This is a genomic window from Putridiphycobacter roseus (assembly GCF_003234935.1).
In the GTDB taxonomy this organism is placed as follows: domain Bacteria; phylum Bacteroidota; class Bacteroidia; order Flavobacteriales_D; family Crocinitomicaceae; genus Putridiphycobacter; species Putridiphycobacter roseus.
Map to the genome: position 1 here is coordinate 115,343 of NZ_QKSB01000004.1, position 57,671 is coordinate 173,013.

At 34.0% G+C, this 57,671-nt stretch carries 55 protein-coding genes and 2 tRNA genes (2 of these 57 running past the window's edge); 24 read left to right on the plus strand and 33 right to left on the minus strand.

From position 1 onward, the window contains the following. The 3 genes in view from DNU06_RS08375 to DNU06_RS08385 are tightly spaced (at most 18 nt apart) and all read left to right on the plus strand, a layout consistent with a single transcriptional unit that may run on beyond the window. Nucleotides 1–1,118: the 3' portion of a TPM domain-containing protein gene (locus tag DNU06_RS08375; protein WP_111062804.1), read on the plus strand. It extends 178 nt beyond the left edge of the window; only the last 1,118 of its 1,296 coding nucleotides appear in the window; its start codon lies beyond the left edge, outside the window; it ends in the stop codon at nucleotides 1,116–1,118. A gap of 14 nt (nucleotides 1,119–1,132) precedes the next feature. Further along, nucleotides 1,133–1,900: a 5'/3'-nucleotidase SurE gene (gene surE, locus DNU06_RS08380; RefSeq protein ID WP_111062805.1), complete on the plus strand. Its 768-nt coding sequence runs from the start codon at nucleotides 1,133–1,135 to the stop codon at nucleotides 1,898–1,900. 18 nt (nucleotides 1,901–1,918) lie between these two features. Continuing rightward, nucleotides 1,919–2,233 carry a hypothetical protein gene (locus tag DNU06_RS08385; RefSeq protein WP_111062806.1) on the plus strand — a complete coding sequence of 105 codons (315 nt, stop codon included), beginning with the start codon at nucleotides 1,919–1,921 and terminating at the stop codon, nucleotides 2,231–2,233. Here the strand turns inward: DNU06_RS08385 and DNU06_RS08390 are convergent. The 7 genes from DNU06_RS08390 to proS all read right to left on the minus strand — a co-directional run bounded on the left by DNU06_RS08390 (nucleotide 2,211) and on the right by proS (nucleotide 7,742). After that, entirely contained in the window at nucleotides 2,211–3,515 is a 1,305-nt protein-coding gene (locus tag DNU06_RS08390) for an MFS transporter (RefSeq protein ID WP_111062807.1), read from the minus strand. The two genes, DNU06_RS08385 and DNU06_RS08390, sit on opposite strands and share 23 nt — an antisense overlap. A gap of 80 nt (nucleotides 3,516–3,595) precedes the next feature. Continuing rightward, a complete protein-coding gene (locus DNU06_RS08395) occupies nucleotides 3,596–4,732 on the minus strand; it encodes an OmpA family protein (RefSeq protein WP_158526852.1) in 1,137 nt (378 codons plus the stop codon). Between the two features lie 288 nt (nucleotides 4,733–5,020). Next, complete coding sequence (rpsT, locus tag DNU06_RS08400) at nucleotides 5,021–5,272, minus strand: 30S ribosomal protein S20 (RefSeq protein WP_111062809.1); 252 nt, start codon at nucleotides 5,270–5,272, stop codon at nucleotides 5,021–5,023. A gap of 56 nt (nucleotides 5,273–5,328) precedes the next feature. Then, nucleotides 5,329–5,400, minus strand: a tRNA-Glu gene (locus tag DNU06_RS08405). 22 nt (nucleotides 5,401–5,422) lie between these two features. Then, a tRNA-Glu gene (locus DNU06_RS08410) sits at nucleotides 5,423–5,494 on the minus strand. A 75-nt stretch (nucleotides 5,495–5,569) separates the two neighbouring features. Further along, nucleotides 5,570–6,253, minus strand: a complete 684-nt coding sequence (locus tag DNU06_RS08415; protein WP_111062810.1) for a hypothetical protein — start codon at nucleotides 6,251–6,253, stop codon at nucleotides 5,570–5,572. Between the two features lie 10 nt (nucleotides 6,254–6,263). Beyond that, a complete protein-coding gene (gene proS / locus DNU06_RS08420; protein WP_111062811.1) occupies nucleotides 6,264–7,742 on the minus strand; it encodes a proline--tRNA ligase in 1,479 nt (492 codons plus the stop codon). A 76-nt stretch (nucleotides 7,743–7,818) separates the two neighbouring features. On the opposite strand from proS, the gene DNU06_RS17820 reads away from it, so the two are divergent. The 5 genes from DNU06_RS17820 (at nucleotide 7,819) to ribB (ending at nucleotide 13,660) form a co-directional block, all read left to right on the plus strand. Continuing rightward, nucleotides 7,819–9,372, plus strand: coding sequence for a hypothetical protein (locus DNU06_RS17820; protein ID WP_158526853.1), 1,554 nt, complete (start codon nucleotides 7,819–7,821; stop codon nucleotides 9,370–9,372). A 12-nt stretch (nucleotides 9,373–9,384) separates the two neighbouring features. Then, on the plus strand, nucleotides 9,385–10,860 hold the full coding sequence (locus DNU06_RS08435; protein ID WP_111062813.1) for an outer membrane protein transport protein: 1,476 nt from the start codon (nucleotides 9,385–9,387) through the stop codon (nucleotides 10,858–10,860). Nucleotides 10,861–10,909: 49 nt separating this feature from the next. Next, entirely contained in the window at nucleotides 10,910–11,767 is an 858-nt protein-coding gene (gene prmC / locus DNU06_RS08440; RefSeq protein WP_111062814.1) for a peptide chain release factor N(5)-glutamine methyltransferase, read from the plus strand. Nucleotides 11,768–11,803: 36 nt separating this feature from the next. Next, on the plus strand, nucleotides 11,804–12,445 hold the full coding sequence (locus tag DNU06_RS08445) for an O-methyltransferase (protein WP_111062815.1): 642 nt from the start codon (nucleotides 11,804–11,806) through the stop codon (nucleotides 12,443–12,445). A gap of 84 nt (nucleotides 12,446–12,529) precedes the next feature. Next, entirely contained in the window at nucleotides 12,530–13,660 is a 1,131-nt protein-coding gene (gene ribB / locus DNU06_RS08450; RefSeq protein WP_111062816.1) for a 3,4-dihydroxy-2-butanone-4-phosphate synthase, read from the plus strand. On the opposite strand, the gene bioD is transcribed toward ribB, so the two are convergent. Next, nucleotides 13,655–14,272, minus strand: a complete 618-nt coding sequence (gene bioD / locus DNU06_RS08455) for a dethiobiotin synthase (RefSeq protein WP_111062817.1) — start codon at nucleotides 14,270–14,272, stop codon at nucleotides 13,655–13,657. The genes ribB and bioD overlap by 6 nt on opposite strands. A 77-nt stretch (nucleotides 14,273–14,349) precedes the next feature. Between bioD and DNU06_RS08460 the strand changes: the two genes are divergently transcribed. Next, nucleotides 14,350–14,829, plus strand: coding sequence for a hypothetical protein (locus DNU06_RS08460; protein ID WP_111062818.1), 480 nt, complete (start codon nucleotides 14,350–14,352; stop codon nucleotides 14,827–14,829). Next, a complete protein-coding gene (locus tag DNU06_RS08465; protein WP_111062819.1) occupies nucleotides 14,829–15,239 on the plus strand; it encodes a PaaI family thioesterase in 411 nt (136 codons plus the stop codon). Before DNU06_RS08460 ends, DNU06_RS08465 begins: the two co-directional genes overlap by 1 nt. A gap of 2 nt (nucleotides 15,240–15,241) precedes the next feature. Here DNU06_RS08465 and DNU06_RS08470 read toward each other — a convergent pair whose 3' ends face one another. Further along, on the minus strand, nucleotides 15,242–15,922 hold the full coding sequence (locus tag DNU06_RS08470) for a DUF4294 domain-containing protein (RefSeq protein ID WP_111062820.1): 681 nt from the start codon (nucleotides 15,920–15,922) through the stop codon (nucleotides 15,242–15,244). A 92-nt stretch (nucleotides 15,923–16,014) separates the two neighbouring features. Between DNU06_RS08470 and DNU06_RS08475 the strand changes: the two genes are divergently transcribed. Next, the gene (locus DNU06_RS08475) at nucleotides 16,015–16,449 is read left to right on the plus strand and encodes a putative periplasmic lipoprotein (protein ID WP_111062821.1); all 435 of its coding nucleotides are present in this window, start codon (nucleotides 16,015–16,017) and stop codon (nucleotides 16,447–16,449) included. A gap of 71 nt (nucleotides 16,450–16,520) precedes the next feature. Here the strand turns inward: DNU06_RS08475 and DNU06_RS08480 are convergent, their stop codons facing one another. Continuing rightward, nucleotides 16,521–16,928, minus strand: a complete 408-nt coding sequence (locus tag DNU06_RS08480) for a hypothetical protein (protein ID WP_111062822.1) — start codon at nucleotides 16,926–16,928, stop codon at nucleotides 16,521–16,523. 126 nt (nucleotides 16,929–17,054) lie between these two features. On the opposite strand from DNU06_RS08480, the gene pheS reads away from it, so the two are divergent. Genes pheS through DNU06_RS08510 form a run of 6 tightly spaced genes read left to right on the plus strand, consistent with a single transcriptional unit; the run spans nucleotide 17,055 to nucleotide 21,965 of the window. Next, nucleotides 17,055–18,092, plus strand: a complete 1,038-nt coding sequence (pheS, locus tag DNU06_RS08485) for a phenylalanine--tRNA ligase subunit alpha (protein WP_111062823.1) — start codon at nucleotides 17,055–17,057, stop codon at nucleotides 18,090–18,092. Between the two features lie 2 nt (nucleotides 18,093–18,094). Continuing rightward, complete coding sequence (ytxJ, locus tag DNU06_RS08490) at nucleotides 18,095–18,466, plus strand: bacillithiol system redox-active protein YtxJ (RefSeq protein ID WP_111062824.1); 372 nt, start codon at nucleotides 18,095–18,097, stop codon at nucleotides 18,464–18,466. Next, complete coding sequence (locus DNU06_RS08495; RefSeq protein ID WP_111062825.1) at nucleotides 18,463–19,188, plus strand: LytR/AlgR family response regulator transcription factor; 726 nt, start codon at nucleotides 18,463–18,465, stop codon at nucleotides 19,186–19,188. The genes ytxJ and DNU06_RS08495 overlap by 4 nt, the downstream gene beginning before the upstream one ends. A 2-nt stretch (nucleotides 19,189–19,190) precedes the next feature. Beyond that, nucleotides 19,191–20,264: a glutaminyl-peptide cyclotransferase gene (locus DNU06_RS08500; RefSeq protein WP_111062826.1), complete on the plus strand. Its 1,074-nt coding sequence runs from the start codon at nucleotides 19,191–19,193 to the stop codon at nucleotides 20,262–20,264. 1 nt (nucleotide 20,265) lies between these two features. Then, entirely contained in the window at nucleotides 20,266–20,946 is a 681-nt protein-coding gene (gene rsmI / locus DNU06_RS08505) for a 16S rRNA (cytidine(1402)-2'-O)-methyltransferase (RefSeq protein ID WP_111062827.1), read from the plus strand. Beyond that, the gene (locus DNU06_RS08510; RefSeq protein WP_111062828.1) at nucleotides 20,943–21,965 is read left to right on the plus strand and encodes a quinone oxidoreductase family protein; all 1,023 of its coding nucleotides are present in this window, start codon (nucleotides 20,943–20,945) and stop codon (nucleotides 21,963–21,965) included. Before rsmI ends, DNU06_RS08510 begins: the two co-directional genes overlap by 4 nt. Nucleotides 21,966–22,018: 53 nt before the next feature. Here the strand turns inward: DNU06_RS08510 and DNU06_RS08515 are convergent, their stop codons facing one another. The 10 genes from DNU06_RS08515 to DNU06_RS08560 form a co-directional block, all read right to left on the minus strand. Continuing rightward, nucleotides 22,019–22,576 (minus strand): DUF5683 domain-containing protein, encoded by a 558-nt coding sequence (locus tag DNU06_RS08515; RefSeq protein ID WP_111062829.1) that lies wholly within the window; start codon nucleotides 22,574–22,576, stop codon nucleotides 22,019–22,021. Nucleotides 22,577–22,580: 4 nt separating this feature from the next. Then, nucleotides 22,581–23,474, minus strand: coding sequence for a ParB/RepB/Spo0J family partition protein (locus DNU06_RS08520; protein WP_111062830.1), 894 nt, complete (start codon nucleotides 23,472–23,474; stop codon nucleotides 22,581–22,583). After that, a complete protein-coding gene (locus tag DNU06_RS08525) occupies nucleotides 23,474–24,274 on the minus strand; it encodes a ParA family protein (RefSeq protein WP_111062831.1) in 801 nt (266 codons plus the stop codon). Before DNU06_RS08525 ends, DNU06_RS08520 begins: the two co-directional genes overlap by 1 nt. A gap of 116 nt (nucleotides 24,275–24,390) precedes the next feature. Then, entirely contained in the window at nucleotides 24,391–25,095 is a 705-nt protein-coding gene (locus tag DNU06_RS08530) for a glycosyltransferase family 2 protein (RefSeq protein ID WP_111062832.1), read from the minus strand. A gap of 25 nt (nucleotides 25,096–25,120) precedes the next feature. After that, nucleotides 25,121–26,713 carry a 4Fe-4S binding protein gene (locus tag DNU06_RS08535; protein ID WP_111062833.1) on the minus strand — a complete coding sequence of 531 codons (1,593 nt, stop codon included), beginning with the start codon at nucleotides 26,711–26,713 and terminating at the stop codon, nucleotides 25,121–25,123. 1 nt (nucleotide 26,714) lies between these two features. Further along, nucleotides 26,715–28,046, minus strand: coding sequence for an NAD(P)/FAD-dependent oxidoreductase (locus DNU06_RS08540; protein WP_111062834.1), 1,332 nt, complete (start codon nucleotides 28,044–28,046; stop codon nucleotides 26,715–26,717). Nucleotides 28,047–28,081: 35 nt separating this feature from the next. Further along, nucleotides 28,082–28,618: an LIC11966 family surface protein gene (locus DNU06_RS08545; protein WP_111062835.1), complete on the minus strand. Its 537-nt coding sequence runs from the start codon at nucleotides 28,616–28,618 to the stop codon at nucleotides 28,082–28,084. Beyond that, complete coding sequence (locus tag DNU06_RS08550; RefSeq protein WP_199399005.1) at nucleotides 28,615–29,187, minus strand: methyltransferase domain-containing protein; 573 nt, start codon at nucleotides 29,185–29,187, stop codon at nucleotides 28,615–28,617. Before DNU06_RS08550 ends, DNU06_RS08545 begins: the two co-directional genes overlap by 4 nt. 73 nt (nucleotides 29,188–29,260) lie before the next feature. Beyond that, nucleotides 29,261–29,578 (minus strand): thioredoxin, encoded by a 318-nt coding sequence (trxA, locus tag DNU06_RS08555; protein WP_111062837.1) that lies wholly within the window; start codon nucleotides 29,576–29,578, stop codon nucleotides 29,261–29,263. Nucleotides 29,579–29,693: 115 nt separating this feature from the next. After that, nucleotides 29,694–31,193: a sodium:solute symporter gene (locus DNU06_RS08560; protein WP_111062838.1), complete on the minus strand. Its 1,500-nt coding sequence runs from the start codon at nucleotides 31,191–31,193 to the stop codon at nucleotides 29,694–29,696. 243 nt (nucleotides 31,194–31,436) lie between these two features. Here DNU06_RS08560 and DNU06_RS08565 point away from each other — a divergent pair, with 243 nt between their 5' ends. Both DNU06_RS08565 and DNU06_RS08570 read left to right on the plus strand, forming a co-directional pair. Next, on the plus strand, nucleotides 31,437–32,540 hold the full coding sequence (locus tag DNU06_RS08565; protein WP_111062963.1) for a fatty acid desaturase family protein: 1,104 nt from the start codon (nucleotides 31,437–31,439) through the stop codon (nucleotides 32,538–32,540). Between the two features lie 72 nt (nucleotides 32,541–32,612). After that, nucleotides 32,613–34,226 (plus strand): DUF2341 domain-containing protein, encoded by a 1,614-nt coding sequence (locus tag DNU06_RS08570; RefSeq protein WP_111062839.1) that lies wholly within the window; start codon nucleotides 32,613–32,615, stop codon nucleotides 34,224–34,226. A 1-nt stretch (nucleotide 34,227) separates the two neighbouring features. On the opposite strand, the gene DNU06_RS08575 is transcribed toward DNU06_RS08570, so the two are convergent. The 3 genes from DNU06_RS08575 to DNU06_RS08585 are packed head-to-tail and all read right to left on the minus strand — an operon-like array spanning nucleotide 34,228 to nucleotide 39,663. Continuing rightward, complete coding sequence (locus DNU06_RS08575; RefSeq protein ID WP_111062840.1) at nucleotides 34,228–36,471, minus strand: T9SS type A sorting domain-containing protein; 2,244 nt, start codon at nucleotides 36,469–36,471, stop codon at nucleotides 34,228–34,230. Nucleotides 36,472–36,475: 4 nt separating this feature from the next. Then, nucleotides 36,476–37,429 carry an NAD(P)H-dependent flavin oxidoreductase gene (locus DNU06_RS08580; RefSeq protein ID WP_111062841.1) on the minus strand — a complete coding sequence of 318 codons (954 nt, stop codon included), beginning with the start codon at nucleotides 37,427–37,429 and terminating at the stop codon, nucleotides 36,476–36,478. After that, a complete protein-coding gene (locus DNU06_RS08585; protein WP_111062842.1) occupies nucleotides 37,426–39,663 on the minus strand; it encodes a T9SS type A sorting domain-containing protein in 2,238 nt (745 codons plus the stop codon). Before DNU06_RS08585 ends, DNU06_RS08580 begins: the two co-directional genes overlap by 4 nt. Before the next feature lie 163 nt (nucleotides 39,664–39,826). Here DNU06_RS08585 and DNU06_RS08590 point away from each other — a divergent pair, with 163 nt between their 5' ends. The 3 genes from DNU06_RS08590 to DNU06_RS08600 all read left to right on the plus strand — a co-directional run bounded on the left by DNU06_RS08590 (nucleotide 39,827) and on the right by DNU06_RS08600 (nucleotide 44,708). Continuing rightward, nucleotides 39,827–41,881 carry a dipeptidyl-peptidase 3 family protein gene (locus DNU06_RS08590; RefSeq protein ID WP_111062843.1) on the plus strand — a complete coding sequence of 685 codons (2,055 nt, stop codon included), beginning with the start codon at nucleotides 39,827–39,829 and terminating at the stop codon, nucleotides 41,879–41,881. Nucleotides 41,882–42,007: 126 nt separating this feature from the next. Continuing rightward, nucleotides 42,008–44,359, plus strand: a complete 2,352-nt coding sequence (locus DNU06_RS08595; protein WP_111062844.1) for a TonB-dependent receptor — start codon at nucleotides 42,008–42,010, stop codon at nucleotides 44,357–44,359. A 157-nt stretch (nucleotides 44,360–44,516) separates the two neighbouring features. Further along, the gene (locus DNU06_RS08600) at nucleotides 44,517–44,708 is read left to right on the plus strand and encodes a cold-shock protein (RefSeq protein WP_111062845.1); all 192 of its coding nucleotides are present in this window, start codon (nucleotides 44,517–44,519) and stop codon (nucleotides 44,706–44,708) included. A 260-nt stretch (nucleotides 44,709–44,968) separates the two neighbouring features. Here DNU06_RS08600 and DNU06_RS08605 read toward each other — a convergent pair whose 3' ends face one another. The 7 genes from DNU06_RS08605 to asnB are packed head-to-tail and all read right to left on the minus strand — an operon-like array spanning nucleotide 44,969 to nucleotide 53,035. Then, nucleotides 44,969–45,202, minus strand: coding sequence for a hypothetical protein (locus DNU06_RS08605; RefSeq protein ID WP_111062846.1), 234 nt, complete (start codon nucleotides 45,200–45,202; stop codon nucleotides 44,969–44,971). Continuing rightward, complete coding sequence (locus tag DNU06_RS08610; RefSeq protein ID WP_111062847.1) at nucleotides 45,195–46,277, minus strand: MraY family glycosyltransferase; 1,083 nt, start codon at nucleotides 46,275–46,277, stop codon at nucleotides 45,195–45,197. Before DNU06_RS08610 ends, DNU06_RS08605 begins: the two co-directional genes overlap by 8 nt. 4 nt (nucleotides 46,278–46,281) lie before the next feature. Next, nucleotides 46,282–46,827: a dTDP-4-dehydrorhamnose 3,5-epimerase gene (rfbC, locus tag DNU06_RS08615; RefSeq protein WP_111062964.1), complete on the minus strand. Its 546-nt coding sequence runs from the start codon at nucleotides 46,825–46,827 to the stop codon at nucleotides 46,282–46,284. After that, nucleotides 46,818–49,196 (minus strand): GumC family protein, encoded by a 2,379-nt coding sequence (locus DNU06_RS08620; RefSeq protein WP_111062848.1) that lies wholly within the window; start codon nucleotides 49,194–49,196, stop codon nucleotides 46,818–46,820. Before DNU06_RS08620 ends, rfbC begins: the two co-directional genes overlap by 10 nt. Nucleotides 49,197–49,199: 3 nt before the next feature. Further along, nucleotides 49,200–50,000 carry a polysaccharide biosynthesis/export family protein gene (locus DNU06_RS08625; protein WP_158526854.1) on the minus strand — a complete coding sequence of 267 codons (801 nt, stop codon included), beginning with the start codon at nucleotides 49,998–50,000 and terminating at the stop codon, nucleotides 49,200–49,202. Then, entirely contained in the window at nucleotides 49,993–51,177 is a 1,185-nt protein-coding gene (locus tag DNU06_RS08630; RefSeq protein WP_111062850.1) for a glycosyltransferase, read from the minus strand. The genes DNU06_RS08625 and DNU06_RS08630 overlap by 8 nt, the downstream gene beginning before the upstream one ends. After that, nucleotides 51,152–53,035 (minus strand): asparagine synthase (glutamine-hydrolyzing), encoded by a 1,884-nt coding sequence (asnB, locus tag DNU06_RS08635; protein WP_158526855.1) that lies wholly within the window; start codon nucleotides 53,033–53,035, stop codon nucleotides 51,152–51,154. Before asnB ends, DNU06_RS08630 begins: the two co-directional genes overlap by 26 nt. Nucleotides 53,036–53,078: 43 nt before the next feature. Between asnB and dacB the strand changes: the two genes are divergently transcribed. Next, entirely contained in the window at nucleotides 53,079–54,542 is a 1,464-nt protein-coding gene (dacB, locus tag DNU06_RS08640; protein WP_111062852.1) for a D-alanyl-D-alanine carboxypeptidase/D-alanyl-D-alanine endopeptidase, read from the plus strand. Between the two features lies 1 nt (nucleotide 54,543). On the opposite strand, the gene DNU06_RS08645 is transcribed toward dacB, so the two are convergent. After that, a complete protein-coding gene (locus DNU06_RS08645) occupies nucleotides 54,544–55,005 on the minus strand; it encodes a DUF4268 domain-containing protein (RefSeq protein ID WP_111062853.1) in 462 nt (153 codons plus the stop codon). A gap of 86 nt (nucleotides 55,006–55,091) precedes the next feature. On the opposite strand from DNU06_RS08645, the gene DNU06_RS08650 reads away from it, so the two are divergent. Next, the gene (locus tag DNU06_RS08650) at nucleotides 55,092–55,511 is read left to right on the plus strand and encodes a hypothetical protein (protein WP_111062854.1); all 420 of its coding nucleotides are present in this window, start codon (nucleotides 55,092–55,094) and stop codon (nucleotides 55,509–55,511) included. A gap of 64 nt (nucleotides 55,512–55,575) precedes the next feature. Here the strand turns inward: DNU06_RS08650 and DNU06_RS08655 are convergent, their stop codons facing one another. Both DNU06_RS08655 and mdh read right to left on the minus strand, forming a co-directional pair. After that, nucleotides 55,576–57,213, minus strand: coding sequence for a T9SS type A sorting domain-containing protein (locus DNU06_RS08655; RefSeq protein ID WP_111062855.1), 1,638 nt, complete (start codon nucleotides 57,211–57,213; stop codon nucleotides 55,576–55,578). A 220-nt stretch (nucleotides 57,214–57,433) separates the two neighbouring features. Next, nucleotides 57,434–57,671: the 3' end of a malate dehydrogenase gene (gene mdh, locus DNU06_RS08660; RefSeq protein ID WP_111062856.1), read on the minus strand. Its footprint extends 698 nt past the window's final position; 238 of the gene's 936 nt are visible here — the last part of the coding sequence; the start codon falls outside the window, past its right edge; the stop codon is at nucleotides 57,434–57,436.

Genomic DNA, 57,671 nt, shown 5'->3' on the forward strand with positions numbered 1-57,671 from the left:
GGGTAAGCAACCCTGACCATATTATCAGTGAGCAATCGGTGATTAAAATTGATACTAAATTAAAAGAAATAGAAAATAAAACAGGATATGAGATTGGGGTAGTATTACTACAATCTATCCAGCAACAAAATGCATTCGATTTTGGGCTATCTTTATTTAATGAATGGGGCATTGGAAAACAGGACAAGAATAATGGTTTGTTAATACAAGTAGTCCTATCTCCAAGTTCACTCACCTTTATAACTGGTAAAGGTACCGAACTTGTTTTGTCAGATGCCGCTACCTATGCAATTGGTGAAGACTATATAAAACCCGAATTTAGAAATAACAATTACGCCAATGGAATACTAAATGGATTAAATCAAATTGAAACCATATTTGAAGGAAATGATCTCCCTACAAACCAATCCATAGCCTATCAAGATTATACCAATTCAACTTTATCTTGGTATGAACGGTATCCATTTTTATTAATTTATGCGATTGTCTGTTTGATTTTTTTTGCGATTTATATACTTACACTTCTAATTACCATACTTACCATCCAAGACCTTCACCGCAGGTACTACATTCTAAAAGTCTTTAATCTACTTATTTTTCCAATTTTAATGCCTTTGCCCTTTGCCTTGCTTTATTACTTGAATAAGTATTTAATGAATAACTGGCGAAACACCATTCGTTTTTATGATAAAACAGGAGAAATAATGCACAAACTATCAGAAGAAGAAGAAGATAAATATCTTTCTGATGGACAGATAACGGAAGAACGTATCAAATCAATCGACTATGATGTGTGGATAACTGCCAATAGAGACGGAATATGGGTATTGGGCTATAAAGATTGGATAAACAAATATAAAAAATGTCCAAAATGTAAACACCAAACTTATTATAAGGCATACGATAAAACCATTCGTCCTGCTACTTATTCTAGCCATGGTACTGGTCAAAAAAAATATTATTGTGAGAATTGCCAACACCAAAAAATAATTAATTACAACATACCAAGACTAACACGTGCAAACAATAGAGGATTTAGTGGTGGTGGTTCTTCAAGCGGGGGATCTTCTTGGGGAGGTGGTTCTTCAAGTGGCGGTGGTTCTTCAAGTGGTTGGTAAATAAAAACATAAAAATGGAAAAAAAACCTTTAATATTAATTACAAATGATGATGGCATTACTGCCAAGGGGATTAAAAATTTAGTGGAGGCCATGCGCCCGCTTGGGACATTGGTAGTAGTTGCCCCTGACAAACCACAAAGTGGTATGGGACATGCCATTACTATTCATGATCCAATCCGTCTTAAAAAATCGAATCAATTTGAAGGTGTAGAAGCTTATACATGCAGTGGTACTCCTGTAGATTGTGTAAAAATTGCCTTATACGAAATTTTAAAAGAAAGACCAGCTCTAATTGTATCAGGCGTAAATCATGGCTCGAATGCGGCAACCAACATTTTATACTCCGGTACCATGTCTGCCGCAGTGGAAGGTGCAATAGAAGATATTCCTTCCGTTGGTTTTTCATTATTAGATTTTGATGCAAACGCAGATTTTGCTGCAGCAGCTCATTATGCACATAAAATAGCCAAAGAAGTTTTAAAGCATTCCTTGCCTAAAAATACTTGCTTGAATGTCAACATCCCAAAAGGAGAATTGACAGCTGTTAAAGGAACTAAAATATGCCGACAAGGTAAAGCATTTTGGGACGACCAGTTTGTAAAAAGACAGGATCCATTTGGAAATGATTACTATTGGATTTCTGGTGAGTTTAGCGTTACCGATCATGGCGAAGATACGGATATGTGGGCCTTAGATCATAATTATGTCTCCATTGTTCCTACACAGTTCGATATGACCGCCTTTGGTCTTATCAGTCAATTAAATGAATGGGATTTATAATTTTAATTAAATTTGTATATGAGCATTAGTCAAAAATTAGCAAAATACGATAAAGCTTCCATTGGAATAATAGTGGCTTTAATTCTTTTAATCCTTGGATTTTTATTGTCTTATTTTGTAAAAGGATACACCACTAACATTCCACTTTCAAGGTATACTAGGTATTTATTTACAGGATCACCTGACAGAATGGACATCTTAATTTTTAGCCTATTACCAAATATGCTTTTATTTTATTTTGTGAATTTTCAATGGAGAATGTACGAATTTGTAAAAGGTCTTGTTGCGGTAAGTGTTATTTTCTGTCTGATTATTGTATTTCTTTCGCTTTAGATTTGGGTACCCAAAACAACAATACAATACCTAATACAAAGAAGACAACTAACGCCAAAATAGACTTTCTCATGTCTCCAGAAGAAGACTCTACAAACCCAAATATTACCATACCAATAATAATCCCAATTTTTTCAGTGATGTCGTAAAAACTAAAGAAGGAAGCAGTATCCGTTGTTTCTGGTAAAAACTTTGAATAGGTAGAACGCCCTAAAGATTGTGTTCCGCCCATCACAAAACCTACAATACCGGCTAAAATATAGAAAGGCGTAGGACTGTAAACAAAGAAATAAGCATAAAGACAAGCCAATACCCATACAATCAAAGCAATCATTAAAGTTTTAATATTACCAATTTTATTGGATAAAAAACTAAATACATAAGCGCCTAATATAGCCACAAACTGAATAATTAAGACCGCAATAATTAACCCTGCAGTATTATCATCCCCTTGAAAAACTTCTTTTTTTGCGAATAATACTGCCATCAACATAATGGTTTGTACTCCCATACTAAACATAAAAAAGGAATATAAATACCTTTTAAGTTGCGTATTTTGCTTGATGACTTCCCAAACCTTTTTTAACTCCTTAAAACCATTCCCCATTATTTGCTTGGTAACTTTGTGTCCTGTTTTAGTACTCGGAATATAAGCATAAGTGATATGAGAAAAACCAATCCACCAAATACCAGCAACAACAAACGCGAACTTGGCTGAAATAAGCGGTTCTCCCCCTCCTACTGCTCCCATCAAATACAATAGGGCCACCAACATAATGGAAGACCCAAAATACCCCATTGCAAATCCCCTTGCAGAAATTTTATCGTGGTCTTTCGGCTCCGCAATTTCTGGTAAATAAGCATTGTAAAAAACCAGACTATTCCAAAAACCAATACTGGCGATAAAAATGGAAACCATACTCAATTCTAATCTATTTACATCAAAAAAGTACAAAGAAGCAGTAGCAAGTGCTCCTAAATAACAAAAGAAACGCAAGAAGGATTTTTTGGAACCTGCATAATCTGCAATCCCAGAAAGAATGGGAGAAAGCAATGAAACAACCACAAAAGAGGCAGCTATTACATAGGAATACAAAACTGTATTTTTAATACTCACACCAAAAAACATGACCATATCATGGTTCTCCCCTGTTCCAATGTCATGGGTTACTGTTTCGTAAAAAATAGGAAAAATGGTGGTAGAAATAACTAAAGGGTAAATAGAATTTGCCCAATCGTAAAATGTCCAAGCTCTTATTATTTTCTTATTTCCTTTTTCCATAATTCACTTATTATATTCAAATATGCATAAAAAAAAGGGAGAATTTACATTCTCCCTTTTTTTTATAAATGGTCTTTTAATTATTTTGTGATTTCAAAAGTCACCCTTCTATTTTTTGCTTTCCCAATTTCTGATCCAGAATCATTCGCTGGCATTTCAGCACCTTTTTGTTCAATAGTCAAACGCTCAGTTGCAATACCATTTTTAGATAAATAACTCGTAATCGCTTCTGCTCTTTTCACATCAATTCCAGTTGCTTTCTCATCTGTTGCTTCATCTTCATCCATATGAACAATTAATTTCATTTTCATGTCCGTTTTTGACTTCATCACATTTAAAATGTTTTCCAAGTGTTCTTTTGCGTTTAATCCTAAACTCGCTGAATTATATCCAAAGTACACTGTAGTATATTTTACAATTTGCATTTCAGTCATACCTTCAGGGTTTACAGCACTAACTGCATAAACTAAAGATGTTTTTTCTTTGGTATCCGTTTTACATTTACAGTCACTTTCTTCGTCAATTAATTCTACAGAAACATTATCTAAGAAATAATAAGCTCTAATGGTTTGTGGTCCGGTAAACTCACTTGGCTTTTTCATTCTCTCACTTTTGGTATCTCCATTACTTTTAAAATTACCAATAGTCAAAAACTTTTCACCGCCATCTGCAATATAAGTACCACAAATTTCTTCCCAGCCAAACATAGCGTTAAAAATAGGGTTTTCAACATGCATCACATGCGAAGGTCCAATAATGCTTTTATCTTCACTAATATTGTATTGTTTTTTTGAAAAGTTTGCAGCTATATTATTAGCACCATATTTAGAACTTTCCGCTAAGGAGACATAAAACTTTACACAATATTTTTGCCCTTTTCTCATGGGTAATTTTAATTTGGTAGAAACATAAGAACGTGGTTCTTTATCCCCGTAACTAAATGCATTAAACCCAACATAAGCTGAACCTTCTTCTGCATCTTCGTTTCCATTCATATTTTTTGGCACACCAAGTTTGTCTTTATTAATAGAACTGTATAGATCAGCAGCAGTTTTAGTAGGTGAAATCCAACCGGCAGTCAAATCAATAGAACCACCTTTCTTAATCTTACCTGTCACATCTTCAAAAGATCCATTTTCAATTAAATCTGAAGCCGACTGCCCCATTGTGTTCATCAAAAGCCCAAGGCTTAAGCATGTCATTAATATTTTTTTCATTTTCATATAAACTGATTTAAGTCAATTTGCATCAAAAATACAATAAGTCCTCGATTTTCAAAAGAATTCCGCACCTTTTTTACGCCTTTGAAAAACAATTTCACCTGCATTGTACATTTTAAGCAAAATGAGTATTTTTAAATTACGTTAATTTGAATTACATATATCGTTCCAAAAATCACCGCAACCTTAGTCTAACTATGCAATAGCCTAACTTTCAGACAGATAGTTTTAACCAAAAAAAAGACGATTCTAATGAATCGTCTTTAGTACTATCGTTAAAGTATCTTAAAGAGAATTAACTTGCTTCGTTAATTTTGATTTTAAGTTACTCGCTTTTTTCTTGTGAATGATATTTCTTTTTGCAAGCTTATCTAGCATTGCAACAACCTTAGGAAGCATTTCTGTCGCTTCTTTCTTGTCAGTACTAGCTCTTAAAACTCTTACTGCATTTCTTGTTGTTTTGTGCACAAACTTATTTCTCAATCGCTTTGCGTTGTTAGATCTAATTCTTTTAAGTGCTGACTTATGATTTGCCATAATTCTATTCTATTATTTATCTACTTTTTAATACTATATATTGAAGTAAAATTAAGTAGCCCATAGGAGAATCGAACTCCTGTTTCCAGGATGAAAACCTGGCGTCCTAACCACTAGACGAATGGGCCATAAAAAATGGTACTTCAATTGTAGCCCATAGGAGAATCGAACTCCTGTTTCCAGGATGAAAACCTGGCGTCCTAACCACTAGACGAATGGGCCAATAAATTAATTCCTTTTCTAAAAGGAGTGCAAATATAATTCTATTTTTTTTCTCCGCAAATTTTTATTGAACTTTTAACTAATTATTTTTGAGTCGGACTGAAATTTAAACCCTAAACGCTTACCAGTTTTCAGTTTACTGTCATTACTTAAGGTTTGCATTTGCTGTACAGAAACAGAACTAACAGCTTGATATGGTGGTGTCAATAAATCAAATTCAATAGCATACGCAGCTACTTTTAGAATCACATCAAGCATTACCTCCTTGTTAATAACTTGATTTAAAAAATCTCGATAAGCGAACTCTAAATGTCCTTTTCCTTCAATAATAAAGTGATTTTCTTTATTAATGAATAGTCTTGCGATTAAATATCCCGCATCATTAAACCTATTTAGTTCATATGAATCTGCCAAAAAATTGTAAATATTAATGATTCCACAATAAGCATTTGTTGGCTCATTTTTAATATACGAGCTTTGGTGCACATAATTTGACTTAGGGAAACGAAACACATTAGTATGCATATAGAATATCAAAACATCTGAACCAATATACAACTGCGCTTCATATGGTCCGGCATCAACATACTTCAACCTTATCTTTGGTTGATCTTCAATTTCTGACTTTAACATACTAATACAGTCGCTCAATTCCGTTTTTAATACCCGGAACCATTCTTTTGTATTAGCAAACACAGCTTGCTTCATTAAGGACTTCCCCTTCAATAATTCTACAATATTTGCACTTTCCTTATTCATAATAATATTATTAATAGGCTTTCGCCATAATCACTCTTTGTTTAGATGGTTTTCCTGTCACCATGCAAACGCCTGGTTCTTTTTCCATTTCTAATGGCAGACAACGGATGGTCGCTTTGGTTTCCGCTTTAATTTTTTCTTCTGTTTCACTAGTGCCGTCCCAATGTACTAAGAAAAAACCACCCTTTTTTTCTAATTGTTCTTTAAACGCGTCATACGTGTCTACTTCCCGCATATTTTCTTTTCTAAACAACTCTGCTCTGCTTAATAAATTAACTTGAATCTCTGCTAACAAATCTTCAACATAATCAGCTAAACCATCTATAGAGACGGATGTTTTGGCTTGCGTATCCCTTCTTGCAACCTCTACTTGGTTATTTTCTAAGTCTCTTGGGCCAATAGCAATTCTTACTGGTACTCCTTTCGCTTCATATTCAGCAAACTTCCAACCTGGTCGCTTTTGATCATCATCATCATATTTTACAATGATTTGCTTTTTCTTTAAAGCGGCAATTATCTCATCTACTTTCTCCCCTATCTGTGCTCTTTGTTCATCTGTTTTATAAATTGGCACAATAGCCACATGTATAGGCGCAATTTTAGGCGGTAAAACTAATCCAAGGTCATCTGAATGTGTCATGATTAAAGCGCCCATTAAACGAGTAGAAACTCCCCATGAAGTAGCCCAAACATAATCTTCTTTACCTTCTTTATTGGCAAATTTCACGTCGAATGCTTTGGCAAAATTTTGCCCTAAGAAATGAGAAGTTCCTGCTTGAAGGGCTTTACCATCTTGCATCATTGCTTCAATACAGTAGGTTTCGTCTGCACCAGCAAATCGTTCACTTTCACTTTTTAATCCTTTAATTACCGGCATTGCCAAATAATCTTGAGAGAAATCAGCATAAACATTATTCATTTGCTCTGCTTCCGCAATAGCTTCCGCTTTGGTGGCATGCGCTGTATGTCCTTCTTGCCATAAAAACTCTGCCGTTCTTAAAAATAACCTGGTCCGCATCTCCCAACGAACCACATTTGCCCATTGATTGATTAACAAAGGTAAATCTCTATAAGATTGAATCCACTTTTTATAAGTACTCCATATAATTGCCTCTGAAGTTGGACGGACTACAAGTTCTTCTGTTAATTTAGCTTCTGGATCAACGATTAACTTTCCTTTATTATCAGGGTCACTTTTTAAACGATAATGAGTAACCACTGCGCATTCTTTTGCAAATCCTTCTGCATTTTTTTCCTCAGCCTCAAATAAACTTTTTGGAATGAAAATTGGAAAATAAGCGTTAGAATGTCCCGTCTCTTTAAATTTTTCATCTAAAACAGACTTCATATTTTCCCAAATAGCATAGCCATATGGTTTAATCACCATACACCCTCTTACCTCTGAATTCTCAGCTAAATCAGCTATTTTGATGATATCTAAATACCATTGAGAATAGTCTTTTGCTCTTGGTGTTATTTTACTTGCCATTTTGGTATAGTTTTTGTATCTTTATTTAATGATGAACAAAGGTAAAAATAAGTTTTTCCATTCCAAATCAATCATTATGAAAAAGACATTTTATTTTCTAGCATTACTAATCGGCACGGGCTTGGCCTCTTGTCAAATGAGTAAACCCATCTATGACGACGTGTACGATAGTCCGAAAAAGGAATATACAGTAGTTAGTGAATCAACTGGTTACGAGAAATATATTGAAAATGGTGAATCGGACGATAATATTGTGATTGTTGAAGAGAAACTGGACCAAAATCCAAACACTTCTTTTAGCAACAATGACAATATTACAGTCAACAATTATTATGGCAGTAACAACACTTATTCTAGTCCTGCGACTAGTTATTGTTACGTGCACTATAAGTACAATTGCTACTACAACCATTACAACAACTATAATCAGTTTAGTAACAATTGGGCGTTTAATTACAATTATTATGGTGGTTGGGGCAGTTATAACAACCACTTCCATAATTACGGCTATAACTCTTTTAATAACTATGGCTATTGGGGGGGCTATCCAAACAACTATTACAATAATAATTATGCCATGTGGAATAATCCTTATTATTCTCCTTATTATAACAACCCGTATTATAATAACCCATACTATAATAACCCATATTATAATAATCCATACTATAACAATCCTTATTATGGGAACAACTGGAATGGTCAACAAGGAAATGATTATGCATCTTCAAAAGGTAACTTCCAGTATGGTCACCGTAAAGGAATGTCTACCGGATCAAGATCAACCAACAATACAGCTTATCCGCAAACCGTAAAAAGTGTACAAGTGGCTGACAATACCAACAGCGCTAATACTACTCGAAATCAAAATTTTAAATCAGTAAATAGTAAAAACGTTAAGCCTAACATTTCTACCATTAGTGAAGTAGATAGAAGAATCGTACAATCACAGTTTAAACAGGACACAAAAGTAGAAAAACCAGGGATTAGTCAAAACGCAAGGGTTAACACGGTACAAAAACCAACGAGCAACGAAAAACCTGGCGTTAGTGAAAACGCAAGAGTTAGTAATATTCAAAAACCAACGACCACTGTAAAACCAGACAATCAAAAACAATCTAGTAGACAAAATCTTACGGTTACACCAGCAACTAATCCTTGGGCTGTTCGCAATACTACTAACACCAGAAATACTGACCCGAAAGTAAATGGCACAAATTCAGGAAATACTAATTCTAATGGAAGAAACACGACTCCTGTAAATACAAAGACAAATACGCCGACTAGAACAACGACACCGACAAGAACTACGACGCCGACAAGAACTACGACGCCAACGAAAACAACAACACCGACTAGAACTACGACGCCAACGAGAACTACGACGCCAACGAGAACTACAACACCGACTAGAACTACGACACCGACTAGAACTACGACACCAACGAAAACTACGACACCGACTAGAACTACGACACCGACTAGAACGACGACGCCTACAAGGTCGACATCTACTCGATCTACACCAACCAGGTCTACTTCCTCTAGATCTACGCCTACTCGATCAACATCAACAAGGTCTACACCAACAAAATCATCCTCTAGTAAAAGTTCAACTAACCGAAGATAAACAAACGCTACTATGAAAGTAACATTATCCATTTTTATACTGCTATTAATGCCTTTGGCTTACGGACAAAATGAAGAAGATGCATTAAGATATTCATCTGAATCTTTGGGTGGAACCGCTAGAAATATCGGGATGGGAGGTGCAATGACAGCACTAGGAGGCGACTATTCCGCTACCTTAAAGAATCCTGCAGCAATTGGCAAATTTATTAAAAGTAATTTTTCTTTTACGAGCTTTGTCGAACAAAATGTTTCAGAAACTTCCTTTCGCGGCAACATACAAAGTCAAGACATATTTAACTATAAACTAGGTAATTTATCTTATGTTAAAGCATATGAATTAAATCCCAGAAATTATAATAACTGGATGGGAGTGCAACTTGGGATAGGCTACAATAGAAAACAATCATTTAATAAGTCATTTAGCTATAACGGCAGTGGCAGTGGTTCTATTATTGACTACTTTATAGTAGAAGCAGGTAATACTGACCCGGATTTAATCTATGGTGAAAATAGATATAGCGCTGGACTAGCCTATGATAATTATGTCATTGACCCATATATCAATGATTCTGGTATTTATTACGACTCTGACAAAAGTGGCGATTCAAAACAATCAAGAAGGTTTACTGAATCAGGCGGAATGGGAGAAGTTAATTTTTCTATAAGTGGAAACTACAATAATAAATTATTAGTCGGCGCCAGTTTAAACATAGTTACTTTAAACTACGATTCAAGGTTTACCCATAATGAATCCTTTGCAGACACGAGTTCAAGTATACAAACATTAGATTATTCTGGTTACTTAAATGTGAACGGATCTGGAGTAAATTTAAGAATTGGAACCGTATTTATGCCTTATGATTTTATCAGAATTGGTTTAGCAATTGAAACACCTACAAGATTAGTTGTACACGAAAAATTTGGTAACGACATGCGAAATGAATCTGTTTATGGTATTTACGAAACAGATAACGAAACCCAACCTACTGGTGCATTTGATTACATTGTCATTACTCCTTTTAAAGCGAATTTATCGATAGGTTTAATTGATAAAAAATTAGGAAGTATTGGCATGGAGTTAGAAGTAGTTGACTACAGTATGGCTAACATGAAATCACTACCTAACGCCGACTTAGACTTTTATTCTTTCAATACAGAAAACGCACAAATTGAAAATTTATACAACAATACTTTTAACTTTAAGATAGGAGCCGAAGGCAGAATAACTAACCAACTATACTTAAGAGCAGGATACGCTATTTTTGGCTCTGCATATAAAGATGAAAAAAATGTTTACGCGCCACCGATTCAAAATTACACCGGTGGAATAGGTTATAATTTCGGATCAACTTATATAGATTTTGCAGCTGTATTCCAACAAGAAAACTTTAACCACGTTGCCTACTCTCCAGATATTGAAGGGTCCATTGCTGGGGTTAAAAATCTAAAAAAACAATTTGTATTAACTTTTGGTGCTAGGTTTTAAAGGCAATCTATTTAATTTAGAATTATCTTTGTAGGAAAACAATAATAGCATGTTTGTTAATTCAAATGATTTACCCGCACTATTGCCCTATTATAAAATAAAGTTAAAGGCTTTATATGATGAAAAAGAAATTGAAAATATTTTTCATTACATGGTATTCTTTGAATTTGGGATAACGAAAAGTGAAATACGTATTTCAACTCGGAGACTCTCGGAGTCGGAATTACTAAACCAAAGAGCTATTGTAAAAAGACTTTTGACTGCAGAACCCATTCAACATGTAGTGGGGAAAGTTGAGTTTTACGATTCCATCATAAAGGTAAATAACCATACCCTAATTCCGCGTCCAGAAACAGAAGAATTAGTCGATTTAATATTAAAAGAACATGGCACTCCTCCTCTTACTCTATTAGATATTGGAACTGGTTCTGGCTGTATACCCATTGCAATAAAAAAAAACAGACCCTTATGGGCGGTCTCGGGATTAGATATCTCGGAAAATGCATTAGTAATAGCCAATGAAAATGCAAGCAGCAATAAGTTAGCTATTGACTTTATTGCGGAAGACATATTAAATCCACAGCAACAACCTTCTGTAAAATACGACATCATTGTTTCTAACCCTCCTTATGTTTTAGTATCAGACAAGGAAAAAATGGCCAATAACGTATTGCAATTTGATCCTCATTTGGCGCTATTTGTATCAGATGAAGACCCCTTATTATTTTACCGGTCTATTTTAAATTATTCTAATTTACACTTAAAAGTAAATGGGTGGATTTATTTTGAAATTCATGAATCTTTTGGAAAAGAAATGAATGCCTTATTAGCGTCTTTTGGGTATAAAAACATTAGTGTTTTACCAGACTTACAAGGAAAAGACCGCATGGTAATAGGCCAAAGATAAAGACCTTTATTATATTTGTTAAAAACCAATTCGCTTATGAACTTTATCAATGAAGCCATAGAGGAGTATGCAGAAAGTCACACTTCAGCAGAATCAGCATTACTATATGACTTAAACAGAGAAACACATTTAAACGTGTTAATTCCAAGAATGCTCTCTGGACATTTACAGGGAAGAACCTTAAGTATGCTAAGCCATATGATTCGTCCAAAAAACATTTTAGAAATAGGAACATACACTGGCTATTCTGCATTATGCATGGCCGAAGGTTTAGTTGAAAATGGGAGTATAGACACCATAGACTTAAATGAAGAATTGCAACCTATAATTCATAAATACTGGGATCAATCTCCGTTCAAGGATCAGATTAATTTACACATTGGAAATGCACTCTCCATCATACCCACGTTAAAAAAGGAATATCAATTGGTATTTATCGACGCGGATAAGGAAAATTATATGGCTTATTATCATTTACTATTTGACTTGGTGCCAAGTGGTGGCTATATTTTGGCAGACAATGTGCTATGGAGTGGAAACGTTTTAGAAAAACCCGAAGAAATGTCGGAAAGTACCAAAGCCATCACAGCATTCAACACCTTTATTCAAAATGATGAAAGAGTAGAAAATATTTTATTGCCAATCAGAGATGGCTTAACCATCATTAGAAAAAAATAAATTTAGTTTTTTTAAGTTTAAAGTTACAATTTGAATGGAATTTCAAATTCTAAACCTTAATTTTGTACTAAAATATACAAACAGATGAGTTTTAAATTAAACAGCATAGAATCAGCCATTGAAGATATAAAAGCAGGAAAAATAATCATTGTTGTGGATGATGAAGATCGTGAGAACGAAGGAGATTTTATTGCCGCTGCAGAAATGGTAAATCCTGAAATGATCAATTTCATGGCCACACACGGACGTGGTTTAATTTGTGCTCCCTTAACGGAAGACCGTTGTGATGCCCTTAATTTAAACATGATGGTGGAAGACAACACCGTTTTACACAATACCCAGTTTACAGTTTCTGTTGATTTAATTGGGCATGGATGTACGACTGGTATTTCAGCATATGACCGTTCTCAAACCATCAAATTTTTAACCTTAAGCGACACCAAACCTGCAGACCTTGGTCGACCAGGACATATTTTTCCTTTAAAAGCAAAAAAAGGTGGTGTTTTAAGACGTGCAGGACATACAGAAGCATCTATTGATTTAGCGAAATTAGCAGGCTTAAAACCAGCAGGAATTTTAGTAGAAATTTTAAACGAAGATGGTAGTATGGCTAGGCTACCTCAATTGATTAAAGTAGCCGAAAAATTTAATTTAAAAATTATTTCTATCGCAGATTTAATTGCTTATAGAATGAAGCATGAATCTTTGATTCAAAAAACAATTGAAGTAGATTTTCCTACCATTTGGGGAGATTTTAAATTAGCAGCTTATAAACAAACTACTACAAACGAAGAACATATTGTACTTTACAAAGGTAGTTGGGAACCAGATGAAGCAGTATTAGTAAGAGTAGAGTCTTCTGCATTTTCTCATAACCTTTTAGATGCCATGCGTTCAGATAAACAATCCAATATATCTGCTGCTTTGCAAATGATTAATCAACAGGATAAAGGCGTGTTATTGTTCATGCAGCAAGGAGAAAAAGTAGAAACCATTGTGGAAACAATTCAATCGTATAGCGACCAAAGTTTATTAAGAAAAATGGATTCTAAAGACTATGGTATTGGTGCACAAATTTTAAGAGGCTTAGGAATAAAAAAATTAAAATTAATTTCAAACTCAAAAAACATGAATACTACGGTAATTCATGCTTATGGTTTAGATGTAGTGGAACAAGTACCATTCGTAAGATCTAATAAAAAATTGACTTTATAAGTCAATTTTTTTTCCTGCTTTTTGTATAAATTCTTGGTCCAATACCTGGGCCCACGCTACTCTACCCAATATTTTTATTTGTGTATTGGCAGCAATGATACTTTCTGTGGCTAGGTTTTCTTCACCAACAAAAACAATCCCTTTAATCGGTATGTTTTTCGATTGCAAAAAATGAATACTTAATAAGGTATGGTTAATACTACCCAAGTAATGCCTAGAAACAAGTATTACTTCATCCACTAACCCTGCCATCACATCTATTATATATTGGCCATTTTCGTTTATTGGTACTAAAACCCCTCCTGCTCCCTCTACAATTAATTGATTTTGGGTTTCTGGTAAAGTAAAGTCCTCGACTTGCAAAGAAAGACCATCCATTTTAGCGGCAGCATGAGGCGACATAGGTTGAGATAATAATATACCCGTTTTGTGCACAACAGAAATATCATTGCTCAGCTGAAGTTTTACAAATTCACTATCCAAAGCGTTTAAATCTCCTGCTTGGACCAATTTATAATAGTCCGCTTTTAACTTTTCTGCTATAATTGCGGCAACTACTGTCTTACCAACATCAGTCCCAATTCCGGTTATACCAATCACTTTCTGCTTCATCTTTCACAAAATTATAAAAGTAGATTGTATTTTCACCTTTTAACATTACTTTTGTCCACATTAAAATTAATTGAAACATGAGTATAGTAAGCGTTGATAGTATTGAAGCGGCCATAAAAAAAATTGATGGTCTAAGTGATGATGCATTAGATAAGTTAATTGAGACATTTGCTGCAAAACAAGATGATTTATTGGGCCATGTAATGCAAGCTGGTGTGGAGTATGAAAACGAAGACTTAAATGCGTTTTCAATCTATTATTTCACCATCATTGTAGAGGCCTTTTTAATCGAAAAATTGTCTTTAAAAACAATTGATCAAGATGATATTGAAGCATTTCAAGAACCTTTTTTATTGGCATTAGATGAAATTAATAAAGAAGAAGATTACACGGCATTACATGAATTAATTAACCAGCCTAATTTAATTAGCTTTATGGTAAATGAGATTGATTCTGAAGATGAAGATGGGGAAAGCTTAGAAGAGGAAACCAAAACACAATTATTTATTGTAATGTCTTCTATGATTGGTCTTTTAAACTCGGCTATTCAAAAATAATGTTGACCCCAACTCAAATAGTAGATAAAATGTTGTTGCAAGATAACATGAGTCAATGGTTGGGTATTCAAATAAATAAAATAGAAAAAGGAGAAGTTAATTTACAACTTAGCGTAACTGCCACCATGCTCAACGGTTTTTCAATTGCACATGGTGGAATAACTTATTCAATGGCTGATTCTTGTATGGCATTTACTGCAAATTCACATGGGAATCATGCCGTTTCTGTTGAGAGCTCCATCTCTCACCATGCAGCGGTAAAAGAAAATGATTTATTAAGCACCCAGATTGAAGAGCTCAACAAAAGCAGTCGATTTGCTGTGTATTTAGTCCGAATTTACAACCAAAACAAAAAGTTAGTCGCTTCATTTAAAGGCACTATGTTTTTTAAAGAAACTGTTTGGTCTTAATTTCAATGATTTAATTTATCTGCCTTCCTTTTGGTTTTCTTTATTGCTTTGGTACGCTTCTTATTTTCCTTGGCCCTTTCCTTATTTTTTTTTCTCAATTTTTTAATTCTTGCCTCTTCGGCTTTAAAATCTGTTTTCGAAACTAATTTAGGGGCATCCATTTTTAATTTACCGGACTCTATTTCTCTAATAATATACTCTATTACATAATTGTCCTTTTTAACATAGGCTGACTTTATGTCCTGCTCAAACATTTTCCCCATTAAATTAAAAACCATAGCATCTTTTGCTCCTCTATATTTTTTTACTATTTCATAAACTGTCCTACCTGTTTCTCTGCTGACTAGAGACATGAGAATTTTCCCTTCAGAAATATACAAATCCAACATGGCATATTTAAATTCACTCCTTAAATCCTTATAAGAGTCTTTACAATGTTTATTCCTCTTTCTTCTTCTTTTTATGCTTTCTAAATCATTTTCAACCTGATCTAATACATCTGCAGCATATAAAGCATAAGGATAAACTTTTAGAACTTTTGGTTTTAAGTAATTATATTTTTTTACAAAATCTTTATCTAATACATCTATAGCATGGTGGTAATAAACAAAAGTACTATCCTTTACTTGTGCGAAGCTAAAACTTGTTAGTGTAACTAAAATAGAAAATAGGAACAGTTTCATGGGAGTAATTTTATGGTTAACTTTTCAATAATTGCAAAATCCATACCTAAATAAAAATTTGATTTTGTATTATTGTAAATATACGGCACTTTATGAAGTTTTATTTTTATTTAATACCAATAGTTTTACTTAGTGGTTGCAAGCAAAGCAATTCAAATGAAAGTATGGTTCCTGAAAAAAAACTTAATCCTACCCAAGTCATAACCATAGATTCCGCGACAATAAAAGCAAAGCTAAGCACTGACCAATACGAAGAGCTTACCGCAATAGTAGATACCGTTCAGTTAGAAAAAAAATATGGTAAGCAATGGGACTTCTGTGACTGCATTTATAAAACAGATTCGATAAACAAAGCCATAGAAAACTCAGAGACATTGACAGATATGGAGATAACCAATCTATTTAATCGATTTGAAGTCATAGATTTACATTGTAAGATTTTAATTTCAGGTGCAAATACTACGCCTGAAGAACGAAAAAATCACCAAAGAAAAGTTAAGCAGTGTAAAAAGTCATTGGGAATTTAACAAACACAAATTACTTAAAAAGTTAAAAAGCCCGACCAATGGTCGGGCTTTTTAAATATAGTACTGTATTATTAAACTGGGAAAATAATCACACTTTCTTCATTCGCTTCTTCAGGCACAATTTTAATAATTCCTGTACCTCTCAGTGAATCTTCTCCATCTGTCTTATTAATCATTAATACTTCAATATCTAAAACCGCAAAACCTGCTTGCCCTAAATTAAAACTTTCGGTATAATCAAAAGTACACTTTCCTTCAAAATTGGTATACAAGGTATCATCAATAATAATTGTTGGATGTGGATTAACAGAAGGCGTTGGGTACAATCTCACTAGCGCATTTTCTACCACATTTCCTGCCGTATCTACAACTGCAATTGTTGCTGTAGTAGGGTCTTCTTTTTTACAAGATTTTAACCCAATTACCATAATCAATAAAAAGGAAGCAAATAATCCCGTTTTTAAAAGAAATCTATTCATAATTTTAAATTTTTATCAGTAATTTCGCTGTGTATTTTAAGTAAGCATGACAAATATATGTTTTTGATTTGAAATGCGCCTTATATAGGTTAAACAATTTTACCCCCCATTTAGTTACAATAAAAAATGGAATTAAAAGAAAAAATAAAAGAAATAGGTCGAGAAGTAAAGGAATACTCCATTAAATCGAAAGAAGATTTAGAGTCATTCCGAATTAAATACTTGGGTTCCAAAGGGAATTTAAAGGCTTTGTACCAAGATTTAAAATCAGTTAATAACGACCTTAAACGTGAGTTTGGACAATTGATCAATCAATTAAAGATTGAAACAGAAACTAAATTTGACTCCTTTAAAGGAGAAATAAATAGTAGTAGTAAATCCTCAGAAAGTAAGCAGGGAATTGATTTAAGTCGACCAGCTGCCGACACCCCTTTGGGGGCGAGACATCCATTGGCAGTGGTAAGAAATGAAATCATTGAAATATTTAAACGCATTGGCTTTAATGTTTCTGAAGGACCTGAAATTGAAGATGATTGGCATAACTTTTCTGCTTTAAATTTCCCACCAGAACATCCTGCAAGAGATATGCAGGACACCTTTTTTATTGAAAATGGTGCGAGAGAAATGGCATTGCGTACGCATACCTCTTCGGTACAAGTTAGGGTAATGGAAAATAGTAAACCGCCTATTCGTACTATTTCACCTGGAAGAGTATATAGAAATGAAGCTATTTCAGCTAGGGCCCATTGCTTTTTTCATCAAATTGAGGGGTTATATATTGACAAGGATGTTTCATTTGCTGACCTAAAACAGACCTTACTTTATTTTGCAAGAGAAGTTTTTGGTGAAAAGACAGAAATTAGGTTAAGACCTTCTTACTTCCCTTTTACCGAACCAAGTGCCGAGCTAGATGTTTCTTGTACGATTTGTAACGGAAAAGGATGTAATGTTTGTAAATACACTGGTTGGTTAGAGATTTTAGGTTGTGGAATGGTTGATCCAAACGTATTGATCGCAGCTGAAATTGACCCAGAAGTATATAGTGGTTTTGCCTTTGGAATGGGCGTGGAAAGAATTACGCAATTAAAATATCGCGTAAATGATTTAAGGCTCTATTCTGAAAACGACTTAAGATTTTTAAAACAATTTAAATCAGCATATTAATTATGGGACTTTTTTCATCTAAAAAAAATACGAATTCAAATGTTAATTGGATTCCATTAAATAGCATAGAACAATTAAACGAATTGACTGAATTTTCAAAAGAAAAGCCAGTCGTAATTTTTAAACACAGTACGCGTTGTTCCATTAGTACCATGTCAAAATCTAGATTAGACTCTAATTGGGTTGGGACAGATGAAGACGCAGTAATGGTTTATTTGGATTTAATAAAATACCGTGACTTATCTACACAGATCGCTAGCGACTTTAACATCATGCATGAATCCCCGCAAATATTAGTCATTAAAAACGGCGTTTGCACTTATTCAGCAACCCATGGGAATATTGATGCAAAACTAGTGAAAGCTGCACTATGATTAAAGCGGTAATAATTGATGATATTCCTGAAGCCATTACGGTTTTAACTTCTGATCTGGCTACTTACTGTGCAAATATCGAGATAATTGGTTCTGCAAATGGCGTAGTAGCTGGAGCTAAGATAATCCAACAATTAAAACCAGACTTAGTATTTTTAGATATTCAAATGCCAGATGGTTCTGGCTTCGATTTACTAGAAATACTAGCCGAAAGAAATTTTAAACTCATTTTTACCACTGCTTCAGATGAATTTGCTGTTAAAGCTTTTAAATTTTCAGCGATAGACTATTTATTAAAACCAATAGATCCAGATGATTTAATTCAAGCAATTGAAAGACTGGATAACCAAGACTCCCCAACCGATAGATTGGACTTGTTAAAAACTAACTTAGAGCAGCCCAAAAAGTTAGCCTTAAATACAGTGGATAAAATTCATATTGTGGCAATAGATGATATTATTCGTTTAGAGTCCAATATTAATTACACGAAATTTTATTTTGAAGACGGAAGCAAATTACTTGTAACTAAAACATTAAAAGAATTTGATAAATTACTCAGTGAGCATAATTTTATTAGAATACACCAATCCCATTTAATTGCTAAAAATCAAATCAAAGCATTTTTAAAGCAAAGTGGAGAAGTATTGTTAAAAGATGAAAGTAAGGTGCCTGTTTCCACACGAAAAAAAGTACAATTAATGGAAATGATTACAAATCTATAAGCATGAAGTACCCAAATATTATCAAATTAATTTTGATATCTATACTCGCTATCAGTAACATCCAATGTACGGAAGATATTAAACCCACCCGTAAAAGCAATAAAGCAAGTCTTAAAATATTAAGTCCCAAACACAACCAACAATACACCATAGGAGACTTTATACAAATTGATTTGGAAGTTTTAGATCCTAGTAATATAAAAACTTTGGCTATTTACATAAATGACACCCTTTACAAAGCAAATGTATCTCCCAAAACACAAACGATAAAGATTCCGACAGTAGGTGCAAACGTAGGATTAAACACTTTGTATTTTTCATTTACTGACCAAGCGGGAAAAGAGCGAGGCGCCACCCGCAACCTGATACTATTTTCAGATATAATTCCAGCGCAAAAAATTGCAAGTATTGTAAAGGCATACCCACATCAAAACACTTCCTACACCCAAGGACTAGAGTTTTATGATAATGCACTTTATGAAAGTACTGGATCTGGAGATTATGCAAAATCTTTTATCGCCAAAGTAAACATCAACTCTGGTAAACATATTGCCATCCAACCCTTAGATACACAATATTTTGGAGAAGGAATTACCATTTTGAATGACACTATTTATCAATTGGTATGGCAAAAACAAAAATGCTTTGTCTACACCCTAGATTTTAAACCAATTAAATCTTTTGATTACGAAGGAGAAGGATGGGGATTAACCAATAATGGTAAATCCATTATCATGTCGAATGGAACAGCTGAAATTGTATGGCGTAACCCAAATACCTTTGCGATAGAAAAAAGAATATATGCCTTTTCCGACCAAAGTGATTTTCAAAACTTAAATGAACTTGAATTAATTGAGGACAAGTTATTGGCTAATGTTTACACGCAAAACTACATCATTGAAATTGACACGAATAACGGAAAAGTTTTATCCAAAATTGATTGCGCAGGAATTGTTGCAAAAGGCATGGTTGGCAATGCCAATGTTTTAAATGGAATTGCCTATAATCCAAACACTAAAAAGACTTATTTTACCGGTAAGTTATGGCAGTATTTATACGAAATTCAAATTGATTAAAATGGGGAAATTATTCATTGTACCAACTCCGATAGGCAACTTAGAAGACATGACCTTTAGGGCCATTCGAGTTTTAAAAGAAGTGGATGCCATTTTAGCTGAGGATACACGAGTGACTTCAAAGCTTTTGAATCATTATGATATATCTAATAAATTAATTGCGCACCACCAAAATAATGAGCACAAAACCATTGCGCGTTTGATTGAAGAATTGAAAGCTGGAAGTACCTATGCTTTAGTAACAGATGCCGGTACTCCTGCAATATCTGATCCTGGATTTTTATTGACCAGAGCCTGTGTTGAAAATGACATTGAAGTAGATTGTCTTCCTGGTGCTACCGCTTTTGTACCTGCATTGGTTAATTCTGGTTTTCCTTGTGAAAAATTTAATTATATTGGTTTTTTACCCCATAAAAAAGGAAGAGAAACCATTGTAAAAATCATAGCTGAAACAGAAAGAACAACCGTACTATACGAGTCTCCACACCGCTTATTAAAAGCATTAAAGTTATTTGAAACATTTTTTGAAGCGGACAGACAGATCTCTATTTCTCGCGAAATCTCTAAAAAGTTTGAAGAAACCGTAAGGGGGAACGCCAGAGAGCTAACCGAATATTTTGAGAACAAAGCACCAAAAGGAGAATTTGTAATGGTTGTTGAAGGATTAAAAAACAAAAAATGAAAGCCGTATTTTTAGTAAAAGAAGGAAATGCTGCCCAAGCATTTGAGATTAGAGAAACCGCAAAACCCAGTATTGCATTTGGGGATGATATATTGATAAAAGTTGAAGCTTTTGGTTTGAACTATGCAGATGTAATGGCACGTCATGGCCAATACAAAGAAGCGCCACCGCTTCCATCTATTATTGGTTATGAAGTAGTAGGTATTATAGAAGCTGTAGGTAAAGATATTGACCAAAATTTGATTGGTAAAAGAGTTGTAGGGTTTACAAGGTTTGGTGGTTATGCGGAATATGCCATCACAAAATCATTTGGCATGGTAGTGGTGGACGATATGGAAGCAGGTATTGCTCTTTCTATTGCTACACAATATGTAACCGCATATTACATGGCATACCAAGCGACAAATTTAATGGCTGGTGATAAGGTAATGATTCATGCAGGTGCGGGCGGTGTTGGCACTGCCTTGATTCAATTATGCAAGCTAAAGGGATGTGAGATATATGCCAATGCGGGATCCCAAGAAAAATTAGACTACATCAAAAAGCAAGGTGCCGACCACGTAATTAATTACCGTACCCATGATTATGCGGCAGAAATCAACAAGTTATTACCCGAGGAAAGATTAGATTGTACTTTTAATCCAATTGCAGGCTCGACTTATAAAAAAGACTTTGGCTTAATTGGTTCAGGTGGTCGAGTTATTTTGTTTGGTGGCTCCGAATTATCTGGTACCAAATTCGGCATACTATCCTCTTTAAATTTTATTCGAAAAATGGGCTTTCTTTTACCTATTGGATTAATGATGCGCTCTAAAAGTATTATAGGCGTTAACATGCTTAAGATAGGAGACAATAAGCCAAAATTATTGCATAAATGTTTACAGGAAGTAACCCAATTAATTAAAGATGGAAAAGTGCATCCACATATTGGCGGAACCTTTAATGTAGCGGACGTAGCAAAAGCACATGAGTTTTTAGGTTCTAGGAATTCTATTGGTAAAGTAATAGTGAACTGGTAAGAACTGCCAAGCAGTAATTTTGAATAAAGCACACAGAAATAATGGCTTAATAACTATTTAAAATTCAATACCAGACTACAGCCAAAGTCATTACTTTTAAAAAATTTGGGTGCTAAATTTAGGGAAAGATCTTCAGACACATCAAAAGTAACGAAATGAGCATCTGTATAGGCATCTAATAAATTAATTCCATAGATTAAGAAAAAGCCAGCAATAGAATAATCTCGATATTTTGTAGCGTCGTCGAAATTTGTGGTTAATGTTAAATCTGAAATACCATTAAATCGAGAGTAAAGAAAAACTCCTTCTTCCTTGTCTTGGCGATACAACCATTCTTTTTTAAATAAACTAGCTTCTTTTGCATTATACACACTTAAATAGCCTGTAAATCCTAATCCTGCCCAATAAAGTGGTGCACGCCACCAGGAAATATTTTTTCTTCCTTGCACTTTTCTATGGCCAAATTCATTATATATGGAACCTGCACCAGGAAGTATGGCGGAATATAAGGCCGCACGATTTCTATTATGGGTATAGCTAGTATCCATTTGAGAAAAGGAAATAAATCCTGTACTTAAAAAAGACCATAATAAAAACCGATTAAATAGCATGTTTTTATCCGTTTAACTCCTTCAATATTTTTTCTAAATCATGAATAGATTTAAAATCAATGACTAATTTTCCTTTACCATTTGCGTTTGCTTTAATGGCAATTTTCGCATTAATTTTCTCTGCTAAATATTGCTGTGAAGCCTGTATAACAGTTGATATTTCTGTTTCTTCGGCTTTAGTTTTAGTTGCTTTTTTCGCCTCTCCTTTACCTTTAATTATATCCTCTAGCTCTCGGACAGACAATTGGTCGGTTAAAATCAAAGTAAACAATTCTTCTTGTCTTTTTTCATCACCAGCAGAAACTAAAGCACGGGCATGTCCCATACTAATTAGTCCTTCTCGAACTCCTATTTGCACCTTTACCGGTAACTTTAATAAGCGTAAATAATTGGTTATATTAGAACGACTTTTTCCCAGTTTATTTCCCAAGTTTTCTTGGGTAAAATTACACTCATCAATTAACCTTTGGTAGGACAAAGCTACTTCAATGGCGTTTAAATCCTCTCTTTGAATATTTTCTACCAATGCCATTTCAAGCATGGTGGAATCGTTTGCAATTCTAATATAGCAAGGTACTTCGGTCAGACCAGCTAATTGGGAGGCTCTAAAACGACGTTCACCAGAAATAAGCTGGTATTTGTCCCGACCTAATTTACGCACCGTTAAAGGCTGTATAATCCCATGTTCTTGAATAGATTTGCAAAGGTCATTCAATGCGTCCTCCTCGAAATGCGTTCTTGGATTAAATGGATTTGCTTCAATTTGATCAATTCCCAATGAAGCTATTGCACCTACAGTTTGACTGCGGTTTGCTCCTTGATTTGAAGCAGTAATATCCGTTGAAGCACTTTCAAGCAAAGCACTCAATCCTTTTCCTAAGGCTCTCTTTTTTGTCATTAAAAAATTTGTTTGTCTTTATTTTTCATTTTAGTCAAGTCGTTTTTTTGTAAAACTTCTCTCGCAAAATTTAAATAGTTGATCGCTCCTTTACAAGTAGCGTCATGCATAATAATTGTTTCACCAAAACTTGGTGCTTCTCCTAAACGGGTATTTCGGTGAATAATTGTATCGAATACTAATTCTTGAAAATGCGTTTTTACTTCATCCACAACTTGATTAGCTAATCTTAAACGCGTATCGTATAAAGTCAATACAATACCTTCTATATCTAGGTCAGGATTTAATCGAGACTGAATAATTTTTATTGTATTTAATAACTTACCTAATCCTTCTAATGCAAAGTATTCACATTGAACAGGGATAATCACTGAATCGGCAGCTGTTAATGCATTCACCGTAATTAAACCTAAGGAAGGAGAACAATCAATAATGATAAAATCATAATCGTCTTTTATTTGTTCCAAGGCTGATTTTAATCGGTGTTCACGATTTGAGATACTGATCATTTCTAATTCCGCACCCACCAAATCGATATGTGCCGGAATGATGGATAAATTAGGATTATCGGTTTCAAGAATCAGGGACTTAACATCTACATCATCAATTAAACAATCATAGATACTTCCTGTCACTTCTCTTGGGTCGAATCCAACCCCACTTGTTGCATTTGCTTGAGGGTCTGCATCTACAATCAATGTTTTATATTCCAGAACACCAAAACTCGCACCTAAATTAATAGCTGTAGTTGTTTTACCCACGCCTCCTTTTTGATTTGTAATTGCAATAATTTTTGCCATTGAAATTGATTTGAATTAAGATACCAAAGATACTTTTTTTATCTTAAATCAGCGTCATTGTTAATAACTTTAAACATGGTTATTTTAATTTAATGCCGCCATTAATCCCACCTATATTAGGACTTAATTTTATACTTTAAAATAGCACCAATAATTTTATAACCTGCTAAAATTGTTCCTTTAACCGTACCTGAAACCTTAGATACACCTATTCTTTTTTTATAATTAACAGGAACTTCGGTATAAGTCATTTTGTGTTGCGCGGCTTTTATTTGCATTTCAATGGTCCAACCATAGGTTTTATCAGACATATTAAGGGCCAATAATTCAGGATATTTAATGGCTCTAAACGGACCTAAGTCACTATATTTTACACCATAAAAAACACGCATTAATCTAGTTGCCAACCAGTTTCCAAAAACCTGAGGAACCGTCATTGATCCTTTTATTTTATTTCCTAGCGCCCGAGAACCAATCACTAAATCAATATCTTTTTCTATTATTGGCTGCACTACCCATTTTAATTCTTGTGGATAATCGGAATAATCGCCATCAATAAACACTACAATATCTGGCTTCTGCTCCATGGTCTCACAATAAGCCATCCCTTTTAGGCAAGCCCAACCATACCCCCTTTGGTTTTCAGTAAGTACAGTTGCACCTGCTTTTTCTGCTACAGCAGCTGTATGATCGCTTGAACCATTATTACAAACGATTATTTCAGCAACAATTTCGCTTGGTAATTCAGCAACAACTTTCCCAATAGATTTTTCTTCATTGTAAGCAGGGATTATTACAACAATTTTTGGAGAATTTTTCAAAGTCTAATTTTAATTTGGGGACTGTTTAATCATTTAATTCAAATCCATTGTTTCCTAAAACAATTGGACCTTCATTTCCAAATCTATTTGCTTCAGGTCCGTTTTCTAATTTTAAAACGCCACGTGGACAAACAGCAGAACAAACGCCACAACCCACACAGGAAGATCGAACAATATTTTGCCCTTTCTGTGCATAAGCCCTAACATCAATTCCTTGTTCACAATAAGTTGAACAGTTTCCACAAGAGATACATTGCCCCCCATTTGTCGTAATTCTAAATCTAGATTTAAAACGTTGTACAATGCCCATATAAGCTGCCAAAGGACAACCAAAACGACACCAAGAACGGCTACCTAGAATTGGGTAAAAACCCGTTCCAATTACACCTGCGAAAATTGAACCAATTAAAAAACCATACCAAGAACGGATATCAAATGCGGAGATGCCGAATAATATTTCTTTGGAATCCATTTCAGGATGAACAAACACATTGTAGGTATGGTACCCTGTGAAAACAGTCATAATCACTGCAAAAACCAATACCGCATGTATCATCCAACGTTCTAGCTTCCATGTCCACATTTTCTTATTTGACAATTGACGGTATGGATCACCTAAAGTTTCAGCCAGTCCACCGCAACCACAAACCCAGGAACAATACCAACGTTTACCATAAAAGTAAACCATGGTAGGTACTATGATTATGGAGAGAACAATTCCCCAAACGAAAACGAATTTCCCGAAATTACCACTACTCATTAAATCCTGTACATTCCAGTCGAACAAAAAGTAATAATCTAAGGGCCAAGCACTTTTTAAATCCTTTCCTGGCAACCCGAACATGGGTAAAATTTCCACCAATAAAAAGGCAAAGATAATTTGGAACAATACCACTGTGATGGTTCTAACAATTTGGTAACGATTATGGCGGTATTTAATAATCATCCTAGCCCCCATTACCGTCATGGAAGTAGTATATAACAAACCATATAAAAACCATTTCGAAGCCTTTTCCCCTTCAATAAACAACCCTTTAATTGGGTCCGTAATCGATATCAAATTGGCAATGATATATGGGTGAAAATATAATATTACATAAAATGAAATTAGCCAAACCGCTGTCAAGATCCCTATCCACCCTCTATTGGTAGCGGAATCGTGATAAATACCATCATTTTTTATTCCTGGCGGACCCTTTATTTTTAAATCTGATATTATATAGATCAAAGACCCTAAAATACCCAAGCCAAAAGTCAATAAGAAAAACAACATTTTATGGCTAGCGACTATGCCGTTTGCTGAAGACTGTGCTAATTTCAAAGCAATCCCACTAACGGGAGACCACATCACCTTATCCCATTCTTCTTTTGCTTTTAAGTCTTCATTAATCCGATTAAAAACAGCAATAAAATCGCGAGAAAAAGTAAAGGAAGTACGGTAAGGTTTACCCACCATTTCTTCCATCAGCGGTTTTTCAAGATTGGTCAATTCTTGTTCATTCAATTGGGCACGCATGCCGCGCTCTGTCAATTCAAAATTTCCAACGAAAGCTAAAGAAGTAAAGATTGCGAGTGCTAATAAAAAAACACCCATTCCAAAATATTTGATATTTTTCATATTAGCTCGTCATTAATTTTTGCCACCATAAACGTGGTTTAAGTGAAATTTCAAAACTTGTTACAGTATTGAATTGTGTTATAATTTCTTTTTCATATAATTTGTAAAATTCAGGATCAAAATTTGCTGACTTCAACAAAGACATTACAGTTTGAATACTAGCCTTTTCATTCAACCACTTATCAAACAAATCATGTCTTAATCTAATTCCGAAAGAATTGATCCCCTTAAATTCATGGGTATTTTTATCCCAAACAAGGTGCATGGCGATTTCACCTTTTTCATGCTCCCAATAAAATTCTTCTTCTCCTTCTTTTAGCTGGGCAAACACCCAACCATAAGTTTGGTACTCAATATCGAAAAACTTAGCGGAATTAAACCATGGTCCTGGATTGTAAGCCAATCTGTTGCCACAAATAGTTTGTGCCACTGTCTCCCCCATTATCCGTCCAGTATACCAAACTTGTTCAATATTTTTTCTCCCATTAATAGATGTGTGAAATTGAGCACAATCACCAATGGCATAAACATCAGGAACACTAGTTTCTAAAAATTCATTTACCATTATACCCCTTGCAGTCTCCACATCAGACGCAGCAACCATATTTATATTTGGAGAAACACCAGCCGTCAAGCCAACAATTTCACAAGGAATAATTTCACCTTTTTTGGTGCGAATTTCCTTCACCCTTCCATTTTCATCTCCTATAATCTCCTCCAATTCCTCTTGGTATCTTAAGTCGACATGGTGTTTTTCAATGTGCCTACCTATCAATGCCGCTTCTTGCGCAGGTAAAACGCCTCCCCAAAATTTATTTTCACGGACTAAAAAGATTACTTTAATACCTCTTGTAATCAACATCTCTGCTAATTCAACACCTATCAAACCTCCGCCGATCAAAACTGCTGTTTTAGCATTCTTAGCATTTTCCTCTATTAACTCTAGGTCTTGCTTTGAGTACAGACCTTGTACACCATCTAAATCTTGTCCCGGCCAACCAAATTTGTTAGGTTTAGAACCCGTTGCAATAATTAGTTTTGAATATGCAATTGGGGCTTGACCAGCTAAATATACTTTCTTCTGGTTGACGTCAATTTTTTCGACAAAATCCTGTACCAAATCCAAACGATTTTTTTTCCAAAAATAAGCTTCATAGGGTTGAATATGTTCAAATTTCATATGTCCCATAAATACATACATCAAAGCTGTTCTCGAAAAGAAATACTTTGATTCGGCTGAAATAATGGTAATTTTTTGATCTGATAGTTTTCGGATATGCCTTGCTGCAGTCACCCCCGAAATCCCATTTCCAATAATGACTACATGTTCCATATTTTTTTGGTCAATTCCAATTTAAATTCCTTACATCAATTTATCAAATTAATGTTATTTGCTTTTGCAAATGCTTCTTGTGTAAGACTAATTTCTTTAAAAAGTTCCACTTCTTTTGCTCTAAAACTTTCATCATACGCTTCTAATACGGCTTTATCAGTAGCAGAAGGATTTGAATTTTGAATGGTTGGTATTAATATTTTAAAATCTTTTTCAAAAGCAATTTTATAAAATTTAAATAGTCGCACTACCGCATTTTTAAAATCACCCAAAGCATTCAGTTCTGGCATTTCTTCCACTCTTTGTATATTCACCTCTAGTTCGTAGATGGCATCCTGGACACGTAATGGTAAAGTTGCGGAATCAGATTGAAAAACAGCATCAACCATTTGTAAAGTTGCTTTTTGAAAATTAGAAATTGTATTATTTGCCGCTACAGCAGACAATTTATTTTCATTCATTTGATACGCTATCGTAGTATCATTTTTGGCCACATCAGCGGCAGTTCCCGATTCGTTTTGACAAGCAATTATTAGAAAGATAAAAACAACAGGTGTTAGAATAATTTTCATTTCAATTGTAATTTAATAAATAATTCCGATCCATCCCTAGGTTCTATAGAGTTTTTCGCGGGCTCCATTATTTGAATCTCAAAATCTTTTTCAAAATACGATTCATACTCAGCTACAGTTCCCCCATATGGAGGCCCCTTTACAAAGAAGCGATTAAATAATAAGCCCACCAATTTTCCTTTTGGATTTAAAATTGATTTAACTTTTTTTACATAATCCAATCTTTGAGCAGGAGGAATAGCACAAAAAAAGGTCTGTTCAATGATTAAATCAAATTTTCGATCTAAATCGAAGAAGTCACCATGAATAATATGTGCCGCTGGAAATTGCGGGTATCTTTTTTTAAATGATTGAATTGCAGCATCAGCAATCTCAACAATATATGTATTTTGAAATCCATTTTCAAACAAGTACTCCGCTTCGTATGCATTGCCACAACCGGGGACCAAAATGAAACTTTTTTTATTATTCAATTGGTCAATAAAAGCCTTAATTGGTGGAGAAACCTCTCCTAAATCCCATCCTATCTGATTATTTTCCCATCTATTTTCCCAAAAATCTTTGCTCATTCTCACTTTTTATTAATAAAAAAACACGCGTTATATCTAACGCGTGTTTCTTTTATAATGGGTTACTTATTAATTATAATAATGCTTCTAATTTTTCTACTAATTGCGCTTTTGGCACTGCTCCAACAGATTTATCTACCACTTCGCCATTTTTCAAGAAAATAATGGTTGGAATATTTCTAACGCCATATTCCATGGAAATTGCACCGTGTGCATCTACATCCACTTTACCAATCACTGCTTTACCTTCGTATTCTTTGGATAATTCTTCTACAATTGGTCCAACCATTCTACAAGGACCGCACCATGCTGCCCAAAAGTCAACCATTACTACTTTGTCTGATTTTTTCGCTAATTCCTCAAAGTTATCAGCTGTAAATTCTAATGCCATATTTATATGTTTTTTGTTCTGTGATTAATTTAACTGCTAAATTAATTCCTTATTTTCTTTTTATCAAATAGGATACCATATTTTTTTTAGGAAGAATTGTCATAGAATTGAAAACCTAAGACTCTATTGTTTTACTATTCTTCCAAGGGATAAAAGAACCTACATATAAGCCAAGATATACTATCAACGCATTAATTCCTAGTAATTCAGACCCGAATTTATAATTTCCAAATAGTTCATGTTCGAAACGCATTAAAACAAAAACGCCGGCTGCTATGGCAATAGTTAACACCAATGCATAATAATCGTTCACCCTGCGCTTAGAAATAACACCAAATAAAAACAATCCCAGCAATGGTCCATAGGTAAAATTAGCAGCACTAAAAAGTTCCCACACGACACTATCACTTTTTATATATTTAAATATCAATATTGTAACCAATAAAGCAACCGACATGAAGACATGAATAATCTTCCGTAGTTTTTCTTGCTGGGCTTTACTCTTATTTTGAATATTAAAAAAATCGATACTGACAGATGTGGTTAATGAGGTTAATGCGGAATCGGCACTAGAATAGGCAGCGGCGATTAATCCAATTAAGAAAAACACCCCTAACACCATGGGTAAACCACCTTCTAGCGCAATGGTAGCAAATAACAAGTCATTATCTGGTGCCCCGCCCGCATGCGCTTGCCAAATTGTCAGTACATCTGGGTTTGCATCCAAATAAAGAAAGAGTAAACCACCGAGGGTTAAAAATAAAATATTTGCGAAAAATAAAATAATACCCAATGAAACCATATTTTTCTGGGCATCTTTAGTGGATTTACAAGTCAGATTTTTCTGCATCATATCTTGGTCTACGCCTGTCATACCTAAAGTTACAAACATGCCACCCAACACCCCTTTTATCCAATAATTTTTAGCGTTAACATCTTTTGTTTGCCAAAATACCCCATTACCATCTTGGGTCAATTGCTGATAAACATCTTTGATTCCTAAGTTCAAATCAGCCATGATTAAATATACACTAAGACCAAGTGCAATTAACATCACTAAAGTTTGAAGCGTATCGGTCCACACAATAGTTTTAATACCCGCCTTAAAGGTGTACACCCAAATAAGTAAAATACTAAAAGCAACGGTAATTTCGAAAGGTATATTTAAAGACTCAAAAACAAACTCTTGTAAAACATTTACCACCAAATACATTCTTAAAGCAGCGCCAATAATTCGGGAAAGAATAAAAAATGCTGCGCCCATTTTATGCGTATAATAACCAAATCTAGTTTTCAAAAACTCATAAATAGACACTAAATTAAGACGATAATACATGGGTAATAAAACAAATGCAATGATAATATAGCCTAGTATATAACCTATGGACATTTGCATATAAGTATAGCCATTAGTAGCAAAAGTGCCAGGTATAGATATAAAAGTGATTCCTGAAAGAGAAGCCCCAATCATTCCGAATGCCACTACATACCATTTATTATTTTTATTACCCGTAAAAAAAGTCTCATTATCAGCCTTTCGTCCAGTCAAGTAAGCTATTAGAATAAGTATTAAAAAATAACCGATTAAAATGGAAAAAATAATGCCACCGCTCATACCTTATCGAGATTAAATTGTTTTCGGATTCGAAGATACTTTTAATAAATAGAATGGAAATAATTAGCCATAAAAACATGCCATTGAATTAATCCACATTTAAAACATGATAAAATTCATAATTCCATAAATGACTGCAATACATATCTTTAACTTTATTTTGTGAAAAATTAGAAATTTTAGATTATTGGTTAAGGCATAAATTGACTATATTTGTGGTGTTAATATATAACATAAATGCTTATGACATCAAACACCAAGGCCCTGAAGCCAGTAAAATTTTCACCAAAAATTGGTAGAGATTTTAGTGCGACTCTTAATAAAAGAGTAAGGATGTATTTCAAAGAAAATAATATTTCTAGATATGCAAATGCCAACATGGTAATTAAAACAATAGTAATGGTTGCTATGTACTTTGTTCCCCTCGGATTTGTTTTATTTGGAGGACTCACTAACATTTGGCTAATTGCCTTAATGTATGTGATTATGGGATTCGGAATGGCAGGAATAGGAATGAGTGTAATGCACGACGCAAATCACGGTGCTTATTCCAAAAACGAACACGTTAATAAATGGGTTGGTAAAATAGTAAACTTAATCGGTGGATACGCGGTGACATGGAAAGTACAACACAATGTTTTACATCATTCTTACACTAACATACACGGATATGACGAAGATATTTCTCCACCTCCATTCTTAAGATTTTCACCAAACGCAGAATTAAAACCAATTCACAAATACCAACACTTTTATGTGTGGTTCTTTTATAGTCTAATGACTGTATCTTGGGTAACTACAAAAGATTTTCAACAGTTGTTCAGATATAGAAAAATGGATTTAACGAAAACAGAAAACCCAAATTTTGGCGCTTTATTAACTGAATTAATATTTAGTAAAGTATTCTATTACACTACTATGCTGGTAATTCCAATTATCATACTACCAATAGCTTGGTATTGGATTCCATTATTTATAGTTTTAAAGAATTTAATTGCTGGTTTTTTATTAGCGATTGTATTTCAACCAGCACACGTTGTTCCTGAAACGGAATTTGTAGTTGCAGATATTGACAACAATGTTGCTAATAACTTTGCCATTCACCAAATGGAAACAACGGCCAATTTTGCACCAAGAAGTAAAATTTTAAACTGGTTTGTTGGGGGATTAAATTATCAAGTAGAACACCATTTGTTTCCACACATTTGCCATGTTCATTACAAGAAAATTTCTGAAATTGTAAAGAAAACTGCTGAAGAGTATAACGTGCCTTATAACTCACACCGTACTTTTGCAAAAGCTTTGGTATACCATACCAAAATGATTAAATCATTGGGTAGAAAATAAGACCAATGACAAATAAAACATTTAAGTGTCTTTCGTAAGTTAGGCACTTTTTTTTTGCTTTAAAATAATTAAATGAGACTATTTTTAACTGTTATTATAACCTTTCTCCTTAATTCTTTAATTGCTCAACCAGCAGGATATGCCTATGGAAAGCAAATATTAATCAATGCGAGCCAAGTTGCCGGAAGTACTGATTTTAATGATTTTCAGATCTTGGTTAACATGACCGACAATAATTTGAGAAGCACTGCAAACGGTGGTCACGTAAACAACGGTAACGGATTTGATATCCTATTTACCACTGGCGATTGCAATACTGTTTTAGATCATCAGATAGAAAAATATGTCGCCAGTACTGGTGAATACATAGCTTGGGTTAAAATACCGACTTTAAACGCTACGAGTAACACGAATATCCACATGTACTATGGCAATGCTTCGGTTAGCGCCGATCCTTCCACCACCAATACATGGACTGCTAATCACGGTGCAGTTTACCACATGAATCAATCTCCTGTTGCCACCACTACCCTTACCGACTATTCTTCTAATACAAATAATGGCATAGCAAATGGCAGCATGACCGCTAGTGACCTAGTCACTGGAAAAATTGGGTATGGGATTGATTTTGATGGATCCAATGATTATATTGATTGTGGGGCTAACGCATCCACATTTCCTAGTGGTGACATTACTGTGTCTGCTTGGATATACAGTCGCGCAGCAAGTGGACATATTATTAATCGTGGAGGTGGATGGAACGATCCTGGATACAGCTTGTTTCACTTGGGTAACGGCGTTAGAATAGAATTACAAAGAAGTGGTGAAAAAGACATAGTTGACAATCCGCTATCCATAAACACATGGCACTATGTTGCTTTGACTTATAATAACACGAGTAAATTAATTAAGTTTTTTCTTGATGGAGTGCAACAACCCAATACAGGAAATCATACCGGACCGATTGGCATGCCAGTTGAAAATTTAAATATTGGAAGGAAGCAAAAAAATGCATACTACTTTAATGGAATAATTGACGAAGGTCGTGTGATTATGGAAGACCGCTCGGATGACTGGATGCTGACAGAATATAGAAACCAGAATACACCTAACACTTTTTACACGAAATCTGCAGAATATAGTGCAGGTAGTTTATGTAACACCTTGCCAATTGTACTACTTGACTTTTCTGCGGAGTTGGCTATCGAAAATAAAGTTGACATTCGTTGGGAGACTGCATCTGAAACAAACAATGATTACTTTTTAATTGAAAAATCATTAGATGGAAAAAATTGGAATACAGTTACACGCATAAAAGGGGCGGGTAACTCTACTGCACGCATCCATTATAAAACAGTCGATTCCTTAGTGGTTAACACAGTAATCGTTTATTATAGACTTACACAGGTAGATTATGATGGTCAATTCACCCATTCGAAAATAATTTCTATTATTTCAAATTACAACACACCATATTCAAGCAATGTATACCCTAACCCTTTTGAAAATGTGTTAACTGTAAATACAGCACCAAGTTCAATTTTAAAAGTATACAATATGAGTGGTGTTTTAATTTTTCAAACGACCTTACTATTAGCAACAAATCAAGTAGACTTGAGTTTTTTACCCACTGGACTTTATATGATATTCGTCGGAAATAAGCAGTATAAACTAATTAAACAGTAATTTATTCAATCAACAACTTACGCGTCATACTAGCTTGATTAATTGTAACTTTCAATAAGTATACCCCTTGCGCGAGCCCTTTACAATCCACTGCTGTTTTATTTTGTAAAAGTCGACCTGATTGCACACTTCTACCTTGCATATCTAATATTTCAAAAGTGGTGGATCCGTTATATAAAGCGCCATCCGCATTTAACTCCACATAGAAAACGCTTTGCGTTGGATTGGGAAAAATATTAAATTCAAAAGGAGCATAGCTGTTTAAACCGACATCTGTAATAGTAACCGATTCATAAAAACTCAATCCACCCCTTATATTCCCTACAAACATTTCTAGTTTATTATCGCCATCTATATCATAAAGTGCAGGCGCAGCATAAATACCATCATTGATAGATTGCAGCGCTGGATCTACCAGATTAAAAGTCCCGGATAAATTACCTTCTATGTTATTATAATAGTGAAGAAAGCCATCTTTCGCACCTATAATAAGGTGCATTGTATCGTCAATATCCACAAATTCAGGAATAGCATAACCAATATTTGTACCACTTTCTGTAACATCCACTCCCCCTAACTGTGTAGTTATCAATTCAAATATTTGATTGTTAGCTGTACCAACATTTTCATAATAAGAAAGCATCCCATTTCTATTTCCTAAAACTAGGTCTAATAGCCCATCCCTATTTAAATCAATTAGTTTTGGTGCCGTAAAAAGTCCGTCTTGTATTATCCCTCCTGTACTAGTCAGCAGATTGGTATGACTCAGAAATTGAGCAGGTCCTGTACCACCATTATTCATAAAAAGCATCAAGGCTGTATCTCGCTCACTTAAAATCATATCTTCGGCTCCATCTCCATTTAAATCTCCAAAAGTGGCATAGAACTCGTGATTTATTTTATTGTTCACCCCGGAAAGTCCCATATAATCTTCGGAAGCTAAGGTAAATTGTGGAGACAAAGCAGTACCTGTATTATGGTAATAGACAAGTTTACTATAACTTCCATTATATACGGTATCAAATCGAACCCCAACAGAAATTATTAAATCTTTTAAGCCATCTCTATCATGATCAAAAAAAACAGGAGATACATTTGCGCCAAAATCAATCATTTGATCTTGTAGAAAATTCTTTTTATTCAATTCAAAAACCGGTTGATTGTCCAATCCAACATTGTTGTAAAACCAATTACTTTGGTAATCCATTCCAAATAATGATAAGTTTGGTGAGACCAATAAATCACGAATTTGGTCATTATCAATGTCAACGAAAAAAGCACCTAAAAATTCAAATAGATCTACCGTAACATCATTTGACGGAAAATCTGGGTCTTGGCTGATCATGGCCGAATTGGTATTTGGCACAGTACCTCCATTCATTAACAAGGTTAAATGTGAAAACTCCACATCCCCTAACACAATATCCATCATGCCGTCACTGTTCATGTCGAGTGCTAAGGTGGTTGATCCAGAATGGCGATCCGCTGCATTTCCAATGGGTCTTGGATTATATACAAATTGTGGGTTATCTATCTGATTGTAACAGCAATCATTTAACTGTAATAGGTTACTTGTATTTGCTTCTGTAAAGTTACCATAACATACACTTGCAGTCATAAACTCTAATGAATCAGAATGTCCGTAAATCTCTTGTGACATATTTTTATGATACCACAAACACTTACTAAGCCCTGAAAAAGACAGTATATCCAAATCATCATCTCCATCCACATCCACAAAAGCCGGGATATCTTGTACACCACAGGAGATGATTGGATCAATTGTATAATTACTAAATGATGCTGTTAGCCCATATTTTACTAATTCGAATTCAATACCATTACTGACAGAAGAAATGTTTTTATACATCTGCAATGCTCCTGAAGCGGAAGCCAAAATATCCGCTTTACCGTCTAAATTATAATCACCCAAAATTGCCCAATTATTAATTTCTGGAAATTTTTCTGCCAATTCAGGCGCATATTCATAATCAATTTGACCTGGTCCCCCATTCTGGATAAAGCAAAGAATTTTATTGCAACTTTTATCAAAGACAAATAAATCTTGTACCCCATCAAAATTTAGATCAATATTTGAATATTGGGCAGAATTAATTCCTCCAGCCCAAGGATATTTAAGCGTAATATTGTTTGCTATAACGTTAATATCGTTACTTCTTTGAAAGCCAAATTGACCATAAATGAACAGAGGAAAGCAAAATAACAAGAATAAAATTTTCTTCATATAACTATTTGATTAAACCAACAATAATATCACTGATAGGCTGTATTTTTTTAGTATTTTCAATAGTTGGTCCGGCACACCAAACAGTTTTATAAGTTGCACTAAAAGCTGCTTTTTCGACCGACTTCATCCCTTTCACAAAAGTGAACATCTTTATCCACTTTTTGAGGCGTTTATTTTTACTTAATAGTTTTTCTAACCAATTTTGTTTGGTGCCAATTTTTTGGACATAAGGTGTGTTAATCACCGTACAAGGAGAGCCCGATATTTTAGTACTCATAACAATATCTTTTTCCCCATAATCCACACAAGCTTGTTTATACTCCTCTGAGACACCTGATTCTTCACTCGCAATAAAAATACTTCCGACAGAAGCACCAGCGGCTCCATAAGATAACATCTTATCCAAATCGGCTTTTTTCCCGACTCCTCCAGCAGATATTACAGGAATTCCGCAATTGGAAACGAGACTTTCAATTAAGGTTTTAGGTGAAATATTACCAGCATGTCCCCCTGCTTCATTATTGACTGCAATAATAGCGTCTGCACCTAACGCCTCCACTTTTTGTGCGAACTTTAAATCCGTAACATCACAAAATACTTTAATGCCTTTAGGTTTACAAGCATCAATTACTTCTTTAGGATTACCTAAAGATGTAATAATAAAATCAACGCCTAATTCAACTGCGGCGACCAATTGACTTTTCATTTTTGGGTTAGACTGATTTACAATTAAATTGATACCAATCGGTCCTTTTGTTCCAGCTTGAATTTTTTTAATCCCCTCCTTAAACGCATCAATCGTTCTATAATTTAAAGCGGGAATGGCACCGGCAATTCCATTATTACCCGCAGCGATTAGCATTTTTTCATTGGACACCAAAAACATGGGAGCCATAATAATGGGATACTTAATATTTAAAATATCTGTTAATTTTAATTTCTCGTTCTTGCTCATTGAATAATTATTTTCTTGGTCATACGATAACCTGCTACTTGTAAATTTAATAGATAAACACCTTCTGAAAGGTCTTTACAATTAATTAATGTTTGAGATTGATTAATATTTCCGGACAACAATGCCTTACCACTCATATCCATAAGACTATAGGAAACTGCTTGATAATTTATTAGGTTCAATTTTGATAAATCAATGTTAAAATTATTTTCAGCTGGATTGGGATAAATATTAATTTCATTTTGATAATCGACTATACCTACGCTAGAAACTAGTGCAGATTGATACAAACCTAAGCCACCTCTTTTATTTCCAACCACCATTTCCAATTTATAATCTTGATCGACATCATAAATTGCAGGAGCTGAGTATGGGCCTAACCATATTTTATGCAAGGCGGCATCTACTAAGTTAAAGGTTCCATTTAAGTTATTTGAAATGTTGTTATAATAATGGAGATACCCATCTCTTGAACCGACAATTAAATGAAAAACGGAATCAATAAGTACAAATTCCGGAACGGCAGTACCTTCATTTGTCGAAGGTGGCACTACAGAAACACCACCTAAAGTATTTGTTTGTAATTCAAAACTATAATTAGTTGGTGTGCCTACATTTTTATAATAAGTTAATGTCCCGTCTCGTTTTCCAATGACTAAGTCCATTAACCCATCTCGATTTAAATCAACTAATTTTGGAGCAATTAAAATACCGTGACTAATATTTACTCCTGCTTGATCTTTTAAAGTTGTATAATTTACGAATTGAGCTGGTACCCCACTTGGGTTTGAATTTATAAAAATAGTTAAACTACCGTTGTACTCTGCCAATATTAAATCCTCTGCCCCATCTCCATTCACATCTCCAAAAGTTGGATAAAAATGTAAATGGTTACCGCCATTAAAACTGGAAAGTCCTAAATAATCTTCAGATTCAAGTGTAAATGCTGCTGCATTAGCAGTACCGGTGTTTTTATAATAGATTAATTTTGAATAAAAATTGGTGGTAACCGAATCAAAACGTTCACTAACAGCTACGATTAAATCTTTTAACCCATCTCCATTATGGTCAAAAAACACGGGCATGGTGCGCGCGCCATACTCTATCATATCATCTTGTAAAAAATCTTTTTGATTAAAATTAAAATCAGGAAAATTATCTGCTCCTTCATTTAAATACAGCCAATTACTTGCATAATTCTCTGAGTTTAATGCCGTGTTTGGAGAAACTACTAAATCTCTTTTTTGATCGTTATTTACATCTACATAAAACCCCGAAGGAAAAACCTGCATATCCACCGGAACATCATAAGATGGAAAAGCAGGATCTTGACTAACCATGGCTGAATTTGTATTTGGAGTTGTACCGCCATTCATTAACATGGTAAAATTATTATACGAAATATCTCCTATCACTAAATCCATCATTTGATCCGCATCTAAATCTAAAGCCAGCACTGTTGAGCCACTATGTCTATCTTCATTTTGCCATACTGGTCTTGTATTTAGTCCCATTTGAGGATTAGTTACTTGGCCAGAACAACAATCGTTCAATGTAACCAAATTATTTGTGTCGTGTTCAATAAAATTTCCATAACAAACACTTACCGTTTCGTATAAAAGCGAGTCTGAATGACCATAAGTTTCCTGGGAAATATTTTTATAATAGCGTACACAAGAACCTAAATAAAAAGACAAAATATCCACATCTCCATCCCCATCTACATCAACAATTGCTGGAGTATCTGCCTGACTGCAGTAAACATAACTTGGATTACCATAAATGGTAGAAGGTAAATATTGACTGGCTAGCGTAAAATTAACTTTAGTACCTTGGGTAGAAATATTTCGGTAAACGATAGCACCACCTGGGGAAGCAGCAAATAAATCTTTTTTACCATCCCCATCATAATCTACCAATAAACACCAACCATATACATCCGGAAAATCATTTTCATATTGCGGTGCATGTTCAAAATTCATCTGTCCTGCTGTACCTTTTTGTAAGAAAGTAACTATTTTATCACTAGACTTATCGTAGACAAATAAATCTTCAGTACCATCTAAATCTAAATCTATATTAGAAAACTGACAATGATCTAATCCACCAGCCCATGGAAACCTTTGGGTAATAGAATTCTTAATTACAGGAATATCATTCATGCGTTCGAAACCAAATTGGCCCATGGCAATGGCGGGCATTAAAAAGAATAATGCAAGTACTTTATTATTCATAGGTAATATTTTAATAGTAAAACGAAAATTATCGCGCAATAGTTGTGCATCAATCCATAAAAATACGATTATTTTTATTAAAATGATTTTCAGACTTAGTTTTTAAATATCCGTAATAAATACCAAAGTATTCTTAAATTTGTTGGATTAGAATTTAAAAATTATGAAAAATATAGCATTAATATGCATAGCCTCTATTGGATTTACTGCAAGTAGCTGCAACGATTCCAATAAAGCGCCTGCTAAATCTGAGACAAATGACTCCATTATCCGTAAAACCAATGAAAAATTTGACTATGTAGTTGAATCGTTTGGTGACATTCAGGTACTTCGTTACCAAGTAAATGGATTTGACCAATTGAATCTAAAACAGCAAAAAATGGTTTATTATTTATACCAAGCTGGACTAGCAGGTAGAGATATCATTTGGGACCAAAATTATCGCCATAACTTGTCGATTAGAACTGCTTTAGAAGACATTGTTAAAAATTATAAAGGAGACCAATCTACATCAGACTGGGCAGCATTTATGACATATACCAAAAAAGTATGGTTTGCGAATGGCATTCATCACCACTATTCCATGGACAAGTTTGAACCAGAATTTTCAAAAGCATATTTTGAAGAATTATTAGCTGCTTCTAATAGTGCGTTAAATATGGATGCTTTAGACGTAATGTTTAATGATGCAGATTTAAAAAGAGTAAGTCTAAATTCAAATGAAGATTTGATGTTGGGTTCAGCAATGAACTTTTATCACCAAGATTTGACAGAGAAAGATGTGGAAACATTTTATAGTAATATCATTGACAAGTCCAATACAACACCTGTAGAATATGGTTTAAATTCTAAATTAACCAAGGACGAAAATGGTAAAATATATGAGGCTGTCTATAAAGTAGGTGGTATGTACTCTGAAGCTATTTCCGCAATGGTTAGCTGGTTAGAAAAAGCAAAATTAGTCGCTGAAAATGAGGCACAAGCAAAAGCATTAGGTTTATTAGTAGAATATTACCAAACTGGGGATTTAGAAAAATGGTCGGCTTACAACATAGCTTGGGCTAGTGCCACTGAAGGAGATATTGATTATATTCAAGGTTTTGTTGAAGTTTATGGCGATCCTTTAGGTATGCGTGGAACTTATGAATCGATAGTACAGATAAAGGATTTTGAAGCTTCAGCAAGAATGAAAGTATTGGCTGAAAACGCACAATGGTTTGAAGACAAATCATCTATTGAGGAAGCACATAAAAAAGAAAATGTAGTTGGTGTATCTTACAACGTAGTTAACGTTGCTGGAGAATCAGGAGATGCTTCACCTGCGACTCCAATTGGGGTAAATTTACCGAATGCAGACTGGATTCGTGCTAACCATGGTTCAAAATCAGTTAGTTTAGGAAATATTGTAGAAGCATACAACGAAGCTGGTGGTGAAGGAATGCTACAAGAATTTGCGCACGATCAAGATGAGATTGACAGAACTATAAAATATGGCAAATTAGCTTCAAAATTACATACCGCAATGCATGAAGTAATTGGTCATGCTTCTGGACAAATCAATAAAGGTATTGGAACGCCAAAAGAAACTTTAAAAAGTTACGCCTCTACCTTAGAAGAAGCAAGAGCAGATTTAGTTGCCTTATATTATTTAATGGATAAAAAACTAATAGACCTAGGTTTGATGGAATCATTAGAAGTAGGTATGGCGGAATACGATTCTTATATTAGAAATGGTATGATGGCACAAATGAGAAGATTAGAGCCGGGTGCAGATATTGAAGAAGCGCATATGCGAAATCGACAATTGGTAGCTGCATGGGCTTTTGAAAAAGGGCAAGAAAATCAAGTCATTTCTAAAATTGAAAGAGAAGGAAATACTTATTTTGAAATAAATGACTACCAACAATTAAAAGTTATTTTTGGTGAATTACTAAGAGAAATACAACGCATTAAATCAGAAGGAGATTATGCCGCTGGAAAAGCCTTAGTAGAAAACTACGGTGTAAAAGTAGACCAAGCATTGCACCAAGAAGTTTTAGATAGATCTGCTAAATTAAACATTCCGCCTTATTCTGGATTTGTAAACCCAATTTTGGAAGCAACAAAAGATGCGGAAGGAAATATTACAGGTATCACCATCCAACAACCAACGGATTTCAAAGAACAAATGTTATATTATTCAAGTACTTATGGGTACTTAAGTACATTAAAAAAATAAAGACTGATCTTTGTCAGACAAAATAACTGCAAAAATCAAAATATTCTTTTGAATAAAAGTTGATATTTGCAAACGAAAACTAAAGCCTAAACCCTAAAAAGTTTAGGCTTTATGGTATAAAAAGACATGAAAAAAAGCCAATTAATACTCCTTACTTTTGCCATTTTTAGTGCACATTCTATTTTTGCGCAAGCGTATCAAACCGTTAGGGGAAATATCACCGAAACCTTTTCCGAATCCCCAATAGAAGGAGTACAAGTAAAGTTATTAAAAGATGGTTTGGCAGTCAAAGAAATAATTTCAAATAATTCTGGTGATTTCACTTTCGACAAAGTAGAGTTAGGTACGTATGACGTACTTTTTAAACATGTAAACTTTCAATCATTTATAGATCCAGGGATTGAAGTTTCCATCAGTAAAGAAATTGTACTTGAAATACAAATGCAGAACAGAAATAATGCCTTGGACACGGTAGAAGTAAAACCTGCAAAATTAAGAGGAGAGCCAACTAATGAAATGGCTACAACCAGTAGTTTTTCTATTGAAGCAGGAGATGCCAAAAGAATTGCTGGTGGATTAGACGATCCTATTCGTGTTGCTGGTACCCTACCAGGGGTTACTTCTGCAACAGGTTTTTCTGAAAATTTTATCAGCATTAGAGGAAATTCACCACGTAGTTTAAAATATCAAATGGAAGGTATTACATTACCTAACCCTACACATTTCTCGAGAATTGGTAGTGCCGGTGGAACTTTTACTATTTTTAGTTTACATTTATTGGATAAAAGTGATTTTTACACTGGTGCTTTTTCTGCCGAATACGGTGATGCCTTGGGCGGTATATTTGATGCTAAATTTAGAAGAGGTAACCAAGAAAAACATGAACACATGATTCAAGTTGGTGTACTGGGATTGGATATCGCTTCCGAAGGGCCATTGAATAAAAACAAAAAAGCATCTTACGCCATCAACTATCGATACGGTTTAGTTGGTCTTGCCAGGTTAATAGGCTACCCTAGCCAACCTACCTATCAAGATGTTTCTTTTAGCTTAAACTTTCCACTTACTAAAAGGTCTAACTTAAAGTTTTTTGGAATTGGAGGCACCAGTTTAAGAACGCGAACTGCGACCTTAGATTCAGAAACTTGGGAAGAAAGTTTAGACAGAACGAATTTAATACTGTCGAGTAAAATGGCATTGATGGGTGGGGTTTTCAAGCACTTTATCCGTGAAAACACCATATTTAAAGCTACTGCAGCCATCAGTTACACAAAACAACTTGATAACAAGCAATATGTTACCGATTCTTACTCATTAATTGATCAAAGAACCAACGCGTACAACTCATTGCCTATTTCCATGGCAGTATCTATCAAACATAAATTTAATAAAAAACACTTTCATGTAAGTGGCGCTAGTTTCACCAATACGTACCACGACTGGAACACTAATCGTTATTCTTTTGTGACCAATAATTACAGTTCTCCATTTAATGGTAAAGGAGTAAGTAATGAATTAAAAGCATACACCGCTTCTAAATTCTTTTTGAGCGAAAAATGGTCTGTAAACGTTGGTTTACATTATACTTATTATGATGTAAACAATAAGCAAGCCTTGGAGCCTAGGGGAAGTATCTCTTATCAAATTTCAGAACAACATAGCATCAGTGCTTCTGCTGGGATGCATTCTCAAATTGAAAATTATGCGGCATATTTATATACAGACAAGGATGCCAATTTAGCAGATCGTTTTCCAAATAAAAATTTAGACTTTACCCGATCAAACCACTACATTTTAGGCTATAAAGGAAAAGTTTGGACCAACCATAGTTTAAGAGTTGAAGTTTACTACCAAGACCTTTACGACATTCCTACAGAGGCCGACGGTACATTTGCAATGGTCAATTTTTCAGAATTAACTGATATTAGGCCATTAGTAAACAATGGTACGGGGCAAAATTATGGATTAGACATAGGTTTTGAGCGTTACAATGAACACGGTTTATACTATATTGTTAACGCATCAATTTACCGCTCTTTATATACAGGAAGTGATGGTATACAGCGTTCAACAGCGTACGACAACCGATATAATGTTAAATTTTTATTAGGGAAAGAGTACAAATTAAAGAAGAAAAACGAAAAGTACAAAGCCTTTGCTTGGAACACGAACTTAGCAGCATTAGGTGGGCAACCATACACGCCTATTGATTTAGTTGCTTCTGAAGCGGAACAAGAAACAGTATATGATGAAAGTGCAGCCTTTTCGGAAAGAGACAAACCAGTAGTATTTTTAGACTTTACGTTTTCCTATAAGGTGAATAAAAACAATAAAAGAACAGTTTGGTCATTACAAATAAAAAACTTGTTTTCAAATTCCAATGCCATTTATAGAGAGTACGATACGGTAACTAAAAGTCAAGTAGTAGTTCCCTCCACTAGCCTATTCCCTGTTTTAAGTTATCACTTAGAGTTTTAAGTAAAGAAACCGATTTAAACAATATACTAGATGCGGTTCAGAACCACACACTACAAATTATCAGAAAAATAAATAGAATTCAAGAACAAAATAAAAGAAAAACAATCAGAATTAATAAATTAACTTACCTTTGCCACAATATATTTAAATAATTATAATGAATAAAGGTACAGTAAAATTTTTCAATGAATCTAAAGGATTCGGATTCATCACAGAAGAAGGAACAGACAAAGAGCACTTCGTGCACATCTCAGGATTAATTGATGAGATTCGTGAAAACGATAATGTAGAGTTTGAACTACAAGAAGGAAAAAAAGGCTTAAACGCAGTAAATGTAAAAGTAATTTAATAAATTATATTTTAAATTTTCCAAAGCCCTGATGTCAAGTCTGGGCTTTTTTTATGCCCAATATTTTCCCTAGGCTTGCATTGAATCCACATTTCCATTAAAAAACTTATCCTATCTATTGGTCGACATACATTAAAGAAGTTTGATCATATAAAACATAGCAACCAAGTCCAAGCTTAAAAGGATTAATGCAGTAACCTCAAAAAGCGATATCCATCCTTTAAAACCCATTCCTTTTCACTTCTCAAATTGAGGTAATATTATAAAATTAAAGCGCGGTGTGGCTTTAACTGATTTTTTACTAGGTGAACTTCTTTTTCGGCACAAATGATAAACCCTATGGCATGATCCTCTGTCACTAATTCAGCATCTGATTTTTGGAATGAATGCGCTTCCTTATCAAAGTATTCTTTTAAATGTATTGCGTGGTGTTTCGCTGTCTGAAGTGCATCAGGACCGTAGAAATCCCATATTAATTGAATAGATTTAGGCATTTTTTTCGAGGTGTTTTTGTTTGCGCGTCATGCGAATAAAAAAGGTTAATAATAATCCAAAATACCCCCACAAAATAATGTAAGATAAAGAATAATAAGGGATATAGCGTTGGAAAACAAAACCGAGTATACTAGCTATTAATCCTAGAAACATAAATACATAAAACACTTGTTTTTCAGTAAACCCTTTATACACCAAATGATGTGTTGTATGATCTTTACCTCCAACCATAGGTGATTTTTTTTTAAGCAATCGATTAATACTAACCGTAAAAGTATCAATCAAGGGAACTGAAAAGGCGATTAATACAATTGAAACATTCGCAAAAACGCCTTGGGTTTGAGTCTCCACGCCATCATTCCATAAATACTTTATTGAAAAGTAAGCCAAAATAATTCCTATAAACTGGCTTCCGGTATCCCCCATAAACATTTTAGCTGGTGGATAATTGAAAAATAAGAATCCTAATAACGCTCCCAAAGTAGTCATTAAGAAAAATATATCTATATTATTCTCAATACTAAATGGCGTATTAATAAAGACAAATAAAACAACAATACAAATACTGATAATGGTAGTAATACCATCCATGTTATCTAACATATTAATGGAATTCATAATACCTACCACCCATAGCAGTGTAATGATGTAGTTTAGAATAGGCATGTCAAATAGCATCACGCCATTATTGGTGAAAATAAGGATGACAGCACAGGAGATCTGAATAAAAAGCTTTATAAATGGTCGTGTATCATAAGCATCATCCGACAAGCCTAATAAGAAAGCCAAGGTGGCGGTATAAAATAGACCTAATAGTTCTTGATTTTTAAAGATATTATCGTCTCCTATAAAAATAGCATAAAACATAAAACTCATTAAAAACACAATGTAAAAACTAATACCTCCTAAAGAAGGTCTTGAAGTATTACTCCATCTTATGGTTACATCATTTTTATTCCTAATACCAAAAGATTTAGAAAACCTTAAAAAAAAATGATTAATTAAAAAAGAGAGCACAAAAGCACCACCTGTTATAATAATGATATTAAAAATAGATAATAAACTTTCGCGCATGGGATTAAAATGGAGATTTTAATTGATTAAAATGCAAAGCTATTTCATCTTTAGCGGATAAAATTGGATTTTTAAATGCTGCTGCAAATGGAAATGCAGGATCACTCCATAATATAGCTCCTTCACTTTCTTTATGATAAAAGTTAGTACATTTATATTGAAAAATGGTATCTTCTTCTAGGGTATAAAAACCATGCGCACAACCCGCAGGAACCCATAACACTTCATGTTGATCGGCTTTTAAATCTACCATTAATGCTTGTCCATATGTAGCTGATTTTTTTCTAATGTCCACGATTAAATCTACTACAGCGCCTTTCACTACACGAACCAATTTACCTTGGTCAAAAGGTGGTGCTTGAAAATGCAAGCCCCTCAAGGTGTTTTTTTGAGACATGGATTGGTTGTCTTGCACAAAAGTTATAGGAGATTCGGTAAGTTCATTAAACTTTTGTTGATTGAACGACTCATAGAAATAACCTCTTTCGTCTTTAAATACCTTTGGCTTTAACAAAAGTACCCCCGGTATATTAAATTTTTTTACTTCCATATTTGGAACCATTTTTTATTCTTTTTACTAGAATCTTCATCAGAATAATACCCCCCATAGCCATAACCATAGCCATATTGACTTTTAGTCATTTCAACGTCATTTAAAATCACATATAAATCTCTTACTGTATCATCACCAATTAATTTACTCAATTGTTGCATGAGTACTCTTTTGGTATAGTTAGCCCTTACGATATAGATTGGACAATCAGAATTGTTCATCACATTTACCCCATCAGAAACGATTCCAATAGGTGGATTATCAATGATGATAATATCGTATATTTGTTTTAACTCACTTAATAAAGTATCCAGTCTCCCATTTAAAATCAGTTCAGAAGGATTTGGTGGAATATTACCAGCCGTAATAAAATCTAAATTTTCTAATTCTGAATTTTTAATACAATTTTGCCATTCTAAAGTACCAGCAAGGATACCACTCATACCACCTTCATTTTTGGCATTAAATCCAAGGTGTATTTTTGGCTTTCTCATGTCTAAATCTAGCACCATCACCTTTTTATTTGCGAGGGTAAAAATACCTGCTAAATTAAGAGATACAAAAGTTTTTCCTTCCCCTGAAATAGAGGATGAAATAGCAATTACATTTGATTTTTCCGAATCTAATATGAATTGTAAATTAGATCGAATATGACGGTAATTTTCCGTCAATACAGATTTAGGTTGATGATTTACAAGTAGCATAGAATTGTTACTCGTGGTTTTTGTTTTTGGTACTAAGCCTAAAAAACCAACCCGAGATGGAATCAATTTTCTTAATTCCTTTTCGTTATTAATTACATTAAAGGTGATATACTTTATCCCCAAATATACAATACCGATAAGTAAGGAGAGCACAAAAGCGGCCATGTATATCATTTTAGGATTGGGTGAAATTAGTACAGGAGCTGAAGCTTCCTGTAATATGTTATTATCAATAGTATATCCAGCTTTCGATATTTGGTATTGGGTTCTTTTTTCAATTAATAAGGAATAATACTTTTCATTCAAATCAAATTTTCTTTTTAATCCAGCCAATTGCATTTCTTTTTGCGGTACGCCATACAGCTTCAATTCTAAATTAGCGACCCTTTTATTCACAGCATCTTTTCTAGTTTTTACTTGATTTTTTATGGCTTTTAAGGTTCTATTAATCGTCTCCGTTTGATTAATAATATTGCTCTCCAGATTTTTTAACCCATCATTTTCCATGGTCATCCTATAAGATGCATCCTCTTGGTCTTCTAATAGTCTATACAATTTTTCAATTTGCCCTTCCAATAAAGGTTGAAATCGAGTACCAGCCAAGGTGGGGATTAAATTATAAATACTTACTCTATTCTTAGAATTAATACCTTCCACCAGTCCTAAAATCAAGTCGTACTCTAAATCGGCTTGCAATACTTCTGTTCTCAATTGATCAATTTGATCCAATAAGTTTTCTTTGTAAAGTGCAGGATTGTTGTTTTTTGAAATATTGGTAAAAGATTGAATACTATTTTCAGAAAATTTCAAACTATTGTAAACGGTATCTAATTGTTCATCAATGAAGGAAAGAATACTTTCAGAACTTTTACTCTTTTTTTCTAAGTCGTAAGTAAAAAAAGTTTCCACTACTTCCCTGACCATATCCTGGGCCAAAACATTATTATTGCTTCTAAAAGAAACTTTGATGGTATTGGCATCCGCATTCTCAATATTTACAATTAAGGAATGAATCAATACATTTGTCAACGTTTTGTAATTATTTATTTTAAAGAATAAATCATCTTTTTCTAAATCCGCTTTAAATACCTTTTCATTATTTATTTTAAAGACAAATTTAAAATATTCGTTGTCTACCAATTGGTCATGCGCTACAGGGATCTCATTTTTTTTCTGATTGGCATTAAAAACTAAATAAAGACCATCTTGTCCATCCTTTAAATAAATTGGAACATTTATCAAGGAAGAATCTTTCAATTCATAAAATATAAGGTGATAAGGACTTTGTTTAAATTTTTCTTCGATCAATACTTCCCCTTCTGAAAAATAAGAAATTTTTAAATTCAAATTCATCAAGACCTTTTCCATTAAAAATGGTGACCTTAATAATTCAACATCAGCAGAGAGGTTATTTTCAGTATTAAAATCTTTAAACTCTAATATTCTTTGCCCTTCATCTTTTAATGAGCGCTGAATAATGGCTCTTGATTCATAAATAGGTTTGGTATATCTGAGATACACAAAGGCAATAGAAACACCAATAATAACGCACAACAGTAACCAAATCCAGTTTTTTTTAAAAACTGTTTTTAAGATATCTATATCAATATCTTTGTTTAATGACGAAATTGCATTTTCATTATTTATATGAAAGTTATTCATAAATTATTTCAATACCTGTACAACAGAGATCACAATTAACAAGCTTGATAAAATAGATACCACTGGCGCAATTTGTGCTAAAATTTCTTTCCCTAATTCCGGAACAGGCTCCACATAAATATAATCACCATTTTGAACAATTAAATCCACATATTTTAATCCTTCCACGGTGGACAAATCAATCAGATACACCAATCTTTCACCATCTATATCTCTAATCAACTTTATTTTTTTTGCTCTACCCCTTTGGGATAACCCTCCAGATAAGGCAATTGCTTCCATTAGGGTTGTATTATTATTGGTTAGATTGACTACTTTCGCTTCCCCCCCACTTCCAGGGAAAACAAAAATTCTCTTATTCGTAATTGAAATTTGAACAAATGGATCAACATAATAGGCCTTGTAGTTATCTTGTAAGAAATATTCTGCTTCTCTAATGGTTTTACCCACCAAATTCACCATATTTAGATAGGGTAATTTCACCAATGAATCTGCGTTAATAACATAGAAAATTCCATTGGTGGCAGTCAGTTGGTTATTTGCATTTCCTGTTTTAGAATCACTGGTCCCAGCAGAAACATCCAACACTCGAATTCCTTTATTGGTATAGAATTTAAATTGAATGATATCGTTCACTTCAATTTTATATTCATTATTAAAGTTTTTATTCGCCAAGGAGTCTAAATCAGCAAACACATAATCTTTAGGTGTTTTCAACATTAAATCACTGTTAATCCCGCAACTTTGAACCAATACCACGATTAAAAAAACGTAGAAAATATTAATTTTATTTATTCTAAACATTGTCATTTTTTAGCAAGTCCAAATATAGGCTTTCTATATTAAAACAAAGGGTTTTGAAGTGAAATTTTTCTTTAACAAACGCCCATCCTTCTTGACTCATTTGCGTTCGTAGTTTATCCCCTTCTATTAATCGTAAAATTTCAGTTCCAAACGGAATAGCATCAAAGCTCGAAACAATCAATCCTGTAACCCCAACATGGATGATATCTTTTACCCCGCCAACATTGGTGGTAATTACAGGTACCCCAGCAGCTTGTGCTTCAATTAAACTCACTGGTGTCCCTTCATTTAATGAAGTCAAACAAACGATATCTAGTCGGGCTAAGGGAATGGAAACGTCTTTAATCCAAGAAGTAAATGTGATACGAATCTGTGGAAACATGTCCAACAGCTGTTTTGCTTTTTTTTCTAATTCACTTTTCAATTCGCCATCCCCAATGATAAAAAAATGAATTTTCTTATCCGATCGACTTGCGACTTCTTGTATGACATCAAAAAATAAGTCATGGTTTTTTATGGCGGTCAATCGGCCTATAATACCCACACATATTTCTGCATCACTCACCTCATACTTTTCAGAAAAGTCTTGCCTTTTTTGTGGCATATCGCTTTGAAATTTAGACAAATCAAATCCTAAATTAACCACTTTCACTTTGTCACTTTTTGCAATTCGGTGAATGTTTACCAGTTCGTGTTTTTGCTGTTCAGAAATAGCTATGATTGCAGAAGACCGCTTAGCCAGATACCTTTCGACTGTTTTATAGACCTGTGTTTTCAATTTTCCAAAATAAGAATGAAAGACATGGCCATGGAAGGTATGTACAATAACGGGAACTTTCAAATTGATTGCTGCTAGACGTCCAATAGCCCCTGATTTGGACGCATGTGTATGCACAATATCGGGTTGATATTCTTGCATAATGGCTTTAATTTTTTTATAAGCAGCACGGTCTTGTTTCCAATTAATACTCCTTTGTAACTCAGGTATAATCGTTGGAGAAACGCCATATTTTTGCGGAATAAACATGGCATCCCCTTCTTGAGATTCTGGCTCACCACCTAGTAGTAAAGTTTCAAAATCATCATTTAAGAATGCGGTAAGAAAAGTAACGTTATAGGTTGGTCCACCTAAATTAAAGCGGTTGATAATTCTAAGTATCTTTACTTTTTTTGTCATTAAAGCCAATATATTGTTGCCACCAGTTTTGAAACACAATCAAAGTCCACACCAAATAAATGCCATCTCCTACTGTGCCTAAGTGCCACTTTTTTTGAAGGTCGCAAATATAATCATAATTAAATATATTTTGCCTTTTTATAAACGTTGCTGAAAAACAATCTTGTTTTAAAGCTAGGTCTAGTTCTTCTTTTAACCAATCAAAAATAGGAATTTCAAAACCTTTTTTTGGACGTTTTAAAATGTTTGGAGGGAGATCTGCCGCAAAGGCATCCATTAAAATTTGTTTTCTACCATTTTTATTCAACTTATATTCAGCAGGAAGACTATTGATGTAGTTCACCAATTCATGGTCTAAAAAAGGGGTACGAACCTCTAAGGAAAAACGCATGGACATCCGATCCACTTTGGTTAACATATCATAAGGCAGTACCATGGATTGATCGGCCAACAACATACCATTTAAATCCTTATCTAAGTGAAATTCACTAAAATCTATGGCTACAGTTTTGGGAGTAATCAATAATTTATTTTTAGCGTCCATTGGAATAAATTTTAACCAACTGGCATATCTTTCTGCGGCATTTTGTTCTAAACCTCTTGAAAACTTTTGAAACTTTCTATTCAAATCATGCCACTTACCATCTCTACCTTGCGGAAAAAAACGACCTACTTTCGCAATACTTTTGATCAATAAGGCCTTTGCTTTATTGGTGTTTCTAATGCGATATTCTGCGGCGTGTTTACGATAGCCACCAAATAATTCATCTGCCCCATCCCCACTTAAACATACGTCCACTTGTTGCTTAGCAAATTGGCTTAAAACATAAACTGCAAAAGCAGATGAATCAGCAAAAGGTTGGTCATTGGCATTTAAAAAATTTTGAAATTCTTTTTTAAAATCAGCCTTACCAAGCATCAACCTTTGATGGTCGGATTGGATATGATTTGCTACTTCGGACGCATAAGCAGATTCATCAAAAAAAGGAACATCAAAACCGACTGAAAACGTTTTTAAATCACTTTTGAAACCTTTAGAGATTAACGAAACGATAGAGGAATCAAGTCCTCCACTCAAAAAAGCTCCCAAAGGAACATCTGCAATCATTCTTTTTTCAACCGCCGAAATAACACGTTTTTTTACTTCTTTTTTTGCTTCCTCATAAGTGATTTTCAAAGGAGCCACAGCACTTAAATCAAAATAAGTTGACATGGTCATTTCACGGGTAGTAATCTTCCCCATGCTACCAGGTAATATTTGTTTTACTTTTTTTAAAATAGTGTTTGGACCAGGAATATAGGTATACTCAAACAGGGAATTAATGGCTTCTTGGTCTAGACTTTTATCGATATCAAATTGGAAAAAAGCATGCAGTTCGGAACTGAAAATATACTGTGTTTCATCTTCATAAATATACAAAGGTTTAATCCCCATTCTATCCCGTCCAAAATAAAGTACATTATCGATTTTATCGTATAGTAGAAATGCAAAAAAGCCATTAAATAGCTTCACCCCTTCCAAACCAAAATGTATTATTGTTTGCAATAAAACTTCGGTATCCGTATCAGAGTGAAAAACTGTATCTGGAGGTAATTGTTTTTTAACGGCTTGATAATTGTATATTTCTCCATTAAATACCAGTGTATATCTGTTGGAACTTTCAGACATTGGCTGATTACCATTGGCAGAAAGATCGAGAATAGACAGCCGTGCATGGCCTAGACCAACCTGTTGATTTATACATTGCCCTTGCGCATCAGGTCCACGGTGCACCAAAGCCTGTACTGCATTCCCCAATTGACTTACATTGGGAGATGTATTGTTATTTTTTAACCAAATTCCGACTAATCCGCACAAAGTTTTTACTTTAGCGGTAAAGATAATTTATTTCATAAAATCCATGCGTTCAATTTTAGTTTTTTTCACCTTTATCTACATTTCGGTTGCCATTGCACAGCAAGAAACCATGCCTAATAATAAGGTGCAAAATTACTTGAACAGTATTCCAAACCAGCCAGGGGTCGGCCAGTCCCCATTCACCTGCTACGTCATAGACTTAAGTAATAATAAAATAATAGCAAAACACCAGGAATCCATGCGAATTCCTGCAGCATCTACCATGAAATTAGTCACCACAGCTGCCGCATTAAATATTTTAGGCGCTAACTACACCTTTAAAACCCAGCTTGCTTATAGTGGTAGTTTGGACAAAGCGACAAAAACCTTAAATGGAGACTTATACATTATAGGAGGAGGAGATCCAACATTAGGGTCTCGTTATTACACAGAAGACGGGGAAGAAAGTGATTTTTTAATGGCTTGGGCAGATTCCATCAAGGAAAGCGGTATTTTACATATTAATGGTCGTGTGGTAGCAGATGGTTCAGCCTATGAATACCAAGGCAGTCCTAGTGGTTGGGTCTGGGGCGACATGGGTAATTATTATGGTGCCGGACCGAATGGTTTGACTATTTATGACAATATGTTAAAATTATATTTCGATACCAAAGCCATTGGCTCGGATGCAAAATTAACTTGTACAATTCCTTATTTACCCAATTTTTATTTAGGTGGCAGTATACAAGCAGCCAAATCGTCGAGAGATAATGCCTATGTATTTGGTGCACCATATAGTTTAGATTGGTACATTACAGGTAGTATTCCATATAAGCGGGAAGACTTTATGGTCAAAGCAGCTAATCCAGACCCAGAATTGACATTTACCCATGAATTTAACCAAGCTTTACAAGCCCAGGGTATTACCATAAAATACTTTCCAGAAACGAAAAGAAACCTATTAAAAGACAGTAACTATCAAATGCCTGCGTTAAAAACCATATATACGCATGAATCTCCTTCACTACTATCTATCATAAACTTAACAAACCTTTATAGTGTAAATTTATTTGCAGAGCATTTATTATGCGAAATAGCTTACAAAAGAAAAGGGATAGGCAGTACGCACCAAGGTGCTTTAATCGCAAAAGCTTATCTGTCTTCAAAATTTGATTGTAGCGGCTTAATAATGACTGATGGCAGTGGACTTTCTCGTTCAAATGCCATGTCTGCAAAATTCTTGGTCCTCCTTTTAAAATATATGAAAGGTTCCAATAATTATAAAAATAGTTTGGCCGTAGCTGGAAAAAAGGGGACCATGCGAAGTATTGGCCGAAAAACAGCTGCCAGTGGCCGTGTTATCGGAAAAAGTGGTAGTATGAGTAAAATGAAAGCCTATGCTGGATACGTCAACAGTACTACTGGAAAAAAATTAGCCTATGCAATGGTAATGAACAATTACAACACCCCTACTTATAAAGTAAAGGGTTATTTTGAAAAATTAATGGTATTGATGGCGACGTATTAAATTACTTTAATCCTTTAAATACATCCCCAAAATCTTGCCAGAAATCATCTAATGCTAAAAAGGAATCTGTTAAAAACTGATGTGATTTTGGCCAATCTTTTTCATTGTAAATATTTACATCCTTTAATTCACAAAAAATACGGGCAATATTTTTAGAGTTCGGATGTTCAAAAGATTTTAACCAAGTCATTTCGTATGGCATTTGCGTTGTAAGCATCACTTTAAACTCTTCAAATTGCTCAAAATACACTTCTCTTAAACCGGCATCTAAAAATTGAATATCGATACAAAAACGAACTACTTCTAAGTCGGCTTCCATTCTAAAATAAAGATGATTGATTCTATTTGGATAATTCATCCAATCAATATTTCGTCCCTTCATTTTACCAGCCACTTTTAATCGTTCTGCTAAATCTTGCCAAAACCTTTTGGTTAAATCTTTTTTTTCGTCTTTTGTAAACATGATGATATTTATTAGTTCAAATGATGTGTTTAGTCATTTTTACTTCTGTGTAAAGTGGGTAAATTTATAAAGAAAAAAAATAGAATATGAAAAACAAAGTAGAAATTAACGAAGGAGAAATATTAATTCATTTAAATGAAGCAAAACCTGGTAAATTAAGTTTCACCTCCTTGGGGTTGAAAAAAGAAGATTTAGTAGAGAGTGACGGTTTTGTACGGTTTGTATTTGACATGAAAAACATTTCGGACCCTTCCTTTTTTCAAGTTCCAACCATTGAGCTAACTTATAATAAAAATGTTGCTGAGACACATTGGCAATGTGATTTTAATGGTACGACTATCATTGATAAGCATGACAACCACGGAAACTCTACTATTATTTTATTAGATAGAAAAGTGATAGAAGCAAACTGGCAGCATCATGAAAACAAATTGATCATGCATGCAGAATTTCCAGAGCCAATAAGCTTTGAAGGGGACGCTTGTTTTATTAATTTATTTAAATAATAAAAATAATCGCATAAATAAAAGGGCTTTGAATAATTCAAAGCCCTTTTTTATTTCATAATTTTTATTGTTTAATAATTTTCACCGTTCTACTTTCTCCACTCTTAAGATAAATCTGTAAAAAATAAAGTCCCTTAGGACCAAGTACATCAATCTTCAATTGATCAACATCTACAAAAATATCCGGGTTCATTAATTGCCCATAACTATTGAACAGTTTCATTTTTAACACTTTGGAATATTCATTTAAACTAATTGAAACTTGTCCCTGAGTAGGATTGGGAAATACGGTTATTTTTGAGTCTGGTGCAGATAATTTGACAGCGGATAAATAACAAGAATTACTGCAGTTTGTGCTAAACTGGACCCCAGCTAGAATATTTATCCAACTATAATACAAGTAAAGATTATCGTCAATGGTAATACAGCTTAAAAAAGCATTGCCTTGGGTATTTAATAAAGTCATATCATCATTATTTCCATTTCTAATATTTAAACAACTAAGGTTATTATTCCTGCAATCCAATTTTTCTAAAATAGGATTTTGCGAGAAGTCCAATCCTCCTATTTCATTATCTTTACAATAAACAGTGTTAATTAAAGGATTTTCATAGAAACTTAAGTTAGCAATTTGATTTTCATGACAGTCTAGGTACCCAAGTTGTAAATTATGAGAAATATCTAAATTTGAAAGTTGATTCTGATCACAATTTAGCACCTGTAAAGCAAGATTTTGTGAAACATCTAAGTTTGTAAGGCTATTATTAGAACAGGATAAATATCTTAAATTTGTATTATTAGACACTGTTATATTTGAAAAGAAATTTGAAGCGCAATACAAGTGCTCTAAATTCAAATTTTGAGAAAGATCCAAAGTATTTAATTGATTTCCCACACAATTCAAAGATTTTAAATTATTGTTCAATGTAACGTCTAAGGTATGCAAAGGATTGTTACCACAACCTAATGATTCGAGGGCATTATTTTGAGATAAATCAAGGTTATAAATCTGATTTCCAATACAATTAAAATAAAGCAAACCTGTATTTTGAGTGACATCAAGGGCATGGATAAAATTTCTAAAACAATCTACAGAAGTTAAAGTACTACTAGGTGGTAGTGTTAAATGATTAAGCATATTATCCCTGCATTCCAACACGCTTAGCGCTAAATTATTAGAAAGATCTAGATTTATAAGCAGGTTCTCTCTACACTCCAAATAACTTAGTGCTAAATTATTAGAAAGATCAAGGTTCGTTAGCTGATTATCATAACACATTAATTCAATTAGCATTAAATTGTGGGAGAGATCAAGTGTAGCAAGATTATTATGCTGACAGTTCAAATAAGTCAACGCTACGTTTTGTGTAAGATTGATATTTGTAAGATAATTCGACCTTAAGTTCAATTTTTCCAAAGAAACAAAGTCTTGTATTCCTGTTAAATTTGAAATATATTTGCTTTGTAAATCTAAAACTGTAATGGTATCAATACTTGCAGTTACAACAATACCATCCACTATTCCAGAATCAACTCCTAAGTTTATTAATGCAGTCTCGAAAAAAGCATCAGGTATGAATGTAGTTTGACTAATAATCGGGTTTGTGTTCAATAGGAGACTAAAAGCTAAGATTAGTTTTTTTAATGTCATAAAAACATTTAGCTGGATGATACTTTTTAAAAAAGTAAAAATTTTTGACATAGTTTAATATTTACTATAAATGTAAAACGAAACTAAACTTTATTTATTGTAATTAAATACTTTACCATACAAAAAACCACCTTTTCGCACACCTACTTTGTCATAAAAATTTATCACAAAACATAAATATTAGCTGTGACCAAACAAAAGTATAAAACCAAAAAAAACCTACTTAGCGGACTAAGTAGGTTTTAATTATTTTAATTGAATGAACTTAAATTTAAAGTACGTTTAAATCTTTTAAGATTCCCATTACGTTTCTAACTGCATCAGCAGAACCATTCATTAATTCTTTTTCTGCATCATTCAAGTCTACTTCTAATATTTTTTCGATTCCATTTTTACCTAAAATTACAGGAACGCCTAAATAAATATCTTTTTGACCATATTCACCAGTTAACCATGAGCACACTGGCAATACTCTTTTTTGATCTTTTACAATTGCTTCTACCATTTGA

What these genes read in the sequence shown, in the direction of transcription:
- trxA (WP_111062837.1), bottom strand. Translation starts at nt 29,578, where the DNA reads ATGGCATTAGAATTTACAGCTGATAACTTTGAGGAATTAGCGAAAAAA.
- DNU06_RS08445 (WP_111062815.1), top strand. Translation starts at nt 11,804, where the DNA reads ATGAACTTTATCAATGAAGCCATAGAGGAGTATGCAGAAAGTCACACT.
- prmC (WP_111062814.1), top strand. Translation starts at nt 10,910, where the DNA reads ATGTTTGTTAATTCAAATGATTTACCCGCACTATTGCCCTATTATAAA.
- DNU06_RS08500 (WP_111062826.1), top strand. Translation starts at nt 19,191, where the DNA reads ATGAAGTACCCAAATATTATCAAATTAATTTTGATATCTATACTCGCT.
- DNU06_RS08465 (WP_111062819.1), top strand. Translation starts at nt 14,829, where the DNA reads ATGTTGACCCCAACTCAAATAGTAGATAAAATGTTGTTGCAAGATAAC.
- DNU06_RS08480 (WP_111062822.1), bottom strand. Translation starts at nt 16,928, where the DNA reads ATGAATAGATTTCTTTTAAAAACGGGATTATTTGCTTCCTTTTTATTG.
- DNU06_RS08435 (WP_111062813.1), top strand. Translation starts at nt 9,385, where the DNA reads ATGAAAGTAACATTATCCATTTTTATACTGCTATTAATGCCTTTGGCT.
- DNU06_RS08605 (WP_111062846.1), bottom strand. Translation starts at nt 45,202, where the DNA reads ATGCCTAAATCTATTCAATTAATATGGGATTTCTACGGTCCTGATGCA.
- DNU06_RS08650 (WP_111062854.1), top strand. Translation starts at nt 55,092, where the DNA reads ATGAAAAACAAAGTAGAAATTAACGAAGGAGAAATATTAATTCATTTA.
- DNU06_RS08520 (WP_111062830.1), bottom strand. Translation starts at nt 23,474, where the DNA reads ATGACAAAAAAGAGAGCCTTAGGAAAAGGATTGAGTGCTTTGCTTGAA.
- DNU06_RS08560 (WP_111062838.1), bottom strand. Translation starts at nt 31,193, where the DNA reads ATGAGCGGTGGCATTATTTTTTCCATTTTAATCGGTTATTTTTTAATA.
- DNU06_RS08625 (WP_158526854.1), bottom strand. Translation starts at nt 50,000, where the DNA reads ATGTTTAGAATAAATAAAATTAATATTTTCTACGTTTTTTTAATCGTG.
- DNU06_RS08585 (WP_111062842.1), bottom strand. Translation starts at nt 39,663, where the DNA reads ATGAATAATAAAGTACTTGCATTATTCTTTTTAATGCCCGCCATTGCC.
- ribB (WP_111062816.1), top strand. Translation starts at nt 12,530, where the DNA reads ATGAGTTTTAAATTAAACAGCATAGAATCAGCCATTGAAGATATAAAA.
- DNU06_RS08460 (WP_111062818.1), top strand. Translation starts at nt 14,350, where the DNA reads ATGAGTATAGTAAGCGTTGATAGTATTGAAGCGGCCATAAAAAAAATT.
- bioD (WP_111062817.1), bottom strand. Translation starts at nt 14,272, where the DNA reads ATGAAGCAGAAAGTGATTGGTATAACCGGAATTGGGACTGATGTTGGT.
- DNU06_RS08510 (WP_111062828.1), top strand. Translation starts at nt 20,943, where the DNA reads ATGAAAGCCGTATTTTTAGTAAAAGAAGGAAATGCTGCCCAAGCATTT.
- pheS (WP_111062823.1), top strand. Translation starts at nt 17,055, where the DNA reads ATGGAATTAAAAGAAAAAATAAAAGAAATAGGTCGAGAAGTAAAGGAA.
- DNU06_RS08620 (WP_111062848.1), bottom strand. Translation starts at nt 49,196, where the DNA reads ATGAATAACTTTCATATAAATAATGAAAATGCAATTTCGTCATTAAAC.
- rsmI (WP_111062827.1), top strand. Translation starts at nt 20,266, where the DNA reads ATGGGGAAATTATTCATTGTACCAACTCCGATAGGCAACTTAGAAGAC.
- DNU06_RS08470 (WP_111062820.1), bottom strand. Translation starts at nt 15,922, where the DNA reads ATGAAACTGTTCCTATTTTCTATTTTAGTTACACTAACAAGTTTTAGC.
- DNU06_RS08535 (WP_111062833.1), bottom strand. Translation starts at nt 26,713, where the DNA reads ATGAAAAATATCAAATATTTTGGAATGGGTGTTTTTTTATTAGCACTC.
- DNU06_RS08565 (WP_111062963.1), top strand. Translation starts at nt 31,437, where the DNA reads ATGACATCAAACACCAAGGCCCTGAAGCCAGTAAAATTTTCACCAAAA.
- DNU06_RS08600 (WP_111062845.1), top strand. Translation starts at nt 44,517, where the DNA reads ATGAATAAAGGTACAGTAAAATTTTTCAATGAATCTAAAGGATTCGGA.
- DNU06_RS08645 (WP_111062853.1), bottom strand. Translation starts at nt 55,005, where the DNA reads ATGTTTACAAAAGACGAAAAAAAAGATTTAACCAAAAGGTTTTGGCAA.
- surE (WP_111062805.1), top strand. Translation starts at nt 1,133, where the DNA reads ATGGAAAAAAAACCTTTAATATTAATTACAAATGATGATGGCATTACT.
- DNU06_RS08575 (WP_111062840.1), bottom strand. Translation starts at nt 36,471, where the DNA reads ATGAAGAAAATTTTATTCTTGTTATTTTGCTTTCCTCTGTTCATTTAT.
- DNU06_RS08580 (WP_111062841.1), bottom strand. Translation starts at nt 37,429, where the DNA reads ATGAGCAAGAACGAGAAATTAAAATTAACAGATATTTTAAATATTAAG.
- DNU06_RS08495 (WP_111062825.1), top strand. Translation starts at nt 18,463, where the DNA reads ATGATTAAAGCGGTAATAATTGATGATATTCCTGAAGCCATTACGGTT.
- rfbC (WP_111062964.1), bottom strand. Translation starts at nt 46,827, where the DNA reads ATGGAAGTAAAAAAATTTAATATACCGGGGGTACTTTTGTTAAAGCCA.
- DNU06_RS08385 (WP_111062806.1), top strand. Translation starts at nt 1,919, where the DNA reads ATGAGCATTAGTCAAAAATTAGCAAAATACGATAAAGCTTCCATTGGA.
- DNU06_RS08395 (WP_158526852.1), bottom strand. Translation starts at nt 4,732, where the DNA reads ATGAAAAAAATATTAATGACATGCTTAAGCCTTGGGCTTTTGATGAAC.
- rpsT (WP_111062809.1), bottom strand. Translation starts at nt 5,272, where the DNA reads ATGGCAAATCATAAGTCAGCACTTAAAAGAATTAGATCTAACAACGCA.
- dacB (WP_111062852.1), top strand. Translation starts at nt 53,079, where the DNA reads ATGCGTTCAATTTTAGTTTTTTTCACCTTTATCTACATTTCGGTTGCC.
- DNU06_RS08550 (WP_199399005.1), bottom strand. Translation starts at nt 29,187, where the DNA reads ATGAGCAAAGATTTTTGGGAAAATAGATGGGAAAATAATCAGATAGGA.
- DNU06_RS08540 (WP_111062834.1), bottom strand. Translation starts at nt 28,046, where the DNA reads ATGGAACATGTAGTCATTATTGGAAATGGGATTTCGGGGGTGACTGCA.
- DNU06_RS08545 (WP_111062835.1), bottom strand. Translation starts at nt 28,618, where the DNA reads ATGAAAATTATTCTAACACCTGTTGTTTTTATCTTTCTAATAATTGCT.
- DNU06_RS17820 (WP_158526853.1), top strand. Translation starts at nt 7,819, where the DNA reads ATGAAAAAGACATTTTATTTTCTAGCATTACTAATCGGCACGGGCTTG.
- DNU06_RS08475 (WP_111062821.1), top strand. Translation starts at nt 16,015, where the DNA reads ATGAAGTTTTATTTTTATTTAATACCAATAGTTTTACTTAGTGGTTGC.
- ytxJ (WP_111062824.1), top strand. Translation starts at nt 18,095, where the DNA reads ATGGGACTTTTTTCATCTAAAAAAAATACGAATTCAAATGTTAATTGG.
- DNU06_RS08390 (WP_111062807.1), bottom strand. Translation starts at nt 3,515, where the DNA reads ATGGAAAAAGGAAATAAGAAAATAATAAGAGCTTGGACATTTTACGAT.
- proS (WP_111062811.1), bottom strand. Translation starts at nt 7,742, where the DNA reads ATGGCAAGTAAAATAACACCAAGAGCAAAAGACTATTCTCAATGGTAT.
- DNU06_RS08590 (WP_111062843.1), top strand. Translation starts at nt 39,827, where the DNA reads ATGAAAAATATAGCATTAATATGCATAGCCTCTATTGGATTTACTGCA.
- DNU06_RS08610 (WP_111062847.1), bottom strand. Translation starts at nt 46,277, where the DNA reads ATGCGCGAAAGTTTATTATCTATTTTTAATATCATTATTATAACAGGT.
- DNU06_RS08415 (WP_111062810.1), bottom strand. Translation starts at nt 6,253, where the DNA reads ATGAATAAGGAAAGTGCAAATATTGTAGAATTATTGAAGGGGAAGTCC.
- DNU06_RS08630 (WP_111062850.1), bottom strand. Translation starts at nt 51,177, where the DNA reads ATGACAAAAAAAGTAAAGATACTTAGAATTATCAACCGCTTTAATTTA.
- DNU06_RS08570 (WP_111062839.1), top strand. Translation starts at nt 32,613, where the DNA reads ATGAGACTATTTTTAACTGTTATTATAACCTTTCTCCTTAATTCTTTA.
- DNU06_RS08525 (WP_111062831.1), bottom strand. Translation starts at nt 24,274, where the DNA reads ATGGCAAAAATTATTGCAATTACAAATCAAAAAGGAGGCGTGGGTAAA.
- DNU06_RS08595 (WP_111062844.1), top strand. Translation starts at nt 42,008, where the DNA reads ATGAAAAAAAGCCAATTAATACTCCTTACTTTTGCCATTTTTAGTGCA.
- DNU06_RS08655 (WP_111062855.1), bottom strand. Translation starts at nt 57,213, where the DNA reads ATGTCAAAAATTTTTACTTTTTTAAAAAGTATCATCCAGCTAAATGTT.
- DNU06_RS08515 (WP_111062829.1), bottom strand. Translation starts at nt 22,576, where the DNA reads ATGCTATTTAATCGGTTTTTATTATGGTCTTTTTTAAGTACAGGATTT.